We start from the raw sequence: 56,966 nt of genomic DNA, 5'->3' as shown, positions 1-56,966 counted from the left end.
CAGCGTATTGCCGGTGCCGGTATCGTTGATGTGGATACGCGCATCATCCGGCATGAGCCGGTAGTAGGAGGCATTGTCGAGCCCGCGCCAGGACAGCGTCGGCCCCATCTCGCTGCCTTCGCAAGTGTGGTTGTAGACCACGTCGAGGATGACCTCGATCCCGGCGGCATGCAGGCGGCGGACGGCGACCTTCAGCTCGTTCCGCATCCAGGGCTCGATGAGGTAGCGCGGCTCCGGTGCGAAGAAGCCCAGCGTCGAATAGCCCCAGTAGTTCTTCAGCCCCTTCGAGACCAGGAAGCGGTCCTGCAGGAAGGCATGGATCGGCATGAGCTCGATCGCGGTGACGCCGAGCTTCTGCAGGTGGTCCACCACGCGTGGATCGGCGAGGGCCGCGAAGGTGCCGCGTTCGCGCGGGGCGATGTCGTCGCGCAGCATGGTCAGGCCGCGCACATGCGCCTCGTAGATCACCGTGCGGTCCCAGGGGACGCAGGGCGGCCGGTCGTCGCCCCAATGGAAGCTGTCGTCGACCACGACGGATTTCGGCATGGCCGGCGCGCTGTCGCGGCGGTCGAAGGTCAGGTCGGCGCGCCCGGCCCCGACGCGATAGCCGAACAGCACGTCGGACCAGCGCACCTCGCCCGAGAGCTGGCGCGCATAGGGGTCCAGCAGCAGCTTGTGCGGATTGAAGCGATGGCCCTGGCGCGGCTCATAGGGGCCATGCGCGCGGTAGCCGTAAAGCTGACCCGGGCGGGCTTCCGGCAGATAGCCGTGCCAGACCTCGTCGGTGCATTCCGGCAGCGGCAGCCGGGCGATCTCGCGCCGCCCGGCGGGGTCGAAGAGGCACAGGTCGATCCGCTCGGCATGCGCCGAGAAGACCGCGAAGTTGACACCGAGACCATCCCAATTCGCCCCTAGCGCGTGAGGTCGGCCGGGCAGCAAACGCGTCGGGACGGGCGGCATATTACCCCTTGGCCGTGAGGATCAGCACCGAAAGCGGCGGCAGCAGCAGCGAGACGGATTGGGCGAAGCCATGGCTCGCCACCGCTTCGGCCGTGACCGAACCACCGTTCCCGTTGTTTGTTCCCCCGTAGGTGGCGGCATCCGAGTTCACGACCTCGTGCCATGCGCCCGCTTCCGGTACACCGATGCGATAGGCGTAGCGCGGCACCGGCGTCATGTTGCAGACGACCAGCGCCGGCGGATCGCCCGCCTCGCCGAAGCGCAGATAGGCGAAGACGCTGTTGGCGCGGTCGTCGCCGACCACCCAGCGGAAGCCCTCCGGCGAGGCGTCCCGACGATGCAGCGCCGGGATGGCGCGATAGGCACCGTTCAGGTCATGCACGAGCTGCTGGATGCCGCGGTGCCGGGCATCGTCGAGCAGCGCCCAGGGCACCGTGCCGTCGTGGTTCCACTCGGCGGGATCGGCGATCTCGATGCCCATGAAGACCAGCTTCTTGCCGGGATGCGTCCACATGAAGGAGAGATAGGCGCGCAGGTTGGCGAATTTCTGCCAGGCGTCGCCCGGCATCTTCCCGAGCAGCGAGCCCTTGCCATAGACCACCTCGTCATGGCTCAGCGGCAGGACGAATTTCTCGCTCCAGGCATAGACCAGCCCGAAGGTGAGCTGGTCGTGATGGTACTGCCGGTAGACCGGATTCTCCTCGATGTAGTGCAGGCTGTCGTGCATCCAGCCCATGTTCCACTTGTAGGCGAAGCCGAGGCCGCCGTCGGGGACGGTATTCGTCACGCCGGGCCAGGCGGTGCTTTCCTCCGCCACCACGATGGCGCCCGGGCAGCGTTCCGCGACGACGGTGTTCAGCTCGCGCAGGAAGGCGACCGCCTCGAGGTTCTCGCGGCCGCCATACCGGTTCGGAACCCATTCGCCGGCGTTGCGCGAGTAGTCGCGGTAGAGCATCGAGGCCACCGCATCGACGCGCAGCCCATCGACGTGGAACTGCTCCAGCCAGAACAGCGCGCCGGCGAGCAGGAAGCCCCGCACCTCGTTGCGGCCGAAGTTGTAGATCGCGGTGTTCCAATCCTGGTGGAACCCCTCGCGCGGATCGGCATGCTCGTACAGCGCGGTACCGTCGAAGCGGTACAGGCCATGCGCGTCGGTCGGGAAATGCGCCGGGACCCAGTCGAGGATCACGCCGATCCCGGCGGCATGCGCCTGGTCGACGAAGTGGGCGAAGCCGGCGGGCGAGCCGAAGCGCGCGCTCGGGGCGAATTGCCCGAGCGGCTGATAGCCCCAGGAGCCGCCGAAAGGATGCTCCATGATCGGCATGAATTCGAGATGGGTGAAGCCCAGCCCCTGCACATAGGGGATCAGCCGATCCGCCAGCCGGTCCCAGTCCGGCGCCTCCCCGGTCGCATCGCGCCACCAGGAGCCGGCATGCACCTCATAGACCGCCATCGGCGCATCGGGCGCCTGGCGTGCGGCGCGGCGCGCCATCCAGTCATCGTCGGTCCAGCGGAAGGGCGTCGGGTCGATGACGCGGGAGGCCGTCGCCGGCGGCAGCTCCGTCGCCCGTGCCAGCGGGTCCGCCTTCAAGGGCAGCACCGAGCCATCCGGCCCGACCAGCTCATACTTGTAGCTCAGGCCCGGACGCAGCCCGGGGATGAACAATTCCCAGACGCCGGCCTCGCGCCGCAGCCGCATCGGATGGCGCCGGCCATCCCAGTTGTTGAAGCTGCCGACGACCGAGGCGCGTCGCGCATTGGGGGCCCAGAGGGCGAAGCGCACGCCGGCGACGCCATCCACCTCCATCGCCTGGGCGCCGAAGACCTTAGCGAGTTCGAAATGCCGGCCCTCGGCGAAGAGGTGCAGGTCGAGCGCGCCGAGCAGGAGGCCGAAGCTGTAGGGATCCTCCGTCTCCTGAACGCTGCCCGGCCAGTCGATGCGCAGCCGATAGGGCACGGTGCGGCTGACCTTGCCGACGAAGAGGCTGCCGCCGGAGACCGGCTCAAGCCGGCCGATCTCCTCCCCGCTGTCGCGCGCCAGCACGCTGACCGCGCGGGCACCGGGTTGCAGGGTCCGCACCTCGTCGCCATGCGGGCCGAGGATGGCGAAGGGATCGCCGTGCTGCCCGGCGAGAAGGGCGTCCATTCCGTCGATCATGCGGTGATCCGATCAGCCAGGGCGGCGAGGCCGCGCAGGGGAATGCCGATCCAGGCCGGACGATTGGCGGCCTCGTAGCGGATCTCGTAGCCGGCCTTCTCCAGCAGGAAGAGGTCGAGCAGCGCCGCCTCGGCACCGGCCGGCACCCAGGGGTTCTCCGCCGCATGCTCGACCGTGCGATAGGCCTCGAGGAAGGACCCCGCGGCCTCGCGCTGCCAGCGCTGGAACAGCGCGGCACGGCGTTCGATCGGCGCCGCGGTCGCGGCACCGGAAGCCTCGGTCGCCACCGCCACCGCCGCCGCATAGTCGAAGCTGCGCAGCAGGCCGGCGACGTCGCGCAGGGGGCTGCCCTTGGCACGGCGTTCCTCGAGCGAACGCGCCGGCTCGCCCTCGAAATCGACGATCACCGCATCGCCCTGGGCCACCAGCACCTGGCCGAGGTGGAAGTCGCCATGCACCCGCGTCTTCAGCGCGCCATCGGCCGAGAGCGCCAGCTTGTGCGCCGCATCCCGCAGCGCGCCGCGCATGGAGACCAGCTTCGCCGCGACCGGCGCCAGATCCTCCGCCAGGTCGCGCTGCTTCGCCAGCAGGTCGAGCGCCGGCTCGAGCTGTTCCAGCGCGCCCTTCGCCCAGGCCAGGCGATCGGCTTCGGTCGCCACCTCCGGCGTGAAATCCGGATTGTCGGTCGGCCGGGCCAGGGCCGCATGCAGCTCCGCCAGACGCTGGCCGAGGGCGGAGGCGAAGGCGAGATAGCCGGCGAAGGCATCCTCGGCCGCATCCTCGGTGAGCACCGCCTCATCGACCGCGCGGTGCAGCCAATCCTGCGTCCAGCCCCAGCCATCGCCCTGGTTGCGGACGAAGCCCTGGGCCAGCATCAGGGTGAAGGGCGTGCCATCGGGGGCGATGCGCACGACCTCGCCCAGCAGCGGCGCGATATTGGCGAAGCCGGCTTCCGTCAGGTAGCGCGTCACCTCGGCTTCCGGATGGATGCCGGCATTGATGCGGCGGATGATCTTCAGCACCACCTGCTCGCCGTAGATCAGCGAGGAGTTGGACTGCTCGGCCGAGAGGCGGCGGATTTCCGGCGCCTCCGGCATCGCCACCTCGGCGAGGCGCGAGGTCGCGTCGAAGCGGATCTCGCCATCCTCGGTCGGCAGCCGCAGCCCGCTCTGCAGCGCCTGCATCACCGCGGGCGGCATGCGGTCATCGGCGAAGGCATCCGTCAGGAAGCCGACGCGGCGCACCTGGCGCAGCCGCGCCAGGGCGAGCTGCGACGACAGCGGGCCGCTGCCCTCGGTATCCTCGACGCCGGCCAGCGGCAGGGCATAGCGCTCGGTGCGGCCCGGCAGCTGCACCTCGACCTCCGCCATGACGACGGCGCCCTTGGCCTCCGGCAGCGAGGCGATCGCGCCGATGCGGATGGCCTCGATCTTCTCGCCCTTGGCGGCGAACCAGCGCCGCTTCGGCAGGTATTCCGGCAGCACGAGCTGTTCGAGTTCGCGGCGCACGGCCGCTCCGAGGAGTTCTTTCACGTCGGCCTTCAGCACGAGGGTGCGGAGATCGGGCAGCGGTTCCGGGGATGGCGTATGCCAGGGCGGCAGCGCCTTCTCGGTCGCCAGCACGAACCAGTAGAAGCCATAGGGGGGAAGGGTCAGCAGGTAGGGAAGCTGGCCCACGGGGGGGAAGCTGGTGCCGCCGAGCATCTCCACCGGCACGCGGCCGGCGCAGGCCGAGAGATCCAGCTCCACCGCCTGCGCCGCGCGGGAAAGGTTGAAGACGCAGAGGATGGTGTCCTCGCCCTCCTCGCGCAGATAGGCCAGCACCTTGCGGTTCGCCGGATACAGCAGCTTCATCGAGCCGCGGCCGAAGGCGCGGCTGCGCTTGCGCACCGCCAGCATCCGCCGCATCCAGTTCAGCAGCGAATGCGGGTCGCGCGCCTGGACCTCGACGTTGACGGCCTGGAAGCCGTACATCGGGTCCTGCAGGGTCGGCAGCACCAGCGCCGCCGGGTCGGCCTTGCTGAAGCCGCCGTTGCGGTCGGGCGACCATTGCATCGGGGTGCGCACGCCGTCGCGGTCGCGCAGGAAGATGTTGTCCCCCATGCCGATCTCGTCGCCGTAGTAGATGACCGGGGTGCCGGGCATCGACAGCAGCAGCCCGTTCATCAGCTCGATCCGGCGGCGGTCGCGCTGCAGCAGCGGCGCGAGGCGGCGGCGGATGCCGAGGTTGATGCGGGCCCGCTTGTCGGCGGCATAAGTGGACCAGAGGTAGTCGCGTTCCTGGTCCGTCACCATCTCGAGCGTCAGCTCGTCATGGTTCCGCAGGAAGACCGCCCACTGGCAGCCCTCGGGAATGTCCGGCGTCTGCCGCAGGATATCGGTGATCGGGAAGCGGTCTTCCTGGGCGATGCCCATGTACATCCGCGGCATCAGCGGGAAGTGGAAGGCCATGTGGCATTCGTCGCCCTGGCCGAAATACTGCTGGGTATCCTCCGGCCACTGGTTGGCCTCGGCCAGCAGCATCTTGCCGGGGAAGGACTGGTCCACCTTGGCGCGGATGGTCTTCAGGACCGCGTGGGTCTCGTCGAGGTTCTCGTTGTTGGTGCCGTCGCGCTCGACCAGATAGGGCACGGCATCCAGGCGCAGGCCGTCGACGCCGATATCCAGCCAGAATTTCATCACGCCGAGCACCTCGGCGACGACGCGCGGATTGTCGAAATTCAGGTCGGGCTGGTGGCTATAGAAGCGGTGCCAGAAATAGGCCTTGGCCTCCGGATCCCAGGTCCAGTTGGACTTCTCGGTATCGACGAAGATGACGCGGGTATCCGGGTACTTCTGGTCGGTGTCGGACCAGACGTAGTAGTCGCGCGCGGCCGAGCCCGGCTTCGCGGCGCGGGCGCGCTTGAACCAGGGATGCTGGTCGCTGGTGTGGTTGATGACCAGCTCGGTGATGACGCGCAGGCCGCGGGCATGGGCTTCCCGCACGAAGCGCTTGGCATCGTTCAGCGAGCCGTAGCTCTCGTTCACCGCGCGATACTCGGCGATGTCGTAGCCGTCGTCGCGCAGCGGGCTCGGGTAGAAGGGCAGCAGCCAGAGCGTATCGACGCCGAGCTCGGCGATGTAGTCGAGCTTCTGCAGCAGGCCGGCGAAATCGCCGACGCCGTCGTCATTGGCGTCGAAGAAGCTCTTGATGTGGAGCTGGTAGATGACCGCGTCGCGGTACCAGTGGGGGTCCTGGGGAAGGGTCATGTCAGTGGCTCCCCGCCGGGCGCACGCGCCAGATGCCGAAGGGCAGTTCCGCCGGGTCGAGCCGGATCTGCTGGGTCTTGCCCTGCCAGGTGAAGCGGCTGCCGCGCATCAGGTCCTCTGCCTCCAATGCCCCGTCGTCGGGCAGGTCCCATTCCCAGAGCGGCAGCTCGACCGTCGCGGTCTGTGCCGCCCGGGGGTCGAGGCTGACGGCGATCAGCAGCACGTTGCTGCGGTCCGGCGTCTCCTTGCGGTACCAGAGCACCTGTGGGTTGAAAGCATTGTGGAAGGCAAGGCCCAGGTGGCTCTGCAGGGCGGGGTTGGCACGACGGATGGCGTTCAGGCGGGTGATCTCCTCGACGATGTCGCCCGGGGCCCGGTCGGGCCAGGCGCGCAACTGGTACTTCTCGGAATCCAGGAATTCCTCCTTGCCGGGGATGGCGCGGGCCTCGCAGAGCTCGAAGCCCTGGGTCATGCCCCAGAGGCCCGAGAGCGTGGTCGCCAGCGCGGCGCGGATCAGGAAGCCCGGGCGGCCGGACTGCTGCAGGAAGGGCGGGTTGATGTCCGGCGTATTGACGAAGAAATGCGGCCGGAAGAAATCCTTCGGCGCCGTGGTGATCAGCTCCGTCAGGTATTCCTCGATCTCCACCTTCTCGTTGCGCCAGGTGAAGTAGGTATAGGACTGGCCGAAGCCGCTCTTCGCCAGGCGATACATCACCTTGGGCCGGGTGAAGGCTTCGGCGAGGAAGACGGCATCCGGGTGCTGCGCCCGGATCTCGGCGATCAGCCATTCCCAGAAGGGGAAGGGCTTGGTGTGCGGGTTGTCCACGCGGAACAGCCGCACGCCCTGCTCGCACCAGAAGCGCACCACGTCGCGCAGCGCGATCCACAGGTCGGGCACCGCGCCCGGCTTGTAGAAATCGACGTTGACGATGTCCTCGTATTTCTTCGGCGGATTCTCGGCGTAGCGGATGGTGCCGTCCGGCCGCCAGTCGAACCAGTCCTTGTGCTCGCGCAGCCAGGGATGATCCGGGCTGCACTGGATGGCGAAGTCGAGCGCCAGCTCGAGCCCCTGCTCGGCCGCGGCGGCGACCAGCCGGCGGAAGTCGTCGATGGTGCCGAGCTCGGGATGCACGGCGTCGTGCCCGCCGGCCTCGGAGCCGATGGCATAGGGGCTGCCGGGATCATCCGGCCCCGGCGTCAGGGTATTGTTGCGGCCCTTGCGGTTCTTCAGCCCGATCGGGTGGATCGGCGGGAAGTACAGCACGTCGAAGCCCATGCGGCGGATGCGCGGCAGCTGGCGGATGACGTCGTCGAAGGTGCCGTGCTTGGCAGGATCCGCGGCCTGGCTGCGCGGGAACAGCTCGTACCAGCTGGCGAAGCGGGCGCCGGTGCGCTCGGCCTCCAGCGGGATCTCGGCGCTGCGGTTGCGGAAGGGGCGCGGGTCGGCGGCGGCCATCAGCGCGGCGGTCTGCGGCGCCAGCAGCAGGGACAGCCGCTCGGCCTCGGGCGCGGTCGCCAGGCGCTGCGCCAGATCGGCGAGGCTCGGGCCGGCGGCGGCGACCATCAGGCGGCCCTCCTCCAGTTCCAGACCCACCGGGACACTGGCCTTGTGCTTCTTCTCGAGCTCGTCGCGGAAGGTGGCGAAGGCGTCGCGCCATACCTCGACGGCATAGACGTAGCGGCCCAGCCGCTCCAGCGGGAAACTCGCCACCCAGCGGTCGTTGCCGAGCGGGCGCAGCCGCGTCTCCTGCCAGGTATCCTCATCCGCGGCGCGCCAGAGCAGCACGGCGCCGAGCTTGTCGTGGCCGTCGCAGATCAGGTCGCAACCGACCTCGACGATCTCGCCGACCGTGCGCTTCACCGGGAAGCGGCCGTCGTCCACCATCGGGTCGATGGCCTCGATGCCGATGCGCGGCGCGGCGGCGGCGGTCCGGGCACTGGCGGCGCCGCTCGGCTCCGGCAGGCGGATCGGCTGCGGCGGCGCGGCGTCCAGCAGCCGGGCCTCGCCGGGCTGCAGCAGCAACGCCAGGCCGGGCGAGAGCGCCGCGCCGGAATTCGGCAGGCCGGGGGCGAAGCGGGTGAAGGCCCCGCCGGCGCCCGGCAGCAGCGCGGTCGCATCCACCGTCGCCGAGCGCTGCAGCGAGGCATTGGCCAGCACCAGGGTCGCCGCCTCGGCGCCGCGCACATCGGCGCCGGCCGCCCGCAGCAGGGCGACCACGGGGGCACCGGGGCCGGAGAGCGGACGCAGCTCCGCCGGGCCCATCGGCCGGGTCGCCAGCGCCGCATTGGCGGCACGGATGGCGGCCGAGAGGTCATAGGGCGCATGGCCGACCAGCCAGTCCCAGTCGGCCGGGCGATCGCGCGCCGGATCCAGCGGCCGGCGGCTGCCGTACTCGAAGCCCATCGGCACCAGCATCCCGGCGCCGATCCCGGCGGCGAGGCGCAGGTGGCGGCGGGCGAAGGCCTCGGCCAGGGCCGGGTCCTGCACCGGCTCCGGGTCCCGGGCGGCGAGGCGCGGGCCGAAGGGGGCCTCCAGGGTGGCGATGGCCGGGGCCAGGCTGGCCAGCCGGGCCGCCTCCTCCACCAGCCAATCCGCACGCAGGTCCCACCAGGCGAGGCTATCGAAGACCGCGGCGAAGCCGGCGCCGGCCAGGCCGGGCAGCGCCTCGGCCGGCAGCCCGGCGGTCCAGGCGAGGAAGCGCGCCCCGGGCGCCGCGGCGATCAGCTGGCGCCAGATCGCGGCCGGCAGCCGGGCCGGGGCATCGCAACGGAAGCCGGCGACGCCGACGGCGACGAAGCGGCCGAGCCGGGGTGCCCAATAGTCCAGCAGGGCGGCGGCCGCGGCAGGCTCGTCCCAGCGGGCGGGGCGGGTGGCACGGTCCGGCGGGTCCCGCCGCGGGTCCGGCAGACCGCGCGGCTGTTCCGCGGCGAACCAGCCCGGCTGTGCCATGGCCAGGGCGCCATCGGTGGCGACCCGGTCCAGCACGAGGTCGATATGCAGGGACAGGCCATGCGCCCGCGCCTTGCCCGCCAGGGTCTCCAGCAGCGCCAGGCTGTCGCCGGCGGCCTCGAAGACCGGATGCGGCGCATCCGGGTCGCTCAACTGATACAGGTTGCCGCTGCTGCCCGGGGCGAAGGGCGGCGGCAGCAGCACGGTGTCGAAGCCGAGCCCGGCCACCCGCTCCAGCGCCGCGTCCCAGGCCGGCAGGGCGCCGACCAGCAGCGGATGCATCAGGTAGATGCGCGGCACCGGCTCGCGCGGCACCGCCGGCGCATCATTGGCCGGCATGGGCGCCGCCGCCGGCGCGGGCTTGGGCATCGGAATGGTCGGGGCCGCTACGGTCGAGGGGGCTGCCGCTGGAGGTGCGGCCTGAGCTGGCGCAACCGTTGCGGGGGCAACCGGGGCGGCAATGGGGGCCTGGACCTCCGGCGCCGCCGCGCGCTTTGCCTGTTTCGTCTTGCCGCCACGCCGCTCCGCCATCCGGTCCCCCACATCCAGTCTTGCGGCGCAACGCCGCGGGAATGGATCGGTGGGCATCGGTGTCGATCACGCATGCGAGAGCATCCGGCAAGCGCCAGGAATTGAACGGCATGAATTCGGCATGGCAGTCTGGGACGATCCTCCATCCGGGACGATCCTCCAGGAGCCACCGCATGCCCGAGCCCTTCGACCCCGCTGCCCATGTGGCCGCCGCCGCCCCGCTGGTCGGCTTGGCCCTGGATGCGGCACGGCAGGCCCAGGTCGCCGCCGCCTTCGCCATGGTGGCGCGGATCGCCGCCCCGGCCCTGGCGGTGCCGCTGGAGCCCGCGATGGAACCCGCCCCGGTCTTCCGGCCGTGAGCGCCTGCGAGATCGCGGCCGCGGTCCGCACCGGCCGGACCTCGGCGGTGGCGGTGGCGGAAGCGGCGCTGGCGCGGGTGGCGGCGCGCGGGCCGGCGGTGAATGCCTTCACCGCGGTGCTCACCGCGCGGGCAATGGCCAGCGCCGCTGCCGTGGATGCGCGCATCGCCGCCGGCGAGGACCCGGGACCGCTGGCCGGCGTGCCCTATGCGGCGAAGAACCTCTTCGACCTCACCGGCATTCCGACCCTGGCCGGCAGCAGGATCCGCCGCGACGCGCCGCCCGCCACCGCCGATGCCTTCCTGATCCGCCGGATGGATGCGGCCGGGGCGGTCTGCCTCGGCGCGCTGAACATGGATGAATTCGCCTATGGCTTCACCACCGAGAACAGCCACGACGGGCCGGCCCGCAACCCGCACGACCTCGGGCGGATCGCCGGCGGCTCCTCCGGCGGCTCGGGCGCGGCGGTCGCGGCCGGGCTGGTGCCGATCACCCTGGGGACGGATACCAACGGTTCCATCCGGGTGCCGGCATCCCTGAACGGCATCTTCGGGGTGAAGCCGACCTATGGCAGGCTGTCCCGGCACGGGTCCTTCCCCTTCGTCTACGCACTGGACCATGTCGGGCCCTTCGCCCGCAGCACCGCCGACCTCGCCGCCGCCTATGACGCGCTGCAGGGGCTCGACCCGGCGGATAGCCACCAGGCGCCGCGGCCGGTCGAACTCGTAACCCCCGTGCTCGGCGCCGGGCTCGGCGGGTTGCGCGTCGCCCGGCTCGGCGGCTGGTTCGGCCGGATGCAATCCGCCGCGGCGCGCGGCGCGGTGGAGGCGGTGGCCGCCGGCCTCGGCGCCACCCGGGTGGTGGACTGGGACCTGGCGGAAGCCGCCCGCTCCGCCGCCTTCATCATCACCGCCTCGGAGGGCGCGGCCCTGCACCTGCCGACGCTCCGGACCCGGCTGGAGGACTACGAGCCGCTGATCCAGGACCGGCTGCTGGCAGGGGCGCTGATCCCCGCCGCCTGGCTACACCACGCCCAGCGCGTCCGTGCCCTGGCGCGGGACCGGATGCGCGCCCTGCTGGCCGATTGGGACGTGCTGCTGGCCCCCGCCACCCCGGTCCCGGCGACGCCGATCGGCCAGGAGATGTTGGAGCTGGACGGCATTTCGGTGCCGCTCCGCCCCTCCATGGGCCTCTTCACCCAGCCGATCAGCGGCATCGGCCTGCCGGTGGTGACGGTGCCGGTGCAGCGGGCGGATGGGCCATTGCCGATCGGCGTGCAGCTCATCGGCGCCCCCTGGACCGAGGCGCTGCTGTTCCGCGCCGCCGCGGCGCTGGAGGCGGCCGGCATCTGCACCAGCCCGGTGGCGCCCGCCTTCGCCGAGGGCGCCTTCTGACGCCGCGCTTCGGCCGGATCGGGGACGGCCCCCCTGCCCCGCCCGGCGGCGAGGCGTTCACCGAATTGCTTGCCGCCGGCGGCGGCCGGGTGGAGCGCATCGCCTCCCTCGCCCAGGCCGATCCGCCAGGTGCGTGGTACGACCAGGGGGCGGATGAATTCGTCCTGCTGCTGGCCGGCGCAGCCCGGCTCGGCTTTGCCGATGGCACGGAACGAGCGCTGGCGCCCGGCGACTGGGCGGTGATCCCGGCCGGGTGCCGCCACCGCGTGGCCTGGACCGACCCGGCGGTGGAGACGCTCTGGCTCGCGGTGCACCTGCCGCCTGCTTGATCCAGCGCAAGGCGCTGTGGCGTGGCTTGCGACAGGCTCACGGCATGAACGCGCCGATCCCCGCCAGCTACAGCCTGGCCAACCTCCCCCGCTACACCAGCTATCCCACCGCGCCGCATTTCGGCCCGCTGGCGGAGGAGGACTACCGCCACTGGCTCGCCGGCATCGGCGCCGCGGACAGGCTCTCCCTCTATGTGCATGTCCCCTTCTGCAACGCGCTCTGCTGGTATTGCGGCTGCCACACCACCGTCACCCGCAATGCCGACCGCATCGCCCGCTACGGCGCGGCGCTGCGGCAGGAAGCGGCGGCCCTGGCCGGGGCGCTGCCGCCGCATGCCGGCGTCGCCGTGCTGCATCTCGGCGGCGGCACCCCCAGCACGCTCGGCGCCCATGGGCTGCGGATGCTGTTCGCCGCCCTGCGCGCCAGCTTCCCCTTCCGGCCGGATGCCGAGATCGCGGTCGAGCTGGACCCGCGGCTGCTGGACCAGGATATCGCCACGGCGCTGGCGGAAGCCGGCGTCACCCGCGCCTCGCTCGGAGTGCAGGACATCGCCGCCGCCGTGCAGCGGAAGATCGGCCGGCCGCAGTCGGAGGATTGCGTCGCCGAGGCGGTCGCCCTGCTGCGCCGCGCCGGGGTACGCGGCATCAACCTCGACCTGATGTATGGCCTGCCCGGGCAGACCCGCGCCCATGTCGCCGCCAGCGCCCGCTTCGCGACGGCGCTGCGGGCGGATCGCGTCGCGGTCTTCGGCTATGCCCATGTGCCTTGGATGAAGCCGCAGCAGAATGCCATCGACACCGCGGAACTGCCCGGCGCGGTGGAACGCCTGCGCCAGGCCGAGGTGGCGGAGGAGACGCTGGCCGCCGCCGGCTACCAGGCGATCGGCCTCGACCACCATGCCCGGCCGGACGATCCGATGGCCGTCGCCGCGCGGGAGGGCCGGCTGCACCGGAACTTCCAGGGCTATACGACGGATGACGCGCCGGTGCTGCTCGGCCTCGGCGCCTCGGCCATCGGCGCCATCACCACCGCCGGTCCCGCCGGCTATGCCCAGAACGAGACCGACGAACGCCGCTACGTGGCCGCGGTGGAACGCGGCGAGCTGCCGGTGCGGCGCGGCCGGACGCTGACTGCGGAGGACCGGCTGCGGCGCGACTGCATCGAGCAGGTGATGTGCGGCTTCGCGCTCGAGCTGGACCGCCTGCCCCCGGCGCTGCTGGCCGATGCCTGGCCACGCCTGCAGGAACTGGCCGCGGATGGCATCCTGCGGCTGGAAGCCGGCTGGCTGCGGGTGACCGCCGCCGGGGAACGCCATGCGCGGCACGTCGCCGCCTGCTTCGATGCCTATCTCGGCCAGGGCGCCGGCCGGCACAGCGCGGCGGTGTAGCCAGAACGGCTCTGACGTCCATGTGACTTCGCAACGGTTGATCGAGGGGTAGAAGCGGCAGCGCCATCCTCAACTGGTCCTGGTACGCCCCCCCCTGTCCTATCGCCTCCTCCTCGCGGCCGGCTTGGCTGGCTTCGCCCTGCTGGCGCTCCTGGCGCAGGCCCTGCTCGGCGGGATGGCGGCAGCGGCGATCCTGCTGGGGCTGGGCTGGCTCGCCGCCGGCCGGCTCTGCCGGCCGCTGCTCGACCTCGCGGCCCAGGCGGCCTCGCTGCGCCGCTCCGGCGGCACCCCGCGGCCGACCGGCTATGCCGAGCTGGATGGCATCGCGGCGGATGTCGCCGGGCTGCTGGAGGAATGCCGGCTCAGCGAGGCACGGTTGCTGATCGCGCAGGAAGCCGCGGGCATCGGCTGCTGGGACTGCGACCCGCGCAGCGGCGAGCAATTCTGGTCGCGCCAGCAATATGCGCTGCATGGCCTGGACCCGGCGGGCCCGGCGCCGAGCCAGGCGGCATGGCGGCGCATGGTGCATCCGGAGGACCGGCCCGGACTGGCGCAGGCGACCCGCTGCGACCCGCCGACCTTCACCGCCGAATTCCGCATCCGCCGCGCCGATGACGGCGCCGAGCGCTGGATCGCCGCCTCCGGCCGGATCGAGCGGGATGCCGACGGCCGGCCGGTCCGCATGCTGGGCATCAACCGCGACGTCACCGAGCAGCGCCTGCGGGCCACCGAGCTGGCCAGCCGGGAGGCGGCGCTGCGGGCGATGGTGGAGGCCAATCCGATCGGCGTGATGCGGTCCACCCGGGATGGCGCGATCCTGGATGCGAACGATGCGCTGCTGCGGATCATCGGCCGCGACCGGGCGGCGCTGGAGGCCGGGGTGCTGCGCTGGGACACCATCACCCCCGAGGACTGGCGCGCGGCCAATGACGCGGCCATCGCCACCGCCGCCGCCACCGGCCGCAGCATCCCCTACGAAAAGGAATACCAGCGGCCGGACGGCAGCCGCATCCCGGTGCTGGTCGGCTTCAGCATGGTGGGTTCGATCCGGGAGGAGGCGATCGCCTTCGTCCTCGACCTTTCCGAGCGCAAGCGGGCCGAGCGACTGCTGCTGGAGGCCAAGGCGGCGCTGGAACAGCGGGTGGCCGAACGCACCGCGGCGCTGGCCGAGCGCGAGGCCGAGCTGCGCCGCATCTACGACCGCACCCCGGCCGCCTTCCATTCCTGCGATGCGGCGGGGCGGCTGATCGAGGTCAGCGCGCAATGGCTGGCCTTCCTCGGCTATGCGCGGGAGGCGGTGCTGGGACACACCCCGGCCGAGTTCATGACCGCCGAGAGCGCCAGCCGCTGGGAGGTGGCCAGGGCCTCGCTGACGGACGGCCGTGACGAGGTGCGGGAGGTGGAATACCGCATGATCCGGCAGGATGGCCGGATCGTCGACGTGCTGCTGCGGGCCCGGGCGGAACGCGATGCGGGGGGCGGCTTCCGCCGCAGCTTCGCCGTGCTGCTCGACATCACCGAGCGCAACCGGTCGGAGACGCGGCTGCGCGAGGCGCAGAAGCTGGAGGCGCTGGGCCGCATCGCCGGCGGCGTGGCGCATGACTTCAACAACATCCTCCAGGTGGTGAACGGCGCGCTGCGGCTGGTGCAGACCCGGCCGGAGGACCCGGTGCGGGTCCGGCGCTATGCCGCGGCGGCGCTGGCCGCGGCCGAGCGCGGCGCCGACGTGACCCGGCGGATGCTGGCCTTCGCCCGGCGGGACCAGCTGCAGGCCGGCCCGGTGCCGCCGGCCGCGGTGCTCGAGGGACTCTCGGCGCTGCTGCGCGGCGCGCTGGGGCCGGATATCCGGCTGGAGGTCTCGGCGCCGCCCGGGCTGCCGCAGCTCCAGGCGGACCGCATGCAGCTCGACCTCGTGCTGTTCAACCTGGCGCTCAACGCCCGGGATGCGATGCCGGAGGGCGGGACGCTGCGGCTGACGGCCGAGCCGGCGGATGCGCTGGTGGATGGCCCCGCGAGCCTGGCGCCCGGGCACTACCTGAAGCTGACCGTGGCCGATACCGGCGCGGGGATGGATGCGCTGACCCTGGCCCGGGCGACCGAGCCCTTTTTCACCACCAAGGAGGTCGGCAAGGGGACCGGCCTCGGCCTGGCCATGGGGCATGGCTTCGCGGTGCAGTCCGGCGGCGCGCTGACCCTGGAGAGCGCGCCGGGCCGCGGCACGGTGGTGAGCCTGTTCCTGCCCGAGGTCGGGGCCTCAGTCGGGGCTGCAACCGGGGCCGAGGCCGCCCCGCCCCCGCTCTCGTCGGTGCCGGCGGCACGGTCGCTGCGCCTGCTGATGGTGGAGGATGACGCGCCGGTGCGCGGGGTGATGGCGACCGCGCTGCGCGAGGAAGGGCTGCAGGTGACCGAGGCGGCCGATGCCATGGCGGCGCTGGCGCTGATCGGCTCCGGCCAGGAATTCGACGTGGTGCTGACCGACCAGGTCATGCCCGGCATGACCGGCAGCGCCCTGGCGACGGAGCTGGCGCGGCGGCGTCCCGGCCTGCCGGTGGCGATCCTCAGCGGCAATGCCGCGGCCCAGCCGGAGGATGCGCCGGCCGGCGTCCCGGTGCTGCGCAAACCCTTCGGCCCGGCCGAACTCGCCGCCCGGCTGCGCGCCCTGGTCTGAGCCCGCTGGCCTGAGTCCTGCTGGCCTGCGGCCCATCAGGCCGCCGCCCGGCCCCGCCGCAGCGCCAGCGCCGGCAGCACCGCCACGAGGCAGGCGATGGCGACCGCCAGGAAGCTGTCGCGGAAGGCCAGCATCCCCGCCTGGGCCTGCACCACCCGGCCGAGATATTCGTAGGACCCGGCCAGCAATTCCGTCGCCGGCACGCCCTCCTGCGCCAGCATCCCCTGGACGAGCCGGAGGTAGTCGAGCGTCGCCGCGCCGCCGCCGTCCTGGGTCGCCGTCAGCGCCTGGGCATGCAGCTCGGCATGCCGCTCCAGCCAGATCGACAGCAGGTTGACCCCCAGCGCCCCGCCGAATTGCCGGGCGAAATTGATGCCCCCCGCCCCCTGGCCGAGGAAGCGCGGCGGCAGTGCCCGCAGCGCGCCCGCATTCATGCTCGGCATGGCGAGGCCCAGCCCGACCCGGCCGACCAGGATCCAGATCGCCAGCTGCCAGAAGGGCGTATCCGTATGCACCCCGCGCAGCAGCCAGCAGGAGGCGGCGAACAGCAGCAGCCCCGCGGCGATCGGCTGCCAGACCGGCACCCGGTCCGCCAGCCGCCCGGCGATGGGGAAGACCACCACCATGACGAGCCCGGCCGGCATCAGCACCATGCCCGCCCGCGTCGCGGTATAGCCCTGCACGGTCTGCACGAACAAAGGCAGCAGGTAGGTCGTGCCGAAGATGCAGGCGCCATAGACCAGCGCCACGGCGAAGGCCCCGGCGAAGCCGCGGTGGAGGAAGACCCGCGGGTTCAGCAGCGGCGCCGGGCAGCGCCATTCCCAGGCCAGGAAGCCGAGCGTCGCCAGCAGCGCCACGCCCAGTTCCACATCCACCCGCCGCGCGCCCCAGCCTTCCTTCTGCCCGCTGGACAGGCCGGTCAGCAGCGCCGCCAGCGCCAGGATCAGCAGCAGGAAGCCGAGCAGGTCGAAGGGCCGCCGCGGCCCCTCCCCCGCCCGGTCCGGCATGTAGACCAGGCCCATGGCCAGCCCGATGATGGAGAAGGGCACCGCCAGGAAGAAGACGCTGCGCCAGCCGTAGTTGTCGACCATCAGCCCGCCGATGGTCGGCCCCAGCGCCGGCGCCAGCACGATGCCGACCGCATAGATCCCCATGGCGGAGCCGCGCTTCTCCGGCGGGAAGACCTGGAAGATGATCTGCATCGCCAGCGGCTGCAGCATCCCGGCCGAGGCGCCCTGCAGGATCCGTCCCAGGATCAGCAGCCCCTCGTTCGGCGCCAGGCCGGAGACCGCGGATCCCACCAGGAACAGCGCGACCGAGCCGGCATAGGTCGCGCGGCAGCCGAAGCTGTCCACCAGCCAGGCATTCAGCAGCATGGTGCCCGTCACCGCCGCGAGGAAGCCGGTGGAGAGAAGCTGGGCATGGTCCTGGCCGATGCCGAAGGCACCCATCACGTCGGGCAGCGCCACGTTGACGATGGTGGAGGAGAGGATGGTGGCGATGGTTCCGATCATCGCCGCGACCGTCACCAGCCAGCGATAGGACGGGCCGAAGCGGGCGCCGAGGCTCTCGAGCGTCCGCCGCGGCGGCGCCGCATCACTCAACCGCGGCCGCCTCGACCTGCACCATCATCCCCGGCCGCAGCAGCCCGGCCTCGGGGGCCGGCCGCAGCGCCACGCGGATCGGCAGGCGCTGGGTGATCTTGGTGAAGTTGCCGGAAGGGTTCGGGCTCGGCAGCAGGGCGAATTCGCTGGTCGCGGCGCCGCCGACCCGCTCCACCACCGCCTCGAAGACCCGGCCGGGGATGGCATCCACCGTGACCCGCACCGGCGTGCCGGGGCGGAAGTGGCGGATATCCGTCTCCCGCACATTGGCCTCGACCCGCACCCGCGCCGGGTCGTGCAGCATCAGCACCCGCTGCCCGGCGGCGACATACTCGCCCGGGTCGATGAAGACCCGGTCCACCATGCCGTCGAAGGGCATCAGGATGGTGCGGTCGCGGATATCGAGCGCCACCCGGTCGCGCTGCGCCGCCAGCTCCCGCGCCTGCGGGTCCAGCCCGTCGAGCTGGCGGCGGAGCACGTTCAGCTCCTCCCGCGCCGCGGTCGCCGCGGCGATCTGCGCCTCGGCGTTCTGGATCTCGGCGATGGCCCCCAGCACCTTCTGCCGCGCGGTATCGAGCCCGCTGCGCGCTTGGTCGTAGCGCTGGCGGGTGCCGCTGCCGCTGTTCATCAGCTGCATCGCCCGGCCGAACTCGGCCTCGGCATAGATCCGCTCCGCCTCGGCCGAGGGCAGCGCGGCGCGCGAGACTTCCAGCTTGGCCCGGCTTCCGGCCTGCTGGCTGCTGGTCTGCAGGTCGACCATGGCCGCCCGCGCCTCCAGCTCCCGCCGCCGGGCGTCGAGGCTGGCCAGCCGCGCCTCCAGCTCGGCCAGGAACAGCGCCTGCTCCCGGCTGTCGATGCGGACCAGCACGCTGCCGCCCGCCGCCTGGTCGCCGGCGATGACCTTCACCTCCGCCACCCAGCCCGGCACGCGGGAGGAGACGGTGATCATGTCGGCCGCGACCCGCGCATCGTCGACGAAGACCAGGGTCATGAAGCGATGCACATACCAGCCGGCCGCCGCCAGCAGCGCCAGGATCGCCAGCCCCGCCGCCAGCGGCCGCAGCCGGCGCGCCAGTGGCCGCCGCAGCGCGGCCCTCGGGCTGCTAGCCGGCCCGACGTCCATCGCCGGCCTCCGCGGCCGGGGCGGCAGCCAGGCCGATCGCCACCCGCTCCAGCACCGCCAGGCACCCGGCCAGCTCCTCCTCCGGGATGCCGGTCAGGATCTCGGCGCGGACCAGCGTCGCCGCCGCCTCGATCCGCTGGATCAGCGGCATCGCCCGCGTGGTCAGGTGCAGGGTCTTGGCGCGGCGGTCCTGGGTCGATTCCCGCCGCTCGACCAGCCCCTGCCGCTCCAGCCAGTCGAGCGTGCGGACCAGGGTCGGCCCCTCGATCAGCAGCCGATGCGCCAGGTCCTTCTGGGTCATGCCGTCGCCGCCCCGGGCCAGCGCGAGCAGCGCCAGCCAGCGCGCCTCGGTCAGCCCGAATTCGGCAATGCGCGCATCCAGACGGCCGCGCCAGCGCCGCGCGATCTGCGCGATGGTGATGCCGATCCGCCACTGGGTATGGGCAAGCGTCGAGCCGTCCCGCATGGGGCAAGGCTAGACCGCATGCGAATAGCTAGGAAGCTAGATGTTTGCCTCCCGTCGTACGATTTGGGGGTGGTCGCCGGGCCGGGCCGGTCGCATGCTGGCCCGAACGTCCCAATAAACGATACGCGGGAGCACCCCATGGCCGACCGCCGGCGCCGCGACATGACCCTGGTCGCCTTCCTCCAGGCGCAGAATTGCTCGAATTACCCAGGCTCCTGGCGCCATGCCGAGGCCATCCCAGACTTCCTCACCGCCGAGCACTACATGCGGATCGCCCGCACCCTGGAGGAGGGCAAGTTCCACCTGGCCTTCTTCGACGACCGGCTGGCGATGCCCGACATCTACGGCAACGACCACCGCCCGGCGGTGGAATACGGCATCCGCAGCGTGAAGATGGACCTGATCCCGCTGCTGACCGCGATGGGGCTGGCGACCAGGCACCTCGGCCTCGGCGGCACCTATTCCACCACCTACTACGAGCCCTTCCACGTCGCCCGCACCTTCGCCACGCTGGACCTGATGATCGGCGGCCGCGCCGCCTGGAACGTGGTGACCAGCCTGAACGACTCGGAAGCCCGCAACATGGGGCGCACCGAGCACCCCGGGCACGACGAGCGCTACGACCGCGCCGACGAGTTCATCGAATGCGTGCTCGGCCATTGGCAGAGCTGGGAGGACGACGCGCTGGTGCTGGACCGCCGCCGCGGCGGCACCTTCGCCGACCCCAACAAGGTCCATCGCCTGGACTACCAGGGGAAGTACTTCAACAGCCGCGGCCCTTCACCGTGCCGCGCTCGCCGCAGGGCCAGCCGGTGGTGATCCAGGCCGGGCAGAGCGGCCGCGGCAAGCTGTTCGCGGCCAAATGGGGCGAGTTGGTCTTCGCCTCCTACAAGACCCTGGCCATCGCCAAGGCCCAATATGCCGAGCTGAAATCGGCCGTCTCGGCGGCCGGCCGCGACCCCGACAGTGTCCGCATCGCCCCGCCGATCTATGCCGTGGTCGGCGAGACGCGGGCCATTGCGAAGGAGAAGGAAGCCTATCTGGCGACCCTGGCCCAGCCGGAGGATGCGCTCTGCCTGCTCGGCGAGATCCTGAACTTTGATTTCTCCAAGCACGGGCTCGACGATGCGCTGACCGATGCCGACATGGCCGGCATCACCGGCCAGCACGCGCTGCGCGACCGCATCATCGCCGCATCGGGCACGAACAACCCGACGCCGCGCCACTTCATCGAGAAGAGCGGCCGCGGCACCATCTACGAGATGCCGGTCTTCTGCGGCACTGCGAGCGACGTCGCCGACGAGATGGAGGCTTGGTACCAGGGCGAGGGCTGCGACGGCTTCGTCGTCGCCGCCACCCACCGCCCCGGCGCCTACGAGGATTTCTCCCGGTATGTCGTGCCGGAGCTGCAGCGGCGCGGCGTCTTCCACCAGGACTACGCCGGGACCACGCTGCGGGAGAACCTCGGCCTGCCGAAATCCGTCGCGCGCGGCGCGCCGACGATGCGGCTGTAGGAGGGCCAGCACATGCGCGAATTCCGGATGGTCTCGACCAGCGGCATCCTCGGCTACGGCTACCCGGAAGCCTCGCTGAACGCGGCGCTGGAGCGGGGCGTCGACATGATCGGCTGCGACGGCGGCAGCAGCGACCCCGGGCCCTACTACCTCGGCAGCGGCAGGCCCTTCGTCTCGCTGCGGGCGATGAAGCGCGACCTGCGGCTGATGCTGATCGCCGCGATCCGCCACAGGGTGCCCATGGTCATCGGCACCTGCGGCGGCGCCGGCGGCGAGCCGCATCTGCAGATCGTGGCGCAGATGGTCCGCGACATCGCCCGCGACGAGGGCCTGCATTTCAACCTGGCGCTGATCCATGCCGAGCAGGACAAGGCGCTGATCCGGCGCCGTGTCGCCGAGGGGCGGACAAAGCCGCTCGGCCGCATGGCGCCGCTCGATGCCGCGACGGTCGATCGGGCGACGCGCATCGTCGGCATGTGCGGGCCGGAGCCTTACATGCGGGCGCTCGACCAGGGCGCCCAGGTCGTGCTCGGCGGCCGCAGCAGCGACCCCGCGCCCTTCGCCGCCAATGCCATGCGGGCGCAGCTGCCGCCCGGCCCGGCCTGGTACGCCGGCAAGATGCTGGAATGCGGCCCCGCCCCCGCCCTGCCGAAGGGGCCGGACTGCCTGCATGTGATCGTGCGGGAGGACGGCATCATCTGCGAGCCGATGGGCAACCGGGCCTGCACGCCGATGTCGGTCGCCAACCATTCGCTGCACGAGAATGCCTCGCCGATCCGCCATGTCGAGCCCGGCGGCACGCTCGATACCAGCGACTGCCGCTTCGAGGCGGTCTCCGACAAGGCGACCCTGGTCACCGGCATGCGCTGGGAACCGGCCGAGGCCTATACCGTGAAGATCGAGGCGGCGGAAAAGCTCGGCCACCGGGCCTTGGCCATCTGCGGCACCCGCGACCCGGTGCTGATCGGCCAGCTCGACCATTTCCTCGGCCTGGTGCGGGAGCTGGTGCGCGGCAAGGCGCAGGATCTCGACATCGCGCCGGAGGAGTACCGGCTGGCCATCCACACCTACGGCAAGGACGGCGTCATGGCCGGGCGGGAGCCGGTGCGGCAGATCCGCGGCCATGAATTGGGCTTCGTGCTCGACGTCGTCGGGCAGTCGGAGGAGGTGGCGCAGGCGGTCGTCGCGCTGTCCCGCACCAGCATGCTGCACAGCGACTTTCCCGGCCGGCTCTGCAAGGAAGGCAACATGGCCATCCCCTTCTCGCCGTCGGACCTCTCGGCCGGGGAGGTCTTCCGCTTCAGCATGTCGCATGTCGTCCTGCCCGACGACCCGTATGAGATGTTCCCCATCGAGCACGAGAGGATCTGAGCGATGGCCTTGATCCGTGACATCGCCAAGGTCTGCAAGAGCAAGAACGCCGGCCCCTTCGACCTGACCCTGGACCTGGTCTTCGAGAGCGACGCGCTCTTCGAGCAGGTGCGCGCAAGCGGCGTGCTCTGCCCCGAACTCTTCGCCCGGCTCTATGGCGTCGAGGCCGCCGATGTCCTGTTCACCCCCTACCCCGCCGGCCGCGCCTTCAAGGCAACCCTGCCGCGGCTGGTCCCGGCCGGCGACATCGGCGACACCGATGTCTATGGCGCGCAGCAGCATGCGCCGATGCTCGATGTGGACGTGCCTCTGGAAGGTTGGCCCTTGTGATTCTCACCACCACGACCGACACCGCCACCACCCTCAGCCTGAACCGCCCCGATCGCGGCAATGCCCTCGGCCCCGAGCTGGTCGAGCAACTCACCGAAGCCTTCGACCGCGCCCTCGCCGGCGGCGCCCGCCTTGTCATCCTGCGCGGCGAGGGCCGGCACTTCTGCACCGGCTTCGACCTGACGGATCTGGAAAGCCTGAGCGACGGCGACCTGCTGCTGCGGGTGGTGCGGATCGAGGCGCTGCTGCAGCGCATCCATGCCGCGCCGGTCGGCACCATGGCCATCGCCAGCGGCCGCACCTTCGGCGCCGGGGCGGACCTCTTCGCCGCCTGCGACCACCGCATCGCCCTCACCGGCGCCAGCTTCGCCTTCCCCGGCCCGGCCTTCGGCCTGGTGCTGGGGACCAACCGCCTCGCCAACCTGGTCGGCCGCGACCGGGCGCGGGCCATGCTGCTTGCCGGGGCCGAGGTGCCGGCCGCGGCGGCGCTGGCCGCCGGCCTCGCCACCGCGACGCTCGATGCCGAGGCACTCCCCGCCGCCATCGCCGCCGCGGCCGAATCCGCCGCCCGGCTGGACCCGCAGACCGTCGCCGCCCTGCACCGGCGGACCTCCCGCGCCGAGGATGATGCCGACCTCGCCGCCCTGGTCCGCTCCGCCGCCCGCCCGGGCCTGAAACAACGCATCCTCGACTACCGCACCGCGGTCGCCGCACGCCGCAAAAGCTGAAGGGAGAAACCCATGCCGAAGATCCAGGCCGAGAAGCTCCGCGAGATCGGGCAGGCCCTGCTCGTCGCCAATGGCGTGCCGGCGGACGAGGCCGCGACCGTCGCCCGCCACTGCGTCGCCGCCAACCTCGCCGGCCACGACAGCCATGGCGTCATCATGCTGCCGAACTACATCGAGCGCGTGCGGGTCGGCCATATCGTCCCCGGCGCGCCCTTCACCATCGTGCAGGAATCGCCGACCACCACCGTCGTCGACGGCAACTGGGGCTTCGGCTACGTCACCAACGAGAAGGCGATGGCCCTGACCATCGAGAAGGCCGAGAAGAACAACATCGCCGCCACCACGGTCTTCCGCCAGGGCCATGTCGGGCGCCTCGCCAGCTACCCGCTGATGGCCGCCCGCGCCGGGATGATCGGCATGGCCTGGGCCGATAGCGGCCGGTCCCCCAAGGGCGTCGCCCCCTTCGGCGGCCGCACCGCCCGGCTCGGCACCAATCCCTGGGCCATGGCGGTGCCGTCCGACCTCGACGGCCCCTTCTGCATGGATTTCGCCACCTCCGCCGTCGCCATGGGCAAGATCAAGCTGGCCGAGGCGCGCGGCCAGGAGATCCCGCTCGGCTGGGTGGTGGACAAGGAGGGCGACCTGACCACCGACCCCAAGGGCATCAACGGCGGCGCGCTGCTGCCGCTCGGCGGCCCGGGCGAGGGCTACAAGGGCACCGCGCTGGCGGCGATGGGGGAGATCTTCTGCGGCATCCTGACCGGCCTCGGCTTCGGCGTGGAGCCGAGCGGCCGGCACAACGACGGCTGCTTCCTGATCGCCATCAAGGTGGAGGCCTTCCGCCCGCTGCTGACCTTCCGCCAGGAGGTCGCCGATTTCGCCCACTACCTGAAGGACACGCCCCCGGCCAAGGGCAGCCAGGGCGTGCTCTACCCCGGCGAGATCGAGCACCGGCAGGAAACCAGGCGTGGCAGCGAGGGCATCGAGATCGAGGAGGCTACCTGGGCCAAGCTCGGCGCGCTGGCCAAGGCGGGGGGGATCGCGGAGCGGCTGGGCTTCGCCGGCTGAAGCCGGCCTGGGGAGGAGCCCTTCCCCTCCCCGACCCCGCTTCCTAGGCGATCCGCAGGAAGGGCGCCGACCGGCTCGGTTCCTCGAACCACCGCCGCAGCTCCGTCGCCGTCTCCGGCTGGCCGAAGTAGTAGCCCTGCGCCTCGGTGCAGCCCGCCTCGCGCACCGCCGCGAGCTGCGCCGCCGTCTCCACCCCCTCGGCCGTCGTCGCCATGCCGAGCTGGTTGGCCAGGTGCGCCACCGAATTGACGATGGCGAGGCAGTCGTGCCGCGTCGCCATCTCCCGCACGAAGGACTGGTCGATCTTGATCTTGTCGAAGGGGAAGCTGCGCAGGTAGCTCAGCGAGGAATAGCGCGTGCCGAAGTCGTCCAGCGAGGTGCGGATGCCGGTATTGCGGAAGGCCGCGAGGATATCCGCCACCCCGCCATCGGCCTGCAGCAGCGCCGATTCGGTGATCTCCAGCTCCAGCCGCTGCGGCGCGAGGCCGGAGGCCTTCAACACCTCCAGCACGCTGCTCGCCACATCCGGCGCCCGGAACTGCAGCGGGGAAAGGTTGACCGCCACCTTCAGCGGCGCCGGCCAGGTATTGGCCTCCCGCGTCGCCTGCTCCAGCACCCAGCGGCCAACCGCCTCGATCAGGCCGATCTCCTCCATGATCTCGATGAAGATCCCGGGCGAGACCATGCCCCGCGTCGGGTGGCGCCAGCGCAGCAAGGCCTCGAAGCCGGTCAGCCGATTGGCCGCCAGCCCGAAGATCGGCTGGTACCAGACCTCGAGCTGGTTCAGCGGCAGCGCCTCCCGCAGGTCGGCCTCCAGCGCCAGCCGCTCCTGCAGCTCGGCTTCCATGCTGCGCTCGAAGAAGCGCCAGGTCCGCCGCCCATCCGCCTTGGCGCGGTACAGCGCCATATCGGCATTCTTCAGCAGCTGGTCGGCGGTCCCGGCATAGCCGTGCCCGGTCCCTTCCTCCTGGTCCCGCCCCTGCATCCCGGCCAGGGAGATGCCGATGCTGACGCCGACCTGGGCGCGATAGCCGGAAAGCTCGTAGGGGGCGCAGACCACCTCGACCAGCCGCTGCGCCAGGGTGGCGGCATGCTCCGGCTGGCGGCTCGGTGCCTGGAGGACGGCGAATTCGTCGCCGCCCAGCCGTGCCACCAGGTCGCCCTCCCGCACGCAGGCGCGCAGCCGCCGCGCCACCTCCCGCAGCAGCGCATCCCCGACCGGATGGCCCAGCGTGTCGTTGACGTTCTTGAAGTGGTCGAGGTCGAGGAAGAGCAGCGCCAGGTTCTGCTCCCCGGCCCGCCGCGAGGCCAGCGCCTCGTCCATCCGCTCACGGAACAGCAGCCGGTTCGGCAGCCCGGTCAGCACGTCGTGGTGCGCCATGAAGGTGATGCGCGCCTCGACCCGGCGGCGATCGGTGATGTCCTCGTAGGTGGCGACCCAGCCGCCATCGGCCATCGGCTGGTGGGAGACGGCGATCGCCCGGCCGTCCGGCCCCTCGCGGAAGAAGGTCCCCGGCCGCACCTCGGCCAGCAGCGCGTCCTGGGCGGAGCGCACCGCGCCGAGCACATCGGCATCGAAGCGCCCGCCGGCGACCATGGCGGCGAAGAGCGAATCGATCGTCGCCCCCGGCCCGGCGAATTCCTCGTCCAGGCCGAAGAGCTCGATGAAGCGGGTATTGCAGACGATCAGCCGGCGCTCGGCGCTGAACATGCACAGCGCCTGGGACATGTTGTTCAGGGCGGCATCGAAACGGGCATTCTGCACGTTCAGCTCGGCATCGCGCAGCCGCAGCGCGCGGTACTGCTGCTGCACCTCGCCCATCGCCTCCTGCGCCTGCTCCTTGGCGGTGGCGAGCTGCCGGCCGGTCCGGGTCAGGTCCTGGACCAGGGCATTCACCTCCCGGTTGGCGCTGCGGACCAGCCGGTTGTGGTACATCAGCGTGGCGATCAGCCCGCAGCAGCAGAGCAGCAGCGTGATCAGCACCCCGGAGAAGATCCAGTGCAGCCGCGCCAGATGCTCCATATCCGCGGCGATCTGGTCGTTGCCGGTACTGTAGGAGGCCGAGGCCAGCCGGGTCAGCCGCGGATTGAGGTCGTTCAGCAGCGCCAGCAGCCGGTCGGCGACGGCCGGCTCGCGCAGCCGCTCCAGCATCGGCTGCGCGGTGGCGATCGCCCGCCTGAGCTGCGCGACGGTCGCCTCGCGTTCCGGTTCGGCCCGGATGAAGGGCCAGACCTCGCCGCCGCCCAGCAGCTGCGACCGGTTGGCGACGATATCGAGCCAGAGCTGGACATTCTCCAGCCCCTCCTCGTCCGGCTGCAGCCGGTAGCTGCCGATCGCCGCCTGCAGCCGCGCCACCTCCAGCGCCGACTGGCTGACCAGCCAGGTGACGTTGTAGCGGGAGACGGCGCGCAGCGACTGCTGCCGCTGGAGGATGAGGACGGAGGTATAGGCCGCGGCGATCGCCAGGAAGGCGATGACGACGAAGAAGCCGAAGCGGGGGAAGCGCGACAGCGACGTGCCGGGCGACGGCCGCAGGTTCACAGTCAGGCCGGGCGGCAGATCCATGGCGCTAGGGCCCAATCGCCAGGGGCTGCCACGCCCCATCGCGTGGCTGGCAGGACGCGGCGAAGCGTGACGGTCGAATCCCCACCCGATCAAGCCCTAGCGGACGACCAGCCTGGCGACCTGCCAGGCGGAACGGCCATAATAGCGCGGGGACCGCAGCTCCGCATTGGTATCGTAGGGATAGACGATGAAAAGCGGTCCCTTGTCGCGGATGGTCAGGTAGCTGCCGTCGCGCTTCAGGGCCAGCACCACCCCCCAGCGGGCGAAATCGGCCACCGGGATCTCGGTCGAATAATCGTTCAGCGCGATGGCCTGCACCGTTTCGCCCTGCGCGCCCAGCCTTTGGAGCAGCCGTGCCATCGGCACGCCCTCGAAGGTCACCGTGCCGTCGTACCAGGGGGTTGCGGTGGTGAAGCTAACCATGCCCAGCTCCTCCAGCATCGCCCGGTCGAATTTCGCCGAATCGCCGTCGTTGGTCACGCTGATCTTGCCGGATACGGCGAGGATGATGCGCCCCGTGGGCTCCGCCAGCGGGCCGCCGGCCGGCTGGGCCGTGGCCAGGCCGAATCCCGCCAGCACGGCCCCCAGCCCCATCACCACGTACCGCCGCATCTTCGCCATGTCGCCTCTCCGTCGGTCAGCGGCCGTTCCGGCCAGCAAGGGTCGCGCTGCCGCCCCTGAGCCCGACGACCATGCCGACGCAGCTTAGGACGATCAGCCCGGCTCCGAACAGAAACATCGGACCAGGCACGTTTTGCCAAAGCATATACCCGAGGATGAAATTCCACAGCAGCGATGTGTATTCAAGGGGCGCCATCACCGGCGCCGGCACCGATCGTGCGGCGGTGAACAGTGCATATTGCCCGGCCCCGCCCAGAACCGCGACCAGCAGCAGCAGCGGGGCCTCCGCCAGCACCGGCGCGACCGGCCCGGACAGCGCCAGCGGCCCCAGCACCGCCAGGAACAGCAGATGGGTCGCGGTCAGCTGCACCAGCGGCCCCTCGGTGCGGGCCAGCCGCCGGGTCAGCATCACCGAATAGGCCCAGAGCACCGCCGCAAGCAGCGCCAGCAGCAGCGCCGGCTGCCAGGCGAAGCCCAGCGAGCCGCCGCTGACCAGCGCCCCGCTGGTGCCGAGCACCACCAGCAGCCGGTGCCGCAGCCCGCTGAATTCGCCCAGCATCCAGCCGGAGGCCAGTACCACGATCAGCGGGGCGAGGAACTGGAAGGAGGCCAATTGCCCCAGCGGCAGGCTCCGCGCCGCGGTGAAATAGGCCGACCAGGCCACCAGGTTGACCAGCGCCCGGCGCAGCAGCAGCAGCCGCAGCGGGCTCAGGAACACGGACCGCAGCAGCCGCCGCCCACCCAGCGCCAGGCTGAGGCCGAGGATCGCCGCGCTCCGCACCGCCAGGATCAGCGGCAGGGTCAGGCTGGCCGTCAGCAGCTTAACCGTCGCATCCTGCGCCGCCAGCACCAGGAAGCCGCCCAGGGCCGTGGCGATGCCCCAGTGGAGCGAGCGCCGTCCGGCCAGGGCAGCCGCCGAGCGCTCCTGCCATTCCATCCCTGATACGATCTTGCCTGGATGCGGGAGTGGCGCGCCGAGACCGATCGGGCGCCGCTCCATCACGTCGCGCCGGCCACCCCGGGCACGGAGCTAGACCGCCTTGCCCAGCGCGAGGCATTCCCGCAGGAATTCCTGCTTGCGCTCCGGATCCTCGGCCAGGCTGCCGAAGAAGGCGCTGGTCACCATCCGCCCCTGCTGGCTGCCGCGCACCCCGCGCTGGGTGCGGCACATGTGCACGGCGCTGATCCGCACCGCCAGGCCCTGCGGCGCCGTCCGCTGCCAGATGAAGTCGCCGATCTGCTGGACCAGCTCCTCCTGGATCTGCAGCCGGGCGCCGAAATGCTCGACGATGCGGTCGTATTTCGACAGGCCGATGATCTTGCCCTCGGCCGAGGGCAGCACGCCGATATAGGCCTCGCCGTAGATCGGCATCAGGTGATGCGCGCAGGTCGAGCGGAGGGTGATCGGGCCGATCACGATCATCTCGTTGAAACGCTGGACATTGTCGAATTCGGTGATCGCCGGCGGCTCGGAGAAGCGTCCGGCCATCAGTTCCTCGATATACATGCGCGCGACCCGCCGCGGGGTATCCCGGGTGTTGTGGTCGTTGCGGTGGTCGATCTTGAGGATGTCGAAGAGCTCTTCGAGCTTGGCCGCCGCCGCGCCGACCATGGCGGCCTGCTCGGCGGCGGTCAGCGGGGTTTCGAGGGCCTCGTTCGCGCGCTGCGGTTGGCGCAGCCGGTGCAGAGCAATGCTCAAGCGACAAATTCCCCCGCATCGGCGCGTTCGGCCAGGGTGAAGACCCCGGGCGGCGCATAGGTGCAACCCTCGACCTGGCCCGGCTGGCCGCGCTGCACCGTCACCCGGTGCAGCCCCGGCACACCCGCCGCCAGCTTTTCCCAGAGCCAGCGCGCGACGTTCTCGAGCGTCGGCACGGCCAGCCCTGGCACGTCGTTCAGGTAGCGCTGGTCGAGCTCTCGCCGGACCGCCTCCACCACAGGTTCGACCTCGAACTGGTTGTGCGACCAGCCGAAATGCGGGTCAGGCATGCCCCGCATATAGATGCGAACAAGGAACGAATGGCCGTGCAACCCCGAGTATGGCGGGGTTTGATGCGCGGCCTCGAAAGTGAATTCCCGGAATGTCTCGATCATGGCGCTTCAAGCTTTGCTGCTTATCTTACAGGTTGTAAAGCGCAGTCGTCATTCGCCCAAACACTATCGTCGGACTGCGATATTTATATCAACAATGCCGATTAGTTTCGGTATCACAACCTGGGCAGGCGGCGGAATACCTCAGCCTGCCATCAATGGTGCTTACCCGGGCGCTTCCCCATGCCGCCGGTCGCCCCGAACCAACCGGTGGATGAAGCCCAGCTTGGCGATTGCCGGCTCCGACAGCACGAAGGGATAAAGGTCCGCCGCGCCCATGCAGCGGTTCAGGCTGTTCATCGCATAGGTCAGCGGCAGCCAGGCGTCGATCAAGGTTTCGATGGAGGCCGCGTCATAGGGGTCGAAGTCGACCTCCGCCGTCAGCACCTGGGCGGCGACCGCCTCCCCCACCGTATCGGAATCGGCCAGGGTCGGGCGCACCTTCAGCCCGAAGGCCCCGGCCATTTCCAGCGTATCGAGGATGTGCAGGTAATGCGCCCAGGTTTCGGCGAAATCCTCCCAGGGATGGGCCGTCGCATAGGCGCTGACGAAGGCGGACTGCCAGTCCAGCGGGGCGCCATTGGCGTAATGCGCCTGCAGCGCCGCGTTGTAGTCCTGGCTGTCGTCGCCGAAGACCGCCCGGCACTCCTCGAGCCGGCCGGCATCCCGCACCAGCAGGTCCCAGTAGTGGTGCCCGGTCTCGTGCCGGACATGGCCGAGCAGGGTGCGGTAGGGCTCGCCCATGGCGGTCCGCCGGCGCTCCCGCTCGGCATCGTCCGCCTCGCTCAGGGCCAGGGTGATCACCCCCTCGTCGTGCCCGGTCAGCACCTTCGGCCCGCCCTCGGGGTCGGCCAGCACGTCGAAGACCAGGCCATGCGCCGGGTCGTCCACCCGGTTGGCCAGCGGCAGGCCGAGCCGCTGCAGGGTATAGATCAATCGGTGCAGCGCCACCTGCCAGCGCTGCCAGGCAAGGAGGTTCTCCGCCACCGAGAGGTCGGGCACCGTCCGGTTGTGCCGGCAGGACGCGCAGAGCGCCTCCGGCCCATCCGCCGGCACCAGCCAGTTGCAGGCGTCATGGGCCGCATTGGCGCAGAAGACGACGGCCTCCTTTGTCCGGGCCAGCGGCGTCCAGCGTTCGGAATGGGCGGCCGGCTCGCCCGATGGCTCCCCGCCCGGCTCGGGCTCCAGCGCCGAAAGCGTCGCCAGATCGGCCATGTAGCCCAGGCGGTGGCCGGACCGCTCGCAGCGGGTATTCTCGAAATACAGCACCTGGTCGCAGGCCTGGCAGCGGAACAGCTTCATGGGGGGGAACCTCGCGGGATGGCCATGCGCGCATGGCCGGTCGCCGGCATGACGCGCCCGAACCGATGGGGTTCCATGCCGCCTCCGATCAGCCGGCCGCGCCGGCGGCCGTCTCCAGCGGTTCCAGGTCCACCGCGATGCTCAGCCGATGCGCCCCGCCGCCCAGCACCACGCCGCTGACCGGGCTGACATCGGCATAGTCCCGGCCCCAGCCGACCACCAGATGCTCCTCCCGCACCACCACGCCATTGGTCGGGTCGAGGTCCACCCAGCCGTGCTCCGGCCCCATCCAGGCGCCGACCCAGGCATGGGACTGGTCGGTGCCGCGCCGCCGCGGCTGGCCCGGCGGCCCATAGGTGCGGATATAGCCCGAGACATAGCGCGCCGGCAGGCCGAGCGCCCGCAGCGCGCTGATCATCACATGGGAGAAGTCCTGGCAGACCCCCTCCCGCCGCCGCAGCACCTCGGCCACCGGGGTCGAGAGATCGGTCACGCCGGAGCGATAGGTGAATTCGCGGCGGATCCGCGCATTCAGCTCGAGCAGCCCGGCCAGCACCGGCCGCCCGGGCGGGAAGCTGGCCGCGGCATAGGCGCCCGCCGCCGGCTCCACCCGGACCATCGGGCTGCCGAAGGTGAACTCCGCCGCCTGCCAGCCATCCGGCCCGCCGGCCCGGGCCAGCGCCGCCACCGCTTCCCAGGGCAGGGTCGCGGCCGCCGCCGGCGGCACGGCGAAGCCGACATCGACCGTCGCATCCCCGGTCACCTCGAAGACCGAATGCGGCTCGTCGACGAAAAGCCAGGTCGCGTGGTTGCCGAAATGGTCCAGCGCCTCCCGGAGGCGGGAGGCCGCGGGCTCGGCGATGATCTCCGCCGCCAGTACCTTCTGCCCCGGCAGCTCGCGCGGCTTCAGGTGCAGCAGGTGCGAGGCCAGGTCGACCGTGCTGCCATAGGCGTAGCGCGTGGTATGGCGGACCCGGTAGATCACGCCGCGCCACGCAGCCGGCCGCCGGGCGCCGAAGGGCCGAGGCTATGCGCCGCCGGCAGCAGGGTGAAGTAGCGCCGGGCGATCCGGTTCGACAGTGCGGCCACCGCCCCCTCCATCGCCCGCAGCCGCGGCGGCAGGCGGGTGATGGCATCCGGCGGGGATGCGCCCGCGCCATCCGGCGCCGCCCCTCTGGCAGCCAAGGCGATCACCTCCCGCACCATGTCCCGCGCATCCTCCAGCAATTGCTCAGCGGCGGCCGCCAGCGGCGACTCCGCATCGCCGTCCAGGTCGATCAGCATGTCCCGCGCGGCGACGAGCTGGAAGGCCAGGCCGCGCGGATTGCCCTCGTCCGCCAGCACGAGGTCGAGCACCGGCCCGGCCTGCAGCACCGTCAGGTAGCGGCTGCGGTAGGTGATGACCGAATCCCGCAGCTCCAGCGCCAGCCGCAGCCCCGGCTCCAGCCGGGCCGGCTGGCTGGCCGCCCCCGGCTGGTCCAGCGCCCGCGCCAGCTCGGCGACAATCGCTTGGGCCCGCTCCACCCGCCGGCCGAGGTCGAGGAAAAGCCGCCCGCCGCCCCGCACCATGTTCTCCGCCGCCAGCCCGGCGACGGTCGCGGCGAAGGACAGCACGGCATTGCTGGCCGTGGTCAGGTGGTCGAGGCCCTGGGTCTCCTCCCAGCCGGTGGGCCGCGGCGCCGCCGGCGGCCGCAGCAGGGCGCCCAGGTCGCGCAGCCCCTGGTGCAGCGCGAGCTGCATCTCCCCGGTCAGCCGGTCCCGCAGCAGCTCCGTCATGCGGGAGACCTTGCCGACCAGGCCGAGCACCGGCCCGCCCTCCCGCATCGCCCGCAGCAGCGCCCCGGTCAGCGGCCGCGTGCCCAGCCCATGCACGCCGCCCTGGGCGACTTCCGCATCCAGCAGCTCCGCCCGCACCAGGCAGGCCGAAAGGCTTTTCAGCTCGGCCAGCTCGCGCGGCGTCGGCGTCGCCCGGCCCAGCCGGCTCGCCCCCGCCCGCAGCAGCCGGGCGGCGCTTTCCAGCCGCTCCAGGTAGCGGCCGAGCCAGAAGAAATTATCGGCGACGCGGCTCGGCAGGTCGCCCGAGGTCCGCCGGATCGCCAGCGCCGGCACCGCGGCGCCGCGCGGGCCCTGGATCGAAGCGCCCTCCTCGGCCGGCACCCAGACATCCTTGGAGAGGATGTCGCCCGCCTCGCCCGCGGCGCCCGCCATCACCCGCGCCAGCCCGCCCTGCAGGGCACGCCACCGGGTCCCGTCGAAGACCAGGAAGAGCCGCAGCATCACCGGCCGCGGCTCCAGCCCCGCCGGCCCGACGCAGGGTGCGACGGAGGGATTGAGCACCTCGGACAGCGCGTAGTCCTGCGGCGCCGCCCGGATGCGCCGCACCAGCGCCTCCCGCGCCTCCGGCGCCAGCGCCGCCGGCCGCAGGGAAGACACCGTGCCATCCACCGCGCGGCGGACCAGCCAGGAGTCGAAATCCTCCCCCACCCGCGCCCGCGCCGCCGGATCGCCCAGCCAGAGCGTCCGCGCGCCCTGCAGTTGCAGGTCCTCGCCCAGTAGCTGCGGCGCCAGCGCCGGCAGGAAGGCGGCCAGCCCCGGCGCCTCGGCGAAGCCGGTGCCGGGGTCGTTGACGATCTTCACCGCACCGCCGCGCGCCGCATCCAGCAGGCCGGTGATGCCATGCGCCATGCTGGATTCCAGCTCCAGCGGGTCCATCATCCGGCCATCCTGCCGGCGCAGCAGCACATCCACCCGCTGCAGGCCGCGCAGCGTCTTCAGGTAGAGCACGCCGTCCCGCACCGTCAGGTCGCCGCCCTCGACCAGCGCGCAGGACAGCTCGCGGGAGAGGATGACATGCTCGAACCACAGCGGGTTGGTATGCCCGGTGGTGAGCAGCGCGACGCCGGGACTGGCCCCCGCGCCCTCCCCCCGGCCATGCGGCGCCAGCCGCTGCAGCGCATCCTGCCAGATGTCGAAGAAGGGCCCGAGCTGGCGCAGCTCCCGCGAGCGGAGGAATTCCGGCATGTGGCGCGACAGCGCCCGGCGGTTCTCCAGCACATGGGCGATGCCGGAAGGCGCCGCGGTGCGGTCCGCCACCACCCGCCAGGCCCCGTCCGGCGCCCGCGCCAAGTCGGCGGCATAGAGATGCAGCAGGGGGCCCTCCCGCCCCGCCTCCGGCTCCCGGCAGGGCCGCAGGAAGGCCGGGTTGGCATGCACCAGCGCCGGCGGCAGCAGCCCCTCCGCCAGCAGGTGCTGCGGCCCGTAGACATCCTGCAGGACGGCCTCCAGCAGCCGCGCCCGCTGGGCGAGCCCCGCCTCCAACGCGTCGAATTCCGCCGGCGCCAGGATCAGCGGGACGGGGTCGCAGCGCCAGGGCGCCGGCTGGTCGCCCAGGGTGGCGGGCGCGGCCAGCAGGCTGGTCACCCCCTCGTCGGCGAAGAAGCGGTCGAGCAGCCCGGCCCGCTCCGCCAGCACCTCCCGCCCCAGGTCGGCCAACGCCCCGAGCAGGCTCCGCCATTGCGGGCGGAAGCCGCCGGCGCCATCCACCATCTCGTCGAGCGGGGCAGACCGGGAGGGGACGGCGTCCAAGCTAGCCGGCCCGCCGCAGGTCGAGGGTGCGCGGCGCTTCCCGGTTCGGCACCGCCGCCGGCGGCTCCATCATGCCCGGCGAATGGCCGAAGGGCTGGAAGCGGGTGCGCCGCCGCGCCTCGGCCTCGTTGGCATTCACCGGCAGCGTCTCGTAGCTGCGGCCGCCGGGGTGGGAGACGTGATGGGTCATCCCGCCCAGGCTGCGCCCGGTCCAGCGGTCGAAGATATCGAATACCAGCGGCCCCTGGGCGCGGATGGTCGGGTGCAGCGCGCTCGGCGGGTCCCAGGCCTTGAAGCGGATGCCGCCGACGAACTCGCCCTGGGTATCGGTTTGGGTCAGCGGCACCGCGTGGCCGTTGCAGGCGAGGATGAAGCGCTCCTCCACCCAGCCGGAGACGCGAGCCTGCAGGCGTTCCGTGCTGCTGTCCACGTAGCGGGCGGTGCCGCCGGCGGCCGGCTCCTCGCCCAGCACGTGCCAGGGCTCCAGCGCATGGCGCAGCTCCAGCTCCACCCCGCGCAGCGTCACCTCGCCGATGCGGGGGAAGCGGAATTCGAGATGCGGCGCGAACCAGGCGGCATCGAGCGGGAAGCCGAGCGCGCCCAGCTCGTCCAGCGCCTCGGTGAAATCCTGCTCGACGTAGTGCGGCAGCATGAACTGGTCGTGCAGCCGGGTGCCCCAGCGCACCAGCCTCCGCTCATAGGGGTGCTGCCAGAAGGCGGCGACGGCGCTCCGCATCAGCAGCATCTGCGCCGCCGACATGCGGGCATGGGGGGGCATCTCCAGCGCCCGGTATTCCACCAGGCCGAGGCGGCCGGTGCTGCTCTCCGGCGCATACATCTTGTCGATGCAGAACTCGGTCCGGTGGGTATTACCGGTCATGTCGGCGAGGATGTTGCGGAATAGCCGGTCCACCAGCCAGGGCGGCGTTTCCTGGTGCGGCGCGATCTTGGAGAAGGCGACCTCCAGCTCGGCGATGCTGTCCTGCCGTGCCTCATCGACGCGCGGATGCTGGCTGGTCGGGCCGATGAAGAGGCCGCTGAACAGGTAGGAGAGGCTCGGGTGGTTGTGCCAGAAGCCCAGCAGCGACTTCAGCAAATCCGGCCGCCGCAGGAAGGGGCTGTCCTTCGGGCTGGCCGCACCCATCACCACATGGTTGCCACCCCCCGTGCCGACATGGCGCCCGTCGAGCATGAATTTCTCGGCCGCCAGCCCAAGCTGGCGGGCTTCCTCGTAGAGCACCTCGGTCCGCCCGACATGCTCGGCCCAGCCGGTGCTGGGATGGATGTTCACCTCGATCACGCCCGGGTCGGGGGTGACCGAGAAGCTCTGCAGCCGCTCGTCGCGCGGCGGCAGGTAGCCTTCCAGCACCACCTTGCGCCCGGCCTCGGCCGCGGTCGCCTCGATGGCGGCGGTCAGCTCCAGCCAGTCCTCGGCCGCGGTCAGCGGCGGGTAGAATACATGGATCTTGCCGCCGCGGGCCTCGACCGCCAGCGCGGTGCGGACCAGCCCCGGCTCGCCGCGGCCGACGACGGGGAGATCCTCCGCCGCCGGGCGGAAGGCCTCGGTACCGCCACCGAAGGTGCCATTGGTCGGCCCCCCGGGGGCCCGAGCACCCTCCCCCGGCCGCTGCCCCAGCAGCCGCGCACCCGCATCCGGGGCCGGGCGGTGCGCCCGCGGGTCCTGCGGCGACAGCCGCTCGAAGGATGCATGCGGCGGCAGCGGTTGCTTCGGCGCGAAGGGATCGGCCTCGAAGCTCGGCTCGATGCCGGCCGGATCGGCCCAGAGCAGGCTCTCCAGCGGCAGCCGCAGCCCGACCGGGCTGTCGCCGGGGACCAGGAACATCACCCCGTCGCGGAAGAACCAGCGGCCGGATTGCCAGCGCCGCGCGCCGCCCTCCAGCACCCGCCGCAGCGGCAGCACGCTGCCGACCGAGGCCGCCAGCCCCTGGCCATAGACCTTGGCCATGCGGGCCCGCTCCAGCGGGTCGCGCAGCTTCGCATCCTCGGCGATGACATTGGCCGGGAGGCGCTTCTCCTTCCAGAGGTAGTAGTGGATGTCCTCATGCGCCGGCAGCACCAGCGCCGGATCCAGGCCCAGCCGCTCGGCCAGGAGCGCCGCGAAGCGCGCCGCATCGGCGGCGGTCGCGGTATCGGTGTCGTCGTCCGAGGCCAGCAGCGCCGCATCGCGCCACACCGGCTCGCCATCCCGCCGCCAATGGGCATGCAGCGCCCAGCGCGGCAGCTGCTCCCCGGGGTATTGCTTGCCCATGCCGTATTGCAGCGCCGCGCCCGGCGCCCAGAGCTCGGCCAGCCGCCGCAGCAGCCGCCCGGCATAGATCCGCTTGGTCGGACCCATGGCATCGGTGTTCCACTCGGGCGCATCCATGTCGTCGGCGGCGATGAAGGTCGGCTCGCCGCCCATGGTCAGCCGCACGTCGCCGGCGACCAGCGCCGCATCCACCCGCTCGCCCTGGGCCAGGATCGCCTGCCACTGCGCCTCCGAATAGGGCTTCGTCACCCGCGGCGTCTCCCGCACCCGGGTGACGGACATGGCGAAATCGAATTGCGTCTCGGCCGGCTCGACCAGCCCGCTGATCGCCGCCGCCGAGGCCGGCTCCGGGCTGGCCGCCAGCGGGATATGGCCCTCGCCGGCCATCAGGCCGGAGGTGGCGTCGAAGCCGACCCAGCCGGCGCCGGGCAGGTAGACCTCGGCCCAGGCATGCAGGTCGGTGAAGTCGGCGGTCGGGCCGGCCGCCCCGGTCACCGGCTTCTGGTCGGCCACGAGCTGGATGAGGTAGCCGGAGACGAAGCGCGCCGCATAGCCCAGGTGCCGCAGCGCCTGCACCAGCAGCCAGGCGCTGTCGCGGCAGGAACCCTCGCGGTTGCCCAGCGTCTCCTCCGGGGTCCAGACCCCCGGCTCCAGCCGCACCACATAGGCGGTGCGTTCCTGCACCCTGCGGTTCATCCCGACCAGCATGTCGATGGTGCGCTGCTCGCCGCGCGGGATCTCGGCCAGGAAGGCGCTGAGCAGCGGCCCGGCCGGTTCCTGCCGGCGGAAGGGGGCGAGCTCCTGCTCCAGCACCGGGTCGTAGCTGAAGGGCCAGGTCTCGGCCTCGGGCTCGAGGAAGAAGTCGAAGGGATTGATCGTCGCCATGTCGGCGACGAGGTCCACCGTCACCTCGAAATGCGTCACCCGTTCCGGGAAGACCACCCGCGCCAGGTGGTTGCCCTGCGGGTCCTGCTGCCAGTTGAGGAAATGCGGCTGCGGCTCGATCGTCAGGGAATAACTGACGATGGGGGTGCGCGCATGCGGCGCTGGCCGCAGCCGGATGGTCTGCGGCCCGAGCGCGATCGCCCGGTCGTAGCGGTAGCTGGTGCGGTGGTTCAGGGCGACGTGCAGGGGCATGGAGCGATCCGGGTCCTGGGTGGGACGGTTGGGCACGGCTTACAGCAAAGCCGCGCGCAGCGCAGGCCCGACGTTTGTCGGGCCGGGCCATGCGCTACGGCGCTTTTGTCAGGCCGAGGCTCCGCGCGACCTCGCCGAGCGCCGCGTATTCCTGCGCGATCTGCGCCGCCATGGCCGGGCCGTCCTGCACCCGCCAGGTCGCGCCCTGGCTTTCCGCCACCCGGCCGAAGGCCTCGGACCGCGCCGCGGCGAGGAAAACCTCCGAGAGCCGCGCCAGCCGCTCGGGCGGGATGCCGTTCGGCGCGAACAGCCCCCACCAGATGCTGATCGCATGGTCCGCCAAGCCGATGCTGCCCAGGCCGGAGGCAGCCGGCAGCCCCGGATGCCCCTCCTCCGTCGTCAGCAGCAGGCATTTGGCGGTCCCCGCCGTGATCGCCGGCATCGCCCCCACCACCGAGCCGCCGTAGAAGCTGATGTGTCGGCCGAGGAAGGCCGGCAGCGTCTGCCCCGCGCCCTGGAAGGGCACCGTGGTCATGTCGAGGTCCAGCTTCCGCAGGATCCGCTCCACCCCGAGGTGCATGGCACCCCCCAGTCCCTCGTTGCCCCAGGTGTACTCGCCGGGGCGCGCCCGGATGGCGGCGATGAATTCCGCCAGGTTGGCGGCCGGGAAATCCGGCTGGGCGCAAAGGGTATAGGCCGAGTAGCCGACGCTGAGGATGGAGGTGAAGCTGCCGCTGCCGTAGCGCGTCCCCAGCGTATGCGGCGCGGCGGTGACCGGGGTGTTCCAGAGGAAGCCCAGCGTCAGCCCATCCGGCCGCGCCTCCACCACCTGCTGCACGCCGATGGTGCCGCTGCCGCCGGGGCGGTTCTCGACGATCACCGGCTGGCCCAGCACGGGCGCGGCCAGCTCGGCCAGCTTGCGGGCGAAGACATCGGTGCCGCCGCCCGGGTTGATCGGGACGATGATGCGGATGGGCCGATTGGGGAAAGACTGGTCGGGGAAAGATTGTGCCAGGGCAGGCGGGGCCACGGCAGGCAGCAGCAAGCTGGCGAGCAGCGCAAGGCGGGTCATCATGGCATCGGCCCCTCCCGGTGGGCCAGCCATCCTAGCAATGCCGGTGCCACCTTGGGGCCACGGCTTGCCAGCCCGCACGCACCGCCCATACTCGCCCCTTCTCCGCCGAAGGGCCCTGCCATGCCGCTGATCGACCTTTCCCGCGACATCACCCACAAGATGCCGCGGCTGCCGAACCATCCCATGGTCATCATCTCCGACTTCACCACGCATGAGGAGAAGCGGGAGGCGGATGGCTACGTCTTCTCCTCGGCCGTCACCTCGCTGAACATGGGCGACCACTCCGGCACGCATGTGGACGCGCCGAAGCACTTCGACGAGAAGCCCGGCGCCGCGAGCATCGACGAGATGCCGCTCGAGAATTTCTTCACCGAGGCGGTCTGCCTCGACCTCTCGCACAAGCCGCTGAAATCCGAGATCAGCATCGAGGACCTGCAGGCCGCGGAGAAGGCCGCCGGCGTCGAGATCAGGCGCGGCGACACCGTGCTCATCCACATGGACCACTACCGCCGGACCTGGGGCACCGAGGGCTACATCACCGACTTCCCCGGCCTGACCAAGGCCAGCGCCACCTGGCTCGGCGAGAAGGGCATCATGATGTTCGGCGTCGAGGCCGCCAGCCCCGGCCGCCCTGGGCGCAGCAATTTCGAGGTCCACCACGTCTGCCGCGACCTGGGCTTCACCCATATGGAAGGGCTGGTGAACCTCGACAAACTGGTGGGCAAGGGCCGCTTCCGCTTCATCGGCTTCCCGCTGAAGATCAAGGGCGGCACCGGCAGCCCGATCCGCGCCGTCGCCTGGCTGCAGGACTAGGCCGGAACCGCCGCCGCGCCGGTCAGGCCACAGGTCAGGCCCGGCGCGGCGGCAGCTCCAGGTTCACGCTGACGTTCTTCCGCTGGGTGAAGCTGTCCAGCATCCCCTCCAGGGAGTATTCCCGGCCGAGCCCGCTCTGCTTGAAGCCGCCGTAGGAATGGCCGGGCACCTGCCCGCCCGCCTGGTTCACCTGCACCCAGCCGCTCTCGATCCGATGCGCCGTCCGCAGCCCGGCGCCGATGTCGCGGGTGAAGACATAGGCGGCGAGGCCGTAGTGGCTGTCGTTCGCCATCCGCAGCATGTCAGCCTCGTCGTCCCAGGGGATCGCCACCAGCACCGGGCCGAAGATCTCCTCCCGCGCCAGCCGCCAGTCGTTGGTGGCATCGGCGAAGATGGTGGGCATGGCGAAGTAGCCCTCGCTCAGCGGCCCCTCGGTCGGCGGCAGCCCGCCCGTCACCAGCCGCGCATCCTTGCGCGCCATCCCCTCCCGCACGTAGCCGCAGACGCGGTCGAACTGCTTGCGGTTGATGATGGTGCCGATGTCGCTCGCCTCGTCCAGCGGGTCGCCCAGCTTCAGGGTGGCGACCTTGGCCGCGAGCTTGTCGAGGAAGCTGTCGAAGATCGACCGGTGCAGGAACAGCCGCGATCCCGCGGTGCAGGACTGGCTCTGCCGGGTGAAGCGCATGGCGGCGATGACGCCCTCCACCACCCAGTCCTCGTCGGCATCGGGGAAGACCACGCAGGGCGACTTGCCGCCGAGCTCCAGCGAGACCGGCACGATACGCTCCGCCGCCCAGCCCATGATGAGCTTGCCGACGCCGGTGGAGCCGGTGAAGGAAAGCTTGCGCACCGCCGGATGCTTCGCCAGCGGCTCCCCCGCCTCAGGCCCGGTGCCGGTGATGACGTTCAGCACGCCGGGCGGCAGGTGCTCGTGGCAGATGGCGGCCAGCAGCAGCACGCCGAGCGGCGCATCCTCGGCGGCCTTCAGCACCACGGTATTGCCGGCGCACAGGGCGGGCGCGATCTTCAGCGCCGCCAGCAGCACCGGCGCGTTCCAGGGGATGATGGCGCCGACCACCCCGATCGGCTCCCGCCGGGTATAGCTCAGCACATGCTCGCCGAGCGGGATGGTTTCGCCCTTCAGCTCGCTGCCGAGGCCGCCGAAGTAGCGGAAGATCTCGGCCAGGCCCCGCGCCTCGGGCCGCGCCTGGGTGCGGAGCGCGTTGCCGGTCTCGGCGGCGATCTGCCGGGCGATGGCCTCGGCCTCGGCCTCCATCCGGTCGGCGATCCGCAGCAGGGCGCGGCCGCGCTCCCGCGGCGGCACCTGCGACCAGGCCGGGAAGGCGGCGGCGGCGGCGGCGACCGCCGCCTCCACGTCCGCCGCCTGGCCGCGCGGCACGCTGGCGATCGGCTGGCGGTTGGCAGGATTCTCGACGGTGATGGTGCCGCCGCCCTGCGCCCCGACCCAGGCGCCACCGATCAGCATCGGGCGCGGCGCGGCATCGCGGGCGGCGGCGGTCACCGGCATGGCGGTGGTGTTCATGGCTAGTCCTCCCCTGGCCCGGCCCGCGCCCTGCGGCCGGCGGCGCCGTGTTTCCTCCCCTTGAGCCTGTCCCCGCGGCCCGGCGGCTGGCAAGCCCCCACTGGCAAGCCCCGCCGGCAGGCTGACAGCGGCCCCCCGCTGGGCTTCAATGGCGCCGTGTCGCAACCCAGCCCCCCCACCGCGCCGCTTCCGGTCCGCGTCAGCATCCGGCTCGACCTGCCCTCCGGCGGCCGGGTCGGCCCGGGCAAGATCGCGCTGCTCGAGGCCATCGCCGAGGCCGGCTCCATCGCCGGCGCCGCCCGGGTGCTGGGCATGTCCTACCCCCGCGCCTGGGGCCTGGTGGAGGCGCTGGACACCGCCCTCGGCACCGCCGCCGTGACCCGCGCCCCGGGTGGGCAGAAGGGCGGCGGCGCGACGCTGACCGCGGCCGGGCAGGCGCTGATCGACCGCTACCGCGCTGTGGAGCGGGCGGCCCAGGCCTATGCCGGGCCGGCGCCGGCGGTGGCGGCCCGGCTCAAGTAGCGGTCTCCCGCACCGGCCGCCCGGTCAGGTCCAGCCCCGCCAGCCAGGCCGGCCCGCCCTGCGCCACGAAGCAGGCCGAGCCCAGCGCCGCCAGGGCCTGCAGCCCCGCCAGGTCCTGCTCCCCGAAGGTGCCCCGCGCCGCATTGGCGCAGATCATCACCCCGAGGTAGTCGCCCCGCCACAGCAGCGGCGCGAACATCGAGGACCCGGCCCGGAAGCTCTGCAGGATCTTCACGAAGCCCTGGTGCAGCGCGGTATCGTGCAGCAGCAGCGGGCGCTTCGTATGCGCCACCTCGCCGGGATGGCCGAGCCCGATCGCCACCCGCTCATGGTACTGTTCGGGCGGGAAATTCACCGGCGCCGCGACCAGATGGTGCCGCCCATCCGGCATCCGCAGGAAGACCGCGCAGGCGCCCCGCACCGCCGGCGGCGGCTCCTCCCGGAAGGCATTCGGCCGCAGGGCCGCGCCAGGGTCGCCGAGCAGCGCCGGCGCCGCCCGGGTCAGGCACCACAGCGCCGCCTCCGGCCCCGCCGCGCCATTGGCCTCCGCCCCCAGCCGGCCGAGCGCCAGCACCAGATCATCCCTCACGCCGCATCCTTCCATCGGTAACGCCCGAGCCGCGCCATCTCCGGCACCGCCCCATGCCCGGGGCCGTCCGGCACCCGCAGCATCCCATGCTCGACCCGGACCGGTGCCGCGACCACGTCCTCGGCCAGCATCCCATGCGTCAGGCTGACGCCCCAGGCGACATCCGGCACCACCGCAGCGAGCTGCGCCATCGCCGCCGCGCCGATGCCGCTCTCGGCGATCTTGCAGGCCAACGTGGTCCGCAGTCCGAGCCGCCCGGCCAGCGCATCGGCGGCGAGCGTCGTCTGCAGCCCGCCGAGCTTGATCGCCTTCAGCCCCACGCCATCGGCCGCCCGCCGCGCCGCATGGGCGGCGATATCCGCCATGCCGTGCAGCCCCTCATCGGCGCAGATCGCGCAGGCCCCGGCGGCGACGGCGGCGGCCATGCCCTCCAGGTCGTCGTCGGCGACGGGCTGCTCCAGGTAGTCCAGGGTGCCCGGCGGCAACGCCGCCAGGAAGCGCAACGCCCCGGCCGCATCCCAGGCCATGTTCGCATCGCCGGAGAGATGCGCCGCCGGCCCGAGGATCCCCCGCGCCGCGACGCAGAGCCGGGCATCCGCCTCGGGCCCTGCCCCCATGCCGAGCTTCAGCTTCACATGGCTCCAGCCCCAGGCCGCGGCGACCTTCTCCAGCGTCGCCTCCGGATCCGCCTCCCCCACCATGCGGATGGCGGGCGCCAGCACCCGCCGCGCCCCGCCAAGCAGCGCCGCGACCGAGACGCCCGCCCGCCGCGCCGCCAGGTCCAGCACCGCCGTCTCCACCGCGGATTTCGCCCCGGTATTGCCGCGGATCGCCCGGTGCAGCCGCTGCGCCGCCTCGGCCGGCCCGGCGACCGGCGCCGCGCACAGGGCCGGGCCGAGGAAGCGCGCCACCGCCGCGACCATCCCCGGCAGCAGCTCGCCCGTCATGGTCGGGGCGGTGGCGGCCTCGCCCCAGCCCTCATGGCCGGCGTCGTCGACCACCCGCACCAGCAGCGTCTCGGCGACGGCGACCGTCTCGCTCGCCAGCCGCATGGGCTGGCGCAGCGGCAGGCGCAGCGGCCAGGGCTCGACGGCGATGATGCGGAGGGAGTGATCCATGCGCCCGAGACGACCACGCCCTTGCCGCGGCGACAACTGGACGCCGCCGCCGCATCGCGCCACGCTGCGCAGAATGAGTGAGGGGGAGGCTCCATGAGCCGCAGCAGCAAGATCATCGGCAGCTTCGCCGAGGCCATCGCCGATATCCCGGATGGATCGACCATCGCCTTCGGCGGCTTCGCCGGCCCCGGCACGCCCTACAACCTGACAAAGGCGCTGCTGGCCCAAGGGGCGAAGCGCCTGACCTGCATCGCCAATACCACCGGCGGTGCGCATGTCCCGCGGATGCCCGACCTCGGCATGCTGGTCGAGAACGGCCAGGTGGCGAAGGTCATCTGCGCCTTCACCGCCGCGACGCGCCCGACCGACGTGCTGCCCTTCACCAGGTACTACGACAGCGGCGAGGTCGAGGCCGAGCTGGTCCCGCAGGGCACGCTGGCCGAGCGCCTGCGCGCCGCCGGCGCCGGCATCCCCGCCTTCTACACCCCGACCGCCGTCGGCACCGAGCTCGCCGAGGGCCGCGAGACCCGGGTCATCAATGGCCGCGAATACCTGCTCGAATACGCCCTACCCTGCGACTACGCCTTCATCCGGGCCTGGCGTGCGGATACGGCGGGCAACCTGCAATTCAGGCTGGCGCAGCGCAATTTCTGCCCGGTGATGGCGATGGCGGCGAAGACCGTCGTGGTAGAGGTGGAGGAGGAGATCCTCCCCGCCGGCGCCCTCGACCCCGACCAGATCCATACCTCCGGCATCTTCGTCCAGCGCCTGGTGAAGATCCCGCCCGCGCCGGAGGGGCTCTGGACCATCCGCCGCCAGGAGCGCGCGAAATGAGCGAGAACATTGGCCGGCCGATTCAGGCCTCCGCGCCCGAGAGCGCTTCAGCCATCGGACGGCAGGGCTGGGACCGCCAGCAGATGGCCGACCGCCTCGCCCAGGAATTCCAGGATGGCTGGATCGTCAACCTCGGCGTCGGGATCCCGACGCTCTGCTCCAACACCGACATCGGCGACCGCGACATCATCTACCACGCCGAGAACGGTGTCATCGGCTACGGCCCCGTGCTGCCCGCCGGCCAGGAGGACCTGCACCTGGTGAATGCCGGCGGGCAGAACGTCTCGCTGAACCCGGGTGCGGCCATCATCCACCACGCCGACAGCTTCGCCATCATCCGCTCCGGCCGCATCGACGTCACGGTGATGGGCGCCTACGAGGTCGCGGCCAATGGCGACTTCGCCAACTGGAAGGTCGGCGGCGCCAAGGGCGGCGGCATCGGCGGCGCCATGGACCTCGCCGCCTGCGCCAAGCGGGTCTTCATCATCCTGGAACACAGCACCCGCAAGGGCGAGCCCCGGCTGCTGCGCGACTGCGCCCTGCCGGTCACCGCCCGCGGCGTGGTAACGCTGGTCGCCACCAACCTCGGCCTGTTCGCCCCGACCGGCGATGGCTTCGCCGTCCGCGAACTCGCCCCCGGCGTCACCTTCGAGGCGGCCCAGGCCGCGACCGGCGCCCCCCTCACGGAGTCCCCCTGATGCATATCGACTACTACGCCTCGCTCAACTCCCCCTGGACCCATCTCGGCGCCGCCCGGATCGAGGCGCTGGCGGCGAAGCACAACGCGACGCTGAAGATCTGGCCGGTCGACTTCGGCACCATCTTCGCCGGCTCCGGCGGCCTGCCGCTGCCCAAGCGCAGCCCGCAGCGCCAGGCCTACCGGCTGCAGGAACTGGCGCGCTGGCGCGAGGCGACGGGTACGCCGATCCATATCCACCCCGCGCATTTCCCGACCAGCGAGGCACTCTCCACCAGCGCCGTCATCGGCCTGCGGGAGACGATTGGCGATGCCCCCGCCATCAAGCTGGCGCACGCCGTGCTGCGGGCGCTGTGGGAGCAGGAACGCAATCCCGGCGAGCGCGCGACGCTCTCCGCCATCATCGCCGAATGCGGCCTCGATCCCGCCGCCGTGCTGGCGCTGGCCGACGATCCGCGCTGGGCGGCGATGCGGGAGGCGGATACCGCGGCGGCGCTGGGCCGCGGCGTCTTCGGGGCGCCGAGCTACGTCATCGGCGAGGATATCTTCTGGGGCCAGGACCGGCTGGAATTCGTGGCGAAGCGGCTGGCCAGGGGCTGACATGGATGCTCCATCAACCGGCACCTGCCTGCTTTCCAAAGCATCGCACCGGCAAGGAAGCGCTGCCCGGACGGACCTATCGCTGATCTTGGCAGGTCAGCAGGTCTTGGACGAGGACGGATTGGGGGTCGACCCGGCTCTGGCGGGACAGGGTGGTGCAGTAGCCGCGGCGGAACCGGTTGCGCGGATCGAATTCGGTAACCGCGTTCTGCCATCCGTTCCCGAGCTGCGGCTCGAACAGGCTGGCAGGGTCGAGACCCATGAACTCGTAGAATTCCGACAAGCGGGAGGTGCTGATGTTGAGGACCGTCAGGCTGGGTACCACCGCGGTGACGGTCGCCAGGTCATGCATGGTCCATTCGGCGGACTGCTTGCCGGCGATGCCGATCAGATAGGCCCGCACCGCGGGATCGACCCGCCGATCGTTCAGCAGGGCCATGATGCTGGGTGGAATGAGCCGGCGGCTCCGGGTGTCGTCATAGTCGGCCCGCGGCGGTGTCGGCATGGCCAATGGCGGCGGTGCCGTGGGACGGGCAACGACTCCCGGAAGCGATTGGCCTGGAAGCGCCTGCCGAAGCTGCTGGCAGGCCACCGAGGCATTGCCGGGGCCACAGGCCACCGCCGGAACGCCGCGCTGACCTGGAAGGGTCTGCTGGGCCTGCGCCGGCAGGCAGGCAAGCACGGCCAGCAGCGCTGCGAGCCTAGCGGACCGTGACGTTGCCCGGGCCAGTCTGGGTGACGATCGCACCACCTGCTCCTCCGCCGAATTGCTGGACCCGAATGTCTCCAGCCGCCCCCTGCTGGGTGATGGCGACGCCGGCTCCGTTGCCCATCTGCAAGCTCTCGGCTTGCAGGTTGGAGCCATTTTGGATGATCGAGGAATTGTTGCCGTTGCCGCTCTGCCGGATGATGGCGCGATTGCCGGCGCCGCCGCTCTGAATGGTCTCGGCCACGTTGCCGTTGCCCGCGTCCTGAACGGTGTCGGCGATGGTGCCGTTGCCCCGCCATGCGGTGACGCGCTGGCGGCTGGGCTGGTCGGTGTAGGCTGGAGTATCCTGAGCCATAACGGGCGATGTCATCAGGCTGGCGGTCAGCAGGGCGAACAGCTTGCGCATGGCGACACTCCGAAAAAGGTGGACCGGACAAGGGTAGTCTCCCCTGCCCGGCCCGATCACGTGATCAGCGCAGGGTCTGCGTGGCGGTGCCGCCCTGGCCGTTCTGGACGATCTGCTGGAAGTTATTGCTGCCGGCCGACATCATGTTCTGCGTCGCCGTGTTGCTGCCCGCAGTCTGTGTCACGTACTGCTGCGAGCTGACCTGGTTCGTCATGTAGGAACTGGCGGTGTTGAAGTTGGAATCGCCACCGTTGCCGGACTGATCATGGACAGTGAGGTTGTCCCGGCCACCGCCCTGATAGGCGTAGGAGACGTGTGCGGTGCCTTCCTGGGTCTGGAAAATGCGGTTTCTGAGGCCGTCCGTCTGGAGGGCCTCAACCTTGTTGTTGGTGCCACGCTGGGTCTGGGTGATGGCGTTGTCCTGGCCATTACCGTTCTGCGTTGCCCTTGCGCGGTTGCCCGTGCCGCCGCCGCCGCCGCTGCCCGTCTGGGTCTGGGAGATAGACGAGGTGGCGACGCTGCCCTGCTGGAAGGCGCGGGCCTGATTGTTGTAGCCGGTCTGGTCCTGCGTCGCGGTGACGCCGGTGGTACCCGCCGTCTGCTCGATGTAGGCGATGCTGTCGTTGTTCTGCACCTGGGCCGAGGCGACACCAGCCACCAGCGAGAACACGGAAGCGAGGAGGAGTTTACGCATGACTACAAGTCTCCAATGGATACGCGAATTATTTGTTGCGTCGTAAGCACCCGCCCCCGCAGATCAGTACGGACACCGCTGTTTGTCGCATCGGGAGGGCTACCGATGCTCGGTGGACGTAAGGCTCGCTCACCACCCGCAGCCGCCAGCACGACGGGGCTGGCCGCGGGTGACGAAATCTCGGCCCGGGGCGCCAAAGGGGGCGCCGCAGGTGTGGGTTCTGGTGTGGCCGGTGCGGTCGCCGTCACCGGGCCGCTGGGCTGGGAGGGCAAGCCTTCATCCCGATACGCCTGGTACTCGCGGATCAGTTCCTGACCCCGGCTTTCATCGGCAAAGGCCCAGTAGCCACGCTCGGCGCCATCCAGCACCATGGCGTGGACTGCCTTCTCGATGGCCTGACGGACCGCAAGCTGGCGCGGCTCGTTGGTGGTCACCCCACCCTCGATTTGCAGAAGCCGGTTGAAGCCCACGTACTTGCTGGCGGTCCCGTTGACGCCGACGCTGTAGATCGTCTTGTCGGTGGTGATGCTGACCAGCACCTCGCCAGTCATGACGCTCACCGCTCGAAGGAATACTGAGACGTTATCCCGCCGATACTCGGTCGAGGCGCCAATCCCGAGGAAGTTGGCCCCAGCCCCGCCGGTGAGGACATTGCTGTCGTAACCGACGATGCCGCCCGTCACCATGATGCCGGCGTTGCGAAGCTGCGAGATGGGCGCCATGGGTCGGCCGTCGGGACCAACGCTCTCTGAGCGATTGGCGCGGATGATCTGCCGTTCCTGAAAGAGGTCGGGCAAACGATTCCGTTCGAGCACGGAGAACCATTGTGAACGCCCGGCATCCTTCAACGCGTTGATCAGGATCGAGGCACCGCCCTGGGTGACGGCGAAGCTGTACTCGGCAAAATTGTTGTTTGGACGGTACTGGCCGGTTTGATCCTGAAAGGCAAAGACAGCAACGTCGAGCTTGCGCTTGGGCGCTGGGAGATTGCGCAACTCGTTGGTGTTCACCGTGCGAACGCCAAGGGTTGGGCTTTCGGCCAGCATCCTGGCGGGCGAGGTCCCGCAGGCGGATAAGCCGAGCAGGCCGATCGCCATAAGTGCGGTTCGATAGGTCATTGAAGTTGGAATTCTCGACCTAGAACTGCGGCACGGGGATTTGGATGTTGGTCCTTCCCCCGGTCGCGCTCTCGGTGATGTCGATGTTGATCTGCCCATTGGCCCGAGCAAACTGAATCTGGGTCCCGCCAAAGCTGAAAGTGCCGCTGTCGCGGGCATTCTCGCCAATGATCTGCTGGCTCACCTGACCAGCGATCTGGCTGAGAAGGCTCGCAGTGATCTGCCGCTGAAATTGCAATGCGGGATCGCTAGCCGAGTTGGCTGCATTTCGTGCCGCGTTCTCACGCCGGTCCTTCTTGGCCTGGGGGCTCTCGAGGTAACGGGAGTTGTTCGCCTGCGCCAAGCCAAGGACGAAGGACCCATTCAACGGACTACCGCCAAAAGCTGGACTGACCGGCTGATAGACCAGATCGCGCGCCAGCGCCTGATGTCCAATAATTCCACAGTAAATCGTAGCCGCACAAGCGGCTATGCTTTTGGCCCTAAGCAAGGACATTGCAGCTCCCCTCAATGATCCTGCGAAGGACATTAAGAATATTATTTGCCTGGAATCTACCTTACGGGCGCACCCCGCCGGTCGGTAGGCACTGAATCCTGTCATGCGATCACGATAGCTTTATTTTTACATAGATATTATTGGCTTAAATTGTCTAATTTATCGATAAATACTCTAATACTGCGAATGTTACATCGAATTGGCAGAGTTTGAGCATATTTTAACCAGAAGAGTGAATTTGTTTGAGGATTATGTTCTTTTAGGAGAGGAATTTTATCCCGTTTGGGATGCTTTTGAAACGTACATAACTATTAGCCGATATTGCCCGAAACCGTTGTCGGGTCGCCCCGAGGCCTCCGCCTGCGCGGCCGCACGACCCAATCCCGATCAATCGCGCATGATGGCAGCCACAGCGCGATCGCCGCGCAGACGGAGGCCCCGCCGCCACGCCGGAAGCACGCCCACCGCTGCCTCCCAAAGCCGGTCAGGCTGCCACCGGCGACCACAGGCGGCCCCGGGGAGTTTCAGATCGGGACGTCCCTTGCCTAGCAATGGCCCTCACCAGCAGCGACACTGGCGGGGCACAACCAGGAACCCGCCCCATGCCGGACGGCACCATCGGCCACTCCTTCCGCCGCACCGAGGATCTCCGCTTCCTCACCGGCCAGGGCCGCTACGTCACCGATATCGCCACCCCCGGCGCGCTGCATGGCCATGTCCTGCGCTCCCCGCACGCCCATGCCCGCATCACCGGCATCGATGCCGCCGCCGCCCGCGCCATGCCCGGCGTCCGCCTGGTGCTGACCCAGGCCGAGCTCGCCGCCGAGGGCATCGGCCCGCTGCCCTGCCCCGCCGTGGTGGCGACCGTCGCCCCGATCATCGTCCCCGAGCGCCACGCGCTCGCCGCCGACTGCGTCCGCCACGTCGGCGAGGCCGTCGCCTTCGTCGTCGCCGAGACCGCCGCCCAGGCCCGCGATGCCGCCGAGGCCATCGAGGTCGGCTACGATCCCCTCCCCGCCATCGTCGACAGCCGCGCGGCGCTGGCCCCCGGCGCGCCGCAGATCTGGCCCGAGGCCCCCGGCAATGCCGTCTTCCGCTTCGAGCGCGGCGACCGCGCCGCGACGGAAGCGGCCTTCGCCGCCGCCGCCCATGTGATCGAGCTGGACCTCGTCAACAACCGCGTCCATGCCGCGCCGATCGAGCCCCGCGCCGCCGTCGCCCGCTGGGACGGCACCAATTTCGACCTGCTGCTCACCGGCCAGGGCGTCCATGGCATCCGCCGCCAGCTCGCCGGCGCCGTCTTCAACCTGCCGGAGGAGCGCTTCCGCCTGCATTGCCCCGATGTCGGCGGCGGCTTCGGGCTGAAGAACTTCCTCTTCGGCGAATATGTCGCGCTGCTGGTGGCCGCCCGCCGCCTCGGCACCCCCGTCGCCTGGGTGGCGGACTATACGGAGGAATTCCAGGCCGCCGTCCATGCCCGCGACCTGCGCGGCCGCGCCCGCCTCGCGCTGGATGCGGATGGCCGCTTCCTCGCCCTGCATGCCGAGATGGCCGCCGACATGGGCGCCTATTGCTCGGCGAATGGTCCGGCCTGCCCGACCAATTCCGTCTCGACGGCCATCGGCGGCGTCTATGCCATCCCCGCCATCTTCCTCGAGGTGACCGGCGCCTTCACCAATACCGCCCCGGTCGATGCCTATCGCGGCGCCGGCAAGCCGGAGGCGAATTACCTGACGGAACGGCTGGTCCAGGCCGCCGCCGCCCGGCTCGGCCTCGACCCCATCGCCCTGCGGCGGCGGAACCTGATCACCGCCTTCCCCTATCGCAGCGCGACGGGAATGCTGATGGATACCGGCCGCTTCGCCGCGAACCTCGATGACCTGGAGGCGCTGGCCGACCGCCCCGGCTTCGCTGCCCGCAAGGCCGGCAGCGCCGCCGCCGGACGGCTGCGCGGCCTGGGCATCGCCTGCTTCCTCGAGACCTCCCGCGGCGCCCCGCATGAATGGGCGGCGATCCGCTTTCCGGCCGACGGGACCATCGCGCTCTGCCTCGGCACCCAGTCCAACGGCCAGGGCCACGAGACCAGTTTCCCGCAATTCGCCGCCGACCGTCTCGGCCTGCCGCGGGAGCGCTTCCGCCTGGTCCAGGCGGATACCGACCAGGTGCCCTATGGCAATGGCCATGGCGGCGCCCGCTCCCTGCATGTCGGCGGCACCGCGCTGGTGATGGCGATGGACGCCATGCTGGAAAAGGCCCGCCCCATCGCCGCCCGGCTGCTGCAGGCGGCGCCCGAGGCGCTGGACTACGCCGATGGCGCCTTCACCGTGCGGGGGACGGAGACCCGGGTGACGCTGGACGCCATCCTCGCCGCCGAGCCGCCGGGCAGCCTCGATACCGAGGCGAAGAACCTCTCGGAACTGATCACCTTCCCCTCCGGCGCCCATGTCGCGGAAGTCGAGGTCGATCCCGAGACCGGCCTCGTCACCCTGCTGCGCTACCAGGCGGTCGACGACTACGGCCGGCTCATCAATCCGATGCTGACCACCGGCCAGGTCCAGGGCGGCCTCGCCCAGGGCATCGGCCAGGCCTTGCTGGAGGAGATGGCCTACGAGGCCGGCTCAGGCCAGCTCCTCTCCGCCTCCTTCATGGACTATTGCCTGCCGCGCGCCGGGGACCTGCCCGACCTCGACATCGCCTTCGGCGAGCTGCCGACGCTGTCGAACCCGCTCGGCGTCAAGGGCTCCGGCCAGGCCGGCGCCATCGCCGCGCCGCAGACCGTGGTGCACGCAGTGCTCGACGCCCTGGCCCCGCTGGGCGTCACCCACCTCGACATGCCGCTGACGCCGCAGAAGGTCTGGCGCGCGCTCCGGGACGCGGCTCAGGCCTCTCCGTAGTGGATCCGGCGATACGGGCGCGAGACCACCGTATCGTCGGTATGGATGTCCCAGAGGCTGGCACCGTTCGACTCCCGGTGCGCCTCGAACATCTTCCCCATGCCGCCGAGGCTCGTCACCGCCGAGCCCCGCACGCCGAAGCCGGAGGAGATGCCGGCGAGGTCGCCGCGGCCATGGATGACCAGCGCCGGGTCCAGCCCATTGGCGCGGAACTTGTGGATCTCGGCGCCATAGCCGCCGTCGTTGATGATGGCGATCAGCATGCGGTGCCCCTCGCGCCGCACCGTCTCCAGCTCCTGGATATGCATCAGCAGGCTGCCGTCGCCCTCGATCAGCAGCACCTTGCCGTCCTTCCGCGCCGCCGCCACGCCGACCGCCGCCGGCAGCCCGTTGCCGATGGCGCCGAAGTCGGCGATCACGTGGTAGCGCTCCGCCGCGCGGCCGCGGAGGTGCGTCAGCGCGATGCCGAAGTAATGCCCGGCGCCGATCACCACCTCCCAGTCCTTCGGGATGATGGCATCCAGCTCCATGATCGCCTTGCGTGGATCGACCACGCCGGGGGCGATGGCGAATTCCTTGCGGTCCGGCTGGTCGGCGGCGATCGCCTCGGCCAGCGCCGGTGCGCGGAAGCCGGGCTTGGCGATGCCCCGCTCCCGCAGTGCCGCGGTGATGGCCGCGGTCCCCGTCGCCGCATCCGCCCGCACATGCAGGTCCGCCGTCCGCAGCCCCTGCCACAACCCGCGCGGCGCGATGTCGAGCTGCACGACCCGCGCATTCGGGAAGAGGTAGCCGCTCTCGGTGGTATAGGCGCCGAGCCCGACGCCGATGCCGATCACCAGGTCGGCCTCGGCGAATTGCTCCCGCGCGAAGTCGGAGGAGAAGGCGCCGGCGATATCGAGGTTCCAGGGGCTGTCGTGGAACATCCCCTTGGCCTGGAGCGAGGTGGCGACCAGCGCGCCGCATTGCTCGGCCAGCGCCTCCATCTGCGCCTTGGCCCGGGCCAGCTTGGCGCCGCGCCCGGCGATGATGATCGGCTTCTCGCTCTCGGCGATCATCTGCACCAGGCGATCGGTGATGGCGGGATCGGGCAGCGGCCCCTGGGCGATCGGCAGGTAGTCGGCCGAGGGGATGTAGTCCGCCATGAAGGGATAGGCCTGCTTCTGCAGGTCCATCGGCACGCCGAGCACCACCGGCCGCTGCTCCAGCGCGGCGATCTGGAAGGCCTCCCGCACATTGTCCAGCGCGCGGTCATGCGACTTCACCGCGATGTAGTGGGCGCCCGTCGCCAGGGCCAGCGGCGCCATGTCGATCTGCTGCACGTAGTAGGCCGCCAGCATCGGCGAATCCCCGGCGAAGACCACCAGCGGCACCGAGGCGCGGGCGGCGATGGTCAGCGCCGTCATGATCTGGGTGAAGCCCGGCCCGCAGGTGGTGGAGGCGACGCCGACCTTGCCGGTGGCGCGGGCATAGCCATCGGCCATGGCGACGGCGCAATGCTCGTGCCGGACATTGACCACCTGCATGCCGGGCTGCCGGGACATGGCCTCGGTCCAGTACATGTTGGCGTCGCCCATCAGGGTGAACAAAACCTCGCAGCCCTCGGCGGCGAAGGCTTCGGCGAGCACGTCGGACAGCTTGGCGGCCATGATCAGGGTTTCCCTTTGGAGAACAGGCTGCGGAGGAAGGACTGCAGGGCGCGCCAGGCCAGGCGGAAGGCGCTGAGCTCGGCCGCCTGCCGCGGCGGCGGCGGTGCGGCCGGTGCCATGGCAGGCGCCGCGGCCGGCGCCGGGGACGATGACGCCGCGGCCGGCGCGGGGGAAGATGATGGCGCCGCGAGGACTGCCGCCTCGGGCGCCTCGCCGACCGGTGCCGGCGCCGCTGCCGCCGGGGCCCGCTCGGCCACCAGCTTCGCCATGTTGCCGGAGAACTCGGCCAGCAGCGCGCGCGCCACATGCACCCCGCCGGCATTGGCGAAGGTTTCCAGCGGCCCGGTCACGGTGAAGCTGCCGGCGACCGCCAGCCGCGTCGCCGCGCCCTCCGCCGCCGCCTGCACCGTCGCCGCGGCGAGGGCACGGGAGGCACCGCGGCCATCGATGCCGCGCCCGTCGATGCTGCAGCGATGCGCCGCATGGTCATAGGCCAGCGTCGCCTCGCCCTTGAAGGTGGCGATGGTCGGCCCGAAGCGCACCTTCACCGAACCGCGCCAGAGACCATCCCCCTTGTCGGGGGCCAATTGCGCCCCCGGCACGCAGGCCGCGACCGTCGCCGGGTCGCTCAGCAGCGGCCAGACCACCTCGAGCGGCGCGGGAATCGTGATCTCTTCGGCAATCTCGGGCATTCCGTTTCCATCGCCATGCATTGGGCGAAGGCAGCCTGCGGAACCCGGCGCGGGAGCGCAAGCCGCCGGCGCGGCATGGCCGGCCCGCTGGGCAGCCGTCCCTCGTCCTGGCAGGATCGGCGGACAAGAAACGAAAGGGAGGACCGGGCGCCATGAACCTGCCCCGTCGCGGCCTCGCGCCGCTCATCGCCGCCGCCTCGCTCGGCCGTGCTAGGGCCCAGGAAACCGCCTGGCCCAGCCGCCCGCTGCGCGCCATCGTCGCCTTCCCCGCCGGCAGCGGCACCGACAGCCTGGCCCGCTTCTATGCGGACCGCCTCGGCCGCGTGCTCGGCCAGCCGGTCACGGTGGACAACATGGGCGGCGCCAATGGCGCCATCGCCACCCGCGCCGCCGCCCGCGCCGCGCCGGACGGCTATACCCTGTTCTTCGGCACCGTCTCGACCCATGCCGCCAACCCGAACCTGCTGCGCGAGCCCGGCTACGACCCCATCGCGGATTTCGCCCCGGTCTCGCTCATCTCGGTCAATGCCCTGGCGCTATTGGTGCGGGCGGATTTCCCGGCGAAGGACCTGGCGGGCTTCCTGGCCGAGGCCCGCGCCCGGCCGGGCCAGCTCAACCACGGCACCGGCAATGCCGGCGGCATCGCCGGGGCCCATCTGCTGGCCGCGGCCACCGGCATCCGCACCGAACGGATCACCTACCGCGGTACCCCCGCCGCCATGACGGACCTGCTGGGCGGCCGCATCCAGTACATGGTCGTCGACCTCGGCCCGGCGGTGGAGCATCTGCGCGCCGGCACCATCCGCGCCCTGGCGGTCACCACCGCGCAGCGGATCGACCTGCTGCCGGCGGTCCCGACCCTGCAGGAAGCCGGGTTGCCCGGCTTCGACTTCGCTTCCTGGAACGCCATCTGGATGCCGGCCGGCACCCCCGCCGCGGTGGTCGCCCGGCTGAACCGGGAGGTGGTGGCGATCGGCGGCAGCGACGAGGCGAAGCGCTTCATGGCGGCCATGGGCATCGCCTCCACCACCAGCACGCCGGCCGCGCTGGGCGCCTTCAACGCCGCCGAGCTGGCCCGCTGGGCCCGCATCGCCGCCGAGGCCGGCATGGCCCGCGAATAGCCGGCTATTCGGCCGCCGCCTGCACCTCCGGCTCCTCCTCGATCCCCATGGCATCGTTGAAGCGGTTGAAGAAGCCGCAGAGCGTGATGCGGAGCGTCAGCTCGACGATCTGCGCCTCGGTGAAGGCGCCGCGCAGCCGGCGGAACAGCGCCTCCGGGATGCGGTTGGAATTCTCCCAGGCGGCGATCGCGTATTCGACCACCAGCTTGTCCGTCGCATCCAGCTCCGGATGCTCGCGCCAGTCCATGATCCGGTCGATGCCCTCGGAGGACAGGCCGGTCACCGCCAGGAACGGCTTGTGATGCGCCACGCAGTAATGGCAGGCATTGAGGTTGGAGACGACGACGATGGCGATCTCCAAGTAACGCTTCGGCAGCGTCGCCGCCGCACGCAGCTCCATCAGCATCGGCATCAGGTGCCGCAGCGCCGCCGGCACATGGGCGAGGACCGCGACCTGGTTGGCGAAGGGGCCGTAGTCGCCGGCGAATTCGCGGTAGATGGCGGCGAGCTCCGGCGCCAGCTCCTCCGGGGCGATGCTGCGAACGCGGGCCATGGCGATACTCCCTGGGATCAGGCCCGGAGTATCGCCAGCCGGAGCGGGCACGGCAAAGCCGAAAGCCTTGCGGCCGGCGGTGGATCGGATTATAGGATTATTCGCCTAATGCCCAACTTGGCATGGCGCCGGGGCCGTTGGGCACCGGATCACCGCCAATAAATTTTATTTAGAAGCAAATCAGGCGCTTATCCAGCGACACGGCCCGAAAAATAAATGGAATTGAGGGAAATTGAGCCGAATTTTGGCGAATTGAGCCGCTTTTAGCAGAATTTCAGATGACGAAATTCAGCGGCTCGACGCTCGGCCGCTTCACCCCCGCTGCCGCCGCCCGCTTGATCAGGTCGGCCACGGTCAGCCGGGTCAGGTGGTCCCGGCACAGCGCCTCCATCTCGCCCCAGAGCGGGGCCACCACCACTGCCTGCAGGCGGCCGGCGGGCGCCTCCGGTGTCGCATCCTCGTCCAGCGCGGTGGCGACCACCTCGGCCAGCCGCAGGTCGCGCGGCGGCCGGCCCAGGCGATAGCCGCCCTTCGGACCACGGACGCTGTCCAGCAGCCCGGCCCGGGACAATGCCTGCAATACGGGTTCGATGCCGCGGCGGGCCTGGCCCAGCCTTTCGGCGATATCGGCGGCGCTGACGGCTTCGGCGCGGCCGGCGTGGAAGGCCACGTCCAGCATGATGGCGATGGCCGTCATGGCTCTCTCGCGCCGCAGCAGCATCTGGCGACTCCCCGGGGTGATTGAACGTCCCAGGACCGTGATATGCCGGGCGGACCGGCGGGCGCAACCGCCGAAGCCCCGGGCCGCGTGAGCGCGGCCCGGGGGTCAGGCACTCAGTCCTTGGTCAGCGTCGCCGCTTCCGGACCCTTCTTGCCCTGCACGACCTTCATGTTCACCGCCTGGCCTTCGGTCAGGGGCGTGAGGCCGCTGCGCTCGAGCGCGGTGGCATGGACGAAGACGTCCCGGCCGCCGCCTTCCGGGGAGACGAAGCCGAAGCCCTTCTCCGCGCTGTACCACTTCACGGTGCCGCGCATCTCCTGCGCATCACCCTGCGGCATGAAGCCGCCGCCACCGCCGCCCATGGG

46 protein-coding genes and 1 pseudogene (2 of these 47 cut by a window edge) are annotated in these 56,966 nt (G+C 71.1%); 17 read left to right on the top strand and 30 right to left on the bottom strand.

The annotated features are described in order from the left end of the window. The 4 genes in view from glgX to AC0IW9_RS09470 are tightly spaced (at most 1 nt apart) and all read right to left on the bottom strand, a layout consistent with a single transcriptional unit that may run on beyond the window. On the bottom strand, positions 1 to 960 hold the start of the coding sequence (gene glgX, locus AC0IW9_RS09485; RefSeq protein ID WP_471647987.1) for a glycogen debranching protein GlgX. Its footprint begins 1,143 nt before the window's first position; the window shows 960 of its 2,103 coding nt (coding positions 1-960); its start codon is at positions 958 to 960; its stop codon lies beyond the left edge, outside the window. A 1-nt stretch (position 961) separates the two neighbouring features. Next, the gene (glgB, locus tag AC0IW9_RS09480; protein ID WP_471647986.1) at positions 962 to 3,118 is read right to left on the bottom strand and encodes a 1,4-alpha-glucan branching protein GlgB; all 2,157 of its coding nucleotides are present in this window, start codon (positions 3,116 to 3,118) and stop codon (positions 962 to 964) included. Beyond that, the gene (treS, locus tag AC0IW9_RS09475) at positions 3,115 to 6,366 is read right to left on the bottom strand and encodes a maltose alpha-D-glucosyltransferase (protein WP_471647985.1); all 3,252 of its coding nucleotides are present in this window, start codon (positions 6,364 to 6,366) and stop codon (positions 3,115 to 3,117) included. The genes glgB and treS overlap by 4 nt, the downstream gene beginning before the upstream one ends. 1 nt (position 6,367) lies before the next feature. After that, positions 6,368 to 9,685, bottom strand: a complete 3,318-nt coding sequence (locus tag AC0IW9_RS09470; protein WP_471647984.1) for a maltotransferase domain-containing protein — start codon at positions 9,683 to 9,685, stop codon at positions 6,368 to 6,370. Positions 9,686 to 10,020: 335 nt separating this feature from the next. Between AC0IW9_RS09470 and AC0IW9_RS09465 the strand changes: the two genes are divergently transcribed. The 5 genes from AC0IW9_RS09465 to AC0IW9_RS09445 all read left to right on the top strand — a co-directional run bounded on the left by AC0IW9_RS09465 (position 10,021) and on the right by AC0IW9_RS09445 (position 15,985). Then, positions 10,021 to 10,206, top strand: a complete 186-nt coding sequence (locus tag AC0IW9_RS09465; protein WP_471647983.1) for an AtzG-like protein — start codon at positions 10,021 to 10,023, stop codon at positions 10,204 to 10,206. Then, complete coding sequence (locus tag AC0IW9_RS09460; protein ID WP_471647982.1) at positions 10,203 to 11,600, top strand: AtzE family amidohydrolase; 1,398 nt, start codon at positions 10,203 to 10,205, stop codon at positions 11,598 to 11,600. Before AC0IW9_RS09465 ends, AC0IW9_RS09460 begins: the two co-directional genes overlap by 4 nt. A 65-nt stretch (positions 11,601 to 11,665) precedes the next feature. After that, positions 11,666 to 11,929, top strand: a complete 264-nt coding sequence (locus AC0IW9_RS09455) for a cupin domain-containing protein (protein ID WP_471647981.1) — start codon at positions 11,666 to 11,668, stop codon at positions 11,927 to 11,929. A 44-nt stretch (positions 11,930 to 11,973) separates the two neighbouring features. Further along, positions 11,974 to 13,317, top strand: a complete 1,344-nt coding sequence (gene hemN / locus AC0IW9_RS09450; RefSeq protein ID WP_471647980.1) for an oxygen-independent coproporphyrinogen III oxidase — start codon at positions 11,974 to 11,976, stop codon at positions 13,315 to 13,317. Between the two features lie 124 nt (positions 13,318 to 13,441). After that, complete coding sequence (locus AC0IW9_RS09445) at positions 13,442 to 15,985, top strand: hybrid sensor histidine kinase/response regulator (protein WP_471647979.1); 2,544 nt, start codon at positions 13,442 to 13,444, stop codon at positions 15,983 to 15,985. A 35-nt stretch (positions 15,986 to 16,020) separates the two neighbouring features. Here AC0IW9_RS09445 and AC0IW9_RS09440 read toward each other — a convergent pair whose 3' ends face one another. The 3 genes from AC0IW9_RS09440 to AC0IW9_RS09430 are packed head-to-tail and all read right to left on the bottom strand — an operon-like array spanning position 16,021 to position 19,178. Beyond that, the gene (locus tag AC0IW9_RS09440; protein ID WP_471647978.1) at positions 16,021 to 17,589 is read right to left on the bottom strand and encodes an MDR family MFS transporter; all 1,569 of its coding nucleotides are present in this window, start codon (positions 17,587 to 17,589) and stop codon (positions 16,021 to 16,023) included. Then, on the bottom strand, positions 17,582 to 18,712 hold the full coding sequence (locus tag AC0IW9_RS09435) for an HlyD family secretion protein (protein WP_471647977.1): 1,131 nt from the start codon (positions 18,710 to 18,712) through the stop codon (positions 17,582 to 17,584). The genes AC0IW9_RS09440 and AC0IW9_RS09435 overlap by 8 nt, the downstream gene beginning before the upstream one ends. Further along, positions 18,693 to 19,178, bottom strand: a complete 486-nt coding sequence (locus tag AC0IW9_RS09430; protein ID WP_471647976.1) for a MarR family transcriptional regulator — start codon at positions 19,176 to 19,178, stop codon at positions 18,693 to 18,695. The genes AC0IW9_RS09435 and AC0IW9_RS09430 overlap by 20 nt, the downstream gene beginning before the upstream one ends. Between AC0IW9_RS09430 and AC0IW9_RS09425 the strand changes: the two are divergent. From AC0IW9_RS09425 to AC0IW9_RS09405, 5 genes and pseudogenes are all read left to right on the top strand, one after another. Then, positions 19,152 to 20,692 (top strand): annotated as a pseudogene (locus AC0IW9_RS09425) (LLM class flavin-dependent oxidoreductase). The gene AC0IW9_RS09430 and the pseudogene AC0IW9_RS09425 overlap by 27 nt on opposite strands. Before the next feature lie 12 nt (positions 20,693 to 20,704). Beyond that, positions 20,705 to 22,063, top strand: a complete 1,359-nt coding sequence (locus AC0IW9_RS09420; protein ID WP_471647975.1) for an acyclic terpene utilization AtuA family protein — start codon at positions 20,705 to 20,707, stop codon at positions 22,061 to 22,063. 3 nt (positions 22,064 to 22,066) lie between these two features. Then, positions 22,067 to 22,393: a DUF4387 domain-containing protein gene (locus AC0IW9_RS09415; protein WP_471647974.1), complete on the top strand. Its 327-nt coding sequence runs from the start codon at positions 22,067 to 22,069 to the stop codon at positions 22,391 to 22,393. After that, on the top strand, positions 22,390 to 23,121 hold the full coding sequence (locus AC0IW9_RS09410) for an enoyl-CoA hydratase/isomerase family protein (protein WP_471647973.1): 732 nt from the start codon (positions 22,390 to 22,392) through the stop codon (positions 23,119 to 23,121). Before AC0IW9_RS09415 ends, AC0IW9_RS09410 begins: the two co-directional genes overlap by 4 nt. Positions 23,122 to 23,133: 12 nt before the next feature. After that, on the top strand, positions 23,134 to 24,189 hold the full coding sequence (locus AC0IW9_RS09405) for an Ldh family oxidoreductase (RefSeq protein ID WP_471647972.1): 1,056 nt from the start codon (positions 23,134 to 23,136) through the stop codon (positions 24,187 to 24,189). 43 nt (positions 24,190 to 24,232) lie between these two features. On the opposite strand, the gene AC0IW9_RS09400 is transcribed toward AC0IW9_RS09405, so the two are convergent. The 10 genes from AC0IW9_RS09400 to AC0IW9_RS09355 form a co-directional block, all read right to left on the bottom strand. Then, positions 24,233 to 26,755: a putative bifunctional diguanylate cyclase/phosphodiesterase gene (locus AC0IW9_RS09400; protein WP_471647971.1), complete on the bottom strand. Its 2,523-nt coding sequence runs from the start codon at positions 26,753 to 26,755 to the stop codon at positions 24,233 to 24,235. A 96-nt stretch (positions 26,756 to 26,851) separates the two neighbouring features. Further along, a complete protein-coding gene (locus tag AC0IW9_RS09395) occupies positions 26,852 to 27,376 on the bottom strand; it encodes a putative pterin-binding protein (protein WP_471647970.1) in 525 nt (174 codons plus the stop codon). 16 nt (positions 27,377 to 27,392) lie between these two features. Further along, a complete protein-coding gene (locus AC0IW9_RS09390) occupies positions 27,393 to 28,313 on the bottom strand; it encodes an EamA family transporter (RefSeq protein WP_471647969.1) in 921 nt (306 codons plus the stop codon). A gap of 93 nt (positions 28,314 to 28,406) precedes the next feature. Then, entirely contained in the window at positions 28,407 to 29,075 is a 669-nt protein-coding gene (folE, locus tag AC0IW9_RS09385; protein WP_471647968.1) for a GTP cyclohydrolase I, read from the bottom strand. Beyond that, positions 29,072 to 29,470: a 6-carboxytetrahydropterin synthase gene (locus AC0IW9_RS09380; RefSeq protein WP_471647967.1), complete on the bottom strand. Its 399-nt coding sequence runs from the start codon at positions 29,468 to 29,470 to the stop codon at positions 29,072 to 29,074. The genes folE and AC0IW9_RS09380 overlap by 4 nt, the downstream gene beginning before the upstream one ends. Before the next feature lie 162 nt (positions 29,471 to 29,632). Further along, complete coding sequence (locus AC0IW9_RS09375; RefSeq protein WP_471647966.1) at positions 29,633 to 30,769, bottom strand: zinc-binding metallopeptidase family protein; 1,137 nt, start codon at positions 30,767 to 30,769, stop codon at positions 29,633 to 29,635. 88 nt (positions 30,770 to 30,857) lie between these two features. Continuing rightward, complete coding sequence (locus AC0IW9_RS09370; protein ID WP_471647965.1) at positions 30,858 to 31,754, bottom strand: transglutaminase family protein; 897 nt, start codon at positions 31,752 to 31,754, stop codon at positions 30,858 to 30,860. Then, entirely contained in the window at positions 31,751 to 34,354 is a 2,604-nt protein-coding gene (locus AC0IW9_RS09365) for a circularly permuted type 2 ATP-grasp protein (RefSeq protein WP_471647964.1), read from the bottom strand. Before AC0IW9_RS09365 ends, AC0IW9_RS09370 begins: the two co-directional genes overlap by 4 nt. Position 34,355: 1 nt before the next feature. Next, complete coding sequence (locus tag AC0IW9_RS09360) at positions 34,356 to 37,760, bottom strand: transglutaminase family protein (RefSeq protein WP_471647963.1); 3,405 nt, start codon at positions 37,758 to 37,760, stop codon at positions 34,356 to 34,358. A 94-nt stretch (positions 37,761 to 37,854) separates the two neighbouring features. Next, positions 37,855 to 38,835, bottom strand: a complete 981-nt coding sequence (locus AC0IW9_RS09355; protein ID WP_471647962.1) for a tripartite tricarboxylate transporter substrate binding protein — start codon at positions 38,833 to 38,835, stop codon at positions 37,855 to 37,857. 120 nt (positions 38,836 to 38,955) lie between these two features. Between AC0IW9_RS09355 and AC0IW9_RS09350 the strand changes: the two genes are divergently transcribed. Then, complete coding sequence (locus AC0IW9_RS09350) at positions 38,956 to 39,648, top strand: cyclase family protein (protein WP_471647961.1); 693 nt, start codon at positions 38,956 to 38,958, stop codon at positions 39,646 to 39,648. 34 nt (positions 39,649 to 39,682) lie between these two features. Here the strand turns inward: AC0IW9_RS09350 and AC0IW9_RS09345 are convergent, their stop codons facing one another. Then, positions 39,683 to 41,191 carry an aldehyde dehydrogenase family protein gene (locus tag AC0IW9_RS09345; protein WP_471647960.1) on the bottom strand — a complete coding sequence of 503 codons (1,509 nt, stop codon included), beginning with the start codon at positions 41,189 to 41,191 and terminating at the stop codon, positions 39,683 to 39,685. Between the two features lie 156 nt (positions 41,192 to 41,347). Between AC0IW9_RS09345 and AC0IW9_RS09340 the strand changes: the two genes are divergently transcribed. Next, a complete protein-coding gene (locus tag AC0IW9_RS09340) occupies positions 41,348 to 41,713 on the top strand; it encodes a winged helix-turn-helix domain-containing protein (protein WP_471647959.1) in 366 nt (121 codons plus the stop codon). On the opposite strand, the gene AC0IW9_RS09335 is transcribed toward AC0IW9_RS09340, so the two are convergent. Continuing rightward, on the bottom strand, positions 41,706 to 42,302 hold the full coding sequence (locus tag AC0IW9_RS09335) for a GAF domain-containing protein (RefSeq protein ID WP_471647958.1): 597 nt from the start codon (positions 42,300 to 42,302) through the stop codon (positions 41,706 to 41,708). The two genes, AC0IW9_RS09340 and AC0IW9_RS09335, sit on opposite strands and share 8 nt — an antisense overlap. Further along, positions 42,299 to 43,420: a mandelate racemase/muconate lactonizing enzyme family protein gene (locus AC0IW9_RS09330; RefSeq protein ID WP_471647957.1), complete on the bottom strand. Its 1,122-nt coding sequence runs from the start codon at positions 43,418 to 43,420 to the stop codon at positions 42,299 to 42,301. Before AC0IW9_RS09330 ends, AC0IW9_RS09335 begins: the two co-directional genes overlap by 4 nt. Before the next feature lie 93 nt (positions 43,421 to 43,513). On the opposite strand from AC0IW9_RS09330, the gene AC0IW9_RS09325 reads away from it, so the two are divergent. From AC0IW9_RS09325 to AC0IW9_RS09315, 3 genes are read left to right on the top strand one after another with little or no spacing between them, the layout of a single operon-like run. Further along, positions 43,514 to 44,254, top strand: a complete 741-nt coding sequence (locus AC0IW9_RS09325) for a CoA transferase subunit A (protein WP_471647956.1) — start codon at positions 43,514 to 43,516, stop codon at positions 44,252 to 44,254. Continuing rightward, complete coding sequence (locus tag AC0IW9_RS09320; protein WP_471647955.1) at positions 44,251 to 44,952, top strand: 3-oxoacid CoA-transferase subunit B; 702 nt, start codon at positions 44,251 to 44,253, stop codon at positions 44,950 to 44,952. The genes AC0IW9_RS09325 and AC0IW9_RS09320 overlap by 4 nt, the downstream gene beginning before the upstream one ends. Next, on the top strand, positions 44,952 to 45,551 hold the full coding sequence (locus AC0IW9_RS09315) for a DsbA family protein (protein ID WP_471647954.1): 600 nt from the start codon (positions 44,952 to 44,954) through the stop codon (positions 45,549 to 45,551). Before AC0IW9_RS09320 ends, AC0IW9_RS09315 begins: the two co-directional genes overlap by 1 nt. A gap of 76 nt (positions 45,552 to 45,627) precedes the next feature. Here AC0IW9_RS09315 and AC0IW9_RS09310 read toward each other — a convergent pair whose 3' ends face one another. From AC0IW9_RS09310 to AC0IW9_RS09290, 5 genes are all read right to left on the bottom strand, one after another. After that, positions 45,628 to 46,056, bottom strand: coding sequence for a hypothetical protein (locus AC0IW9_RS09310; protein WP_471647953.1), 429 nt, complete (start codon positions 46,054 to 46,056; stop codon positions 45,628 to 45,630). Positions 46,057 to 46,252: 196 nt separating this feature from the next. Then, positions 46,253 to 46,666, bottom strand: a complete 414-nt coding sequence (locus tag AC0IW9_RS09305; RefSeq protein WP_471647952.1) for a hypothetical protein — start codon at positions 46,664 to 46,666, stop codon at positions 46,253 to 46,255. A 64-nt stretch (positions 46,667 to 46,730) separates the two neighbouring features. Further along, entirely contained in the window at positions 46,731 to 47,360 is a 630-nt protein-coding gene (locus AC0IW9_RS09300) for a hypothetical protein (RefSeq protein ID WP_471647951.1), read from the bottom strand. Positions 47,361 to 47,362: 2 nt separating this feature from the next. Beyond that, entirely contained in the window at positions 47,363 to 48,478 is a 1,116-nt protein-coding gene (locus AC0IW9_RS09295; protein WP_471647950.1) for a CsgG/HfaB family protein, read from the bottom strand. 19 nt (positions 48,479 to 48,497) lie between these two features. After that, on the bottom strand, positions 48,498 to 48,974 hold the full coding sequence (locus AC0IW9_RS09290; RefSeq protein WP_471647949.1) for a curli assembly protein CsgF: 477 nt from the start codon (positions 48,972 to 48,974) through the stop codon (positions 48,498 to 48,500). Positions 48,975 to 49,576: 602 nt separating this feature from the next. On the opposite strand from AC0IW9_RS09290, the gene AC0IW9_RS09285 reads away from it, so the two are divergent. Beyond that, positions 49,577 to 51,868, top strand: a complete 2,292-nt coding sequence (locus AC0IW9_RS09285; protein ID WP_471647948.1) for a xanthine dehydrogenase family protein molybdopterin-binding subunit — start codon at positions 49,577 to 49,579, stop codon at positions 51,866 to 51,868. Here the strand turns inward: AC0IW9_RS09285 and AC0IW9_RS09280 are convergent. Together AC0IW9_RS09280 and AC0IW9_RS09275 are read right to left on the bottom strand one after the other, a co-directional pair. Continuing rightward, the gene (locus AC0IW9_RS09280) at positions 51,853 to 53,514 is read right to left on the bottom strand and encodes a thiamine pyrophosphate-binding protein (RefSeq protein WP_471647947.1); all 1,662 of its coding nucleotides are present in this window, start codon (positions 53,512 to 53,514) and stop codon (positions 51,853 to 51,855) included. The two genes, AC0IW9_RS09285 and AC0IW9_RS09280, sit on opposite strands and share 16 nt — an antisense overlap. A gap of 2 nt (positions 53,515 to 53,516) precedes the next feature. Continuing rightward, the gene (locus tag AC0IW9_RS09275; RefSeq protein WP_471647946.1) at positions 53,517 to 54,206 is read right to left on the bottom strand and encodes an SRPBCC family protein; all 690 of its coding nucleotides are present in this window, start codon (positions 54,204 to 54,206) and stop codon (positions 53,517 to 53,519) included. 152 nt (positions 54,207 to 54,358) lie between these two features. Between AC0IW9_RS09275 and AC0IW9_RS09270 the strand changes: the two genes are divergently transcribed. Next, positions 54,359 to 55,327: a Bug family tripartite tricarboxylate transporter substrate binding protein gene (locus AC0IW9_RS09270; protein WP_471647945.1), complete on the top strand. Its 969-nt coding sequence runs from the start codon at positions 54,359 to 54,361 to the stop codon at positions 55,325 to 55,327. Positions 55,328 to 55,331: 4 nt separating this feature from the next. Here the strand turns inward: AC0IW9_RS09270 and AC0IW9_RS09265 are convergent, their stop codons facing one another. The 3 genes from AC0IW9_RS09265 to AC0IW9_RS09255 form a co-directional block, all read right to left on the bottom strand. Beyond that, positions 55,332 to 55,880, bottom strand: a complete 549-nt coding sequence (locus AC0IW9_RS09265; protein ID WP_471647944.1) for a carboxymuconolactone decarboxylase family protein — start codon at positions 55,878 to 55,880, stop codon at positions 55,332 to 55,334. A gap of 274 nt (positions 55,881 to 56,154) precedes the next feature. After that, the gene (locus tag AC0IW9_RS09260) at positions 56,155 to 56,601 is read right to left on the bottom strand and encodes an RrF2 family transcriptional regulator (RefSeq protein WP_471647943.1); all 447 of its coding nucleotides are present in this window, start codon (positions 56,599 to 56,601) and stop codon (positions 56,155 to 56,157) included. Positions 56,602 to 56,714: 113 nt separating this feature from the next. Continuing rightward, a protein-coding gene (locus AC0IW9_RS09255) for a cold-shock protein (protein WP_471647942.1) crosses the window boundary here: on the bottom strand, positions 56,715 to 56,966 show its end. The gene runs 480 nt beyond the window's last position; 252 of the gene's 732 nt are visible here — the last part of the coding sequence; its start codon lies beyond the right edge, outside the window; it ends in the stop codon at positions 56,715 to 56,717.

It is taken from the genome of Belnapia sp. AC561 (assembly GCF_979252845.1).
Note: the sequence above shows the minus strand (reverse complement) of the source record. Positions and strands in the feature narration are given on the sequence as shown.

What these genes read in the sequence shown, in the direction of transcription:
- glgB (WP_471647986.1), bottom strand. Translation starts at nt 3,118, where the DNA reads ATGATCGACGGAATGGACGCCCTTCTCGCCGGGCAGCACGGCGATCCC.
- treS (WP_471647985.1), bottom strand. Translation starts at nt 6,366, where the DNA reads ATGACCCTTCCCCAGGACCCCCACTGGTACCGCGACGCGGTCATCTAC.
- AC0IW9_RS09470 (WP_471647984.1), bottom strand. Translation starts at nt 9,685, where the DNA reads ATGCCCAAGCCCGCGCCGGCGGCGGCGCCCATGCCGGCCAATGATGCG.
- AC0IW9_RS09465 (WP_471647983.1), top strand. Translation starts at nt 10,021, where the DNA reads ATGCCCGAGCCCTTCGACCCCGCTGCCCATGTGGCCGCCGCCGCCCCG.
- hemN (WP_471647980.1), top strand. Translation starts at nt 11,974, where the DNA reads ATGAACGCGCCGATCCCCGCCAGCTACAGCCTGGCCAACCTCCCCCGC.
- AC0IW9_RS09435 (WP_471647977.1), bottom strand. Translation starts at nt 18,712, where the DNA reads ATGGACGTCGGGCCGGCTAGCAGCCCGAGGGCCGCGCTGCGGCGGCCA.
- AC0IW9_RS09430 (WP_471647976.1), bottom strand. Translation starts at nt 19,178, where the DNA reads ATGCGGGACGGCTCGACGCTTGCCCATACCCAGTGGCGGATCGGCATC.
- AC0IW9_RS09420 (WP_471647975.1), top strand. Translation starts at nt 20,705, where the DNA reads ATGCGCGAATTCCGGATGGTCTCGACCAGCGGCATCCTCGGCTACGGC.
- AC0IW9_RS09415 (WP_471647974.1), top strand. Translation starts at nt 22,067, where the DNA reads ATGGCCTTGATCCGTGACATCGCCAAGGTCTGCAAGAGCAAGAACGCC.
- AC0IW9_RS09405 (WP_471647972.1), top strand. Translation starts at nt 23,134, where the DNA reads ATGCCGAAGATCCAGGCCGAGAAGCTCCGCGAGATCGGGCAGGCCCTG.
- AC0IW9_RS09400 (WP_471647971.1), bottom strand. Translation starts at nt 26,755, where the DNA reads ATGGATCTGCCGCCCGGCCTGACTGTGAACCTGCGGCCGTCGCCCGGC.
- AC0IW9_RS09395 (WP_471647970.1), bottom strand. Translation starts at nt 27,376, where the DNA reads ATGGCGAAGATGCGGCGGTACGTGGTGATGGGGCTGGGGGCCGTGCTG.
- AC0IW9_RS09390 (WP_471647969.1), bottom strand. Translation starts at nt 28,313, where the DNA reads ATGGAATGGCAGGAGCGCTCGGCGGCTGCCCTGGCCGGACGGCGCTCG.
- AC0IW9_RS09380 (WP_471647967.1), bottom strand. Translation starts at nt 29,470, where the DNA reads ATGATCGAGACATTCCGGGAATTCACTTTCGAGGCCGCGCATCAAACC.
- AC0IW9_RS09375 (WP_471647966.1), bottom strand. Translation starts at nt 30,769, where the DNA reads ATGAAGCTGTTCCGCTGCCAGGCCTGCGACCAGGTGCTGTATTTCGAG.
- AC0IW9_RS09360 (WP_471647963.1), bottom strand. Translation starts at nt 37,760, where the DNA reads ATGCCCCTGCACGTCGCCCTGAACCACCGCACCAGCTACCGCTACGAC.
- AC0IW9_RS09355 (WP_471647962.1), bottom strand. Translation starts at nt 38,835, where the DNA reads ATGATGACCCGCCTTGCGCTGCTCGCCAGCTTGCTGCTGCCTGCCGTG.
- AC0IW9_RS09350 (WP_471647961.1), top strand. Translation starts at nt 38,956, where the DNA reads ATGCCGCTGATCGACCTTTCCCGCGACATCACCCACAAGATGCCGCGG.
- AC0IW9_RS09345 (WP_471647960.1), bottom strand. Translation starts at nt 41,191, where the DNA reads ATGAACACCACCGCCATGCCGGTGACCGCCGCCGCCCGCGATGCCGCG.
- AC0IW9_RS09330 (WP_471647957.1), bottom strand. Translation starts at nt 43,420, where the DNA reads ATGGATCACTCCCTCCGCATCATCGCCGTCGAGCCCTGGCCGCTGCGC.
- AC0IW9_RS09325 (WP_471647956.1), top strand. Translation starts at nt 43,514, where the DNA reads ATGAGCCGCAGCAGCAAGATCATCGGCAGCTTCGCCGAGGCCATCGCC.
- AC0IW9_RS09320 (WP_471647955.1), top strand. Translation starts at nt 44,251, where the DNA reads ATGAGCGAGAACATTGGCCGGCCGATTCAGGCCTCCGCGCCCGAGAGC.
- AC0IW9_RS09315 (WP_471647954.1), top strand. Translation starts at nt 44,952, where the DNA reads ATGCATATCGACTACTACGCCTCGCTCAACTCCCCCTGGACCCATCTC.
- AC0IW9_RS09310 (WP_471647953.1), bottom strand. Translation starts at nt 46,056, where the DNA reads ATGCCGACACCGCCGCGGGCCGACTATGACGACACCCGGAGCCGCCGG.
- AC0IW9_RS09305 (WP_471647952.1), bottom strand. Translation starts at nt 46,666, where the DNA reads ATGCGCAAGCTGTTCGCCCTGCTGACCGCCAGCCTGATGACATCGCCC.
- AC0IW9_RS09300 (WP_471647951.1), bottom strand. Translation starts at nt 47,360, where the DNA reads ATGCGTAAACTCCTCCTCGCTTCCGTGTTCTCGCTGGTGGCTGGTGTC.
- AC0IW9_RS09295 (WP_471647950.1), bottom strand. Translation starts at nt 48,478, where the DNA reads ATGACCTATCGAACCGCACTTATGGCGATCGGCCTGCTCGGCTTATCC.
- AC0IW9_RS09290 (WP_471647949.1), bottom strand. Translation starts at nt 48,974, where the DNA reads ATGTCCTTGCTTAGGGCCAAAAGCATAGCCGCTTGTGCGGCTACGATT.
- AC0IW9_RS09285 (WP_471647948.1), top strand. Translation starts at nt 49,577, where the DNA reads ATGCCGGACGGCACCATCGGCCACTCCTTCCGCCGCACCGAGGATCTC.
- AC0IW9_RS09280 (WP_471647947.1), bottom strand. Translation starts at nt 53,514, where the DNA reads ATGGCCGCCAAGCTGTCCGACGTGCTCGCCGAAGCCTTCGCCGCCGAG.
- AC0IW9_RS09275 (WP_471647946.1), bottom strand. Translation starts at nt 54,206, where the DNA reads ATGCCCGAGATTGCCGAAGAGATCACGATTCCCGCGCCGCTCGAGGTG.
- AC0IW9_RS09270 (WP_471647945.1), top strand. Translation starts at nt 54,359, where the DNA reads ATGAACCTGCCCCGTCGCGGCCTCGCGCCGCTCATCGCCGCCGCCTCG.
- AC0IW9_RS09265 (WP_471647944.1), bottom strand. Translation starts at nt 55,880, where the DNA reads ATGGCCCGCGTTCGCAGCATCGCCCCGGAGGAGCTGGCGCCGGAGCTC.
- AC0IW9_RS09260 (WP_471647943.1), bottom strand. Translation starts at nt 56,601, where the DNA reads ATGCTGCTGCGGCGCGAGAGAGCCATGACGGCCATCGCCATCATGCTG.